Source organism: Kocuria sp. KH4 (genome assembly GCF_053711175.1).
The window spans coordinates 1-40,699 of the sequence record NZ_JBSJYX010000030.1 but is presented as its reverse complement, the minus strand read 5'-3'; the positions used below and the strand labels follow the sequence as shown (position 1 = coordinate 40,699).

Sequence of the window (40,699 nt, the reverse complement as noted above, 5' to 3'; positions counted from 1 at the left end):
GACCTGCGGGCACTGCTGGGAGCAATCGATCATCAGATCACCGGCGCCAACCAGGTGCAGTAGGTCGGCATCTACAAGCAATCCAACTTGCAAATCCGGTCTACAGAGTTATGAGACCAGGTCTTAGGGAGATCTTGCCCCGCCTGGCCGCCGGCCTGCTCGTCCCGGCCGCCGTGCTGAGTTACCGGCTCAAGAAATCTCGACCACCGGGACCTGGCCCCGACGTGTCCCCGGGCCGGTAGGACGTGGACCGGGCTGGGCTGCGGTGGGCCCACGACCCTGGGGAAGGACAGCCGATTTTGTGGCACCGGCCACCGGTGAGGGCCTCCGCCCCGAATAAGGACGGGAAGTGGCTGTTTGTGGGGGCTGGTCTGGTTCATCGTCGCCGACGAGCTGCTCGAGGCCGCACTGCACTGGCTGGTGGCCACCAGCAGGCACGGGTTCTCCCACGCGATCATCAGCCTGCTCACCCTGGGTGGGTGCTTCATCGGCGTGCAACGGCTGCCCGTCAAGCACCGGCGCCTGGAGACCGAGGGCGACCTGGACCCGTTGCTGGCCCCTATGACTACCAGACACAGGCCCGAGGAGGAGTCTTCATGGGTTGGGCCCGTGGCGTCCGGCGGACATCGCCCAGCGGCACGGGCGCATCATCCGGCAGGGTAATCAGAACTCGGAGGTCGCGATCTCGCAGGTGGTCACGAAGGGGTCGTTCGACACCTTCATGTGGCAGACGTTGGAGCGGAAGTCGAAGTTCATCGACCAGATCATGCGCGGCCGGTTGGACGTGCGTGAGATCGAGGACGTCGGGGACAACACGTTGTCCTTCGCGGAGGTCAAGGCGATCTCCAGTGGCAATCCGTTGATCCTGGAGAAGTCGAAGGCCGATCAGGAGCTGGCGCGGTTGGAGCGGCTGAACCGGGCGTGGCACCGCAATCAGTCCTCGTTGGTGTTCCGTAAGGACGCGGCTCTCTCGCGTGTTGAGGCACTGGAGCGTGAGCTTCCGGTGCTGCGTGCGGCCGCGCAGCGCACCACCGATGAGTTGGGCGGGGAGAAGTTCCGCATGACCATCGACGGGGCGACCATGGAGAAGCGCACTGAGGCCGCCGAGGCGTGGCAACGGTGGGCGGGGGTGCACGCGACCGCGCGGCCGCCCCGTGCTGGGGAGGTCGACCTGGGGGTCGCGGCGCGGATCGGTTGTCACGACATTCGGGTGGTGCAGCGGTCAGGGAACCTGGGTGATCTGAGTGCGTCCCCGGTGGAGCTGCGCATTGAGGATGCCCCCGGGGTGGCGGTGGAAGTCACCCGGGCGACATCGTTGAATCCGAGTGTGGGCATGATCCAACGGTTGGAGAACCAGGTGCTGAAGCTGCCCGAGGAAGTGACCACACGGGAGACCCGATTGGCGGCCGCGCATCAGGAAGTCGCCGACGCCCGGGCGGCACTGGAGGTGCCGTTCAAGCACCAGGAGGCCCTGGATGCGGCCCGGTGGGAGGTGGAGCGCATCGACCGTGCAATGCGCGGAGAACAGACGCCGCAGCCGACTTTGGACCCGGAGCTGGAGGCGTTGAAGAAGTGGATGCGGATCAACTTCCCCGGAGCTCCCACCACCGGACGTAGCGCTTCCGGGCGTGAAACTCCCACGGTCGGCCGCTCACCGGAGCCAGCTCGTGTGCGCTATGACCAGCGTCCTACGGAGGACGGCCTAGGGTTGTAGACGAGCACTTAATCTGGCTCCCACACGACGAACGGTGCCCGCTCCCTGAGGGGGAGCGGGCACCGTTTCTTGTGCGGTGACTGCAGGGTCAGGAAGCCGTCCACAGTCGGCGGTTACGGATCTGGAGCGGTCGTGCGTGAGGTGACCTGCCGGCTGTGGTCGGGTGGTCGGATGGGGTCCCCGTGTCCACATGGGTGCGGGAAAAGCCGCGGAGCGGGTGGAGCTTTTGCCGTGCACATGTGGGCACGGGGCTAGGAACTCAGCCACGGTTGTTCAGGTCGCGTTTCGCGCCCACCGGGCGTGCTCCGCGCCAGATGACGAGCAAAGACACAACGAGGATCAGGCCGTAGATCAGTCCGATCTTCGAGCCCCCGGCCACCAGAACGATGAACAGGATCAAGAGCGCCGCGGAGCACGTGGCGAGAACCCAGCGACCGGGCGTCACTGCTGCGGCTCGGTGCCGTCACCGTTCTGCACGGACGAGGTGGGCGTGTCCGTGGTGGACTGCGCGGCCTTCCGCCGACGCTGTACACGTTGCATCTTTTCGGGTGCCGACAGTCCGATCTTGCGCAGCTCGTCCTCGGTCCAGCCGCCGTTGTTCACGGCGGCCTGGAACGCCTGGGCATCGTTCTTCTCCGCCTCCTTGAGTGCCTCGCGGGCCTCGTCGAGGGCACCACGTGCCGTAATTGCCCGGCGGACGTAGTCCATCCGGTCGTTGAGCAGCCGCTGAGCGGCTTCCTCGGCCTGCTGGGGGTCGGTGAGCTTCGCCATGCCCCCAACTTAACGGACGCACACCGTGCGTTCCATACTTCACGGGTGCTCCGCTACCGCTTCGCACCCGTGGTGCCCCGGCGGAGAAAGCTATCTTTTATGTGCCATAAGAGGGGTGCACCGCTGGCCCGCGGTGCTTTGCGGTGGCACACTGGTCGTGTGGGGCCCACCAGGGTGGGGGCGCTGCGCTGGGCCGAGACGAGAGGAGGTGCTGTGGTGGAGCAGGAGAATCCGCGTCGGGTGTGGAAGTCGAGGCGTAAGCGGATCGAGGGCAAGACCCAGTACGTCCGGGTGTCCATGTCCGAGTCCGAGCGTGCTCAGTTGATGGTGCTGGAGCAGCAGACCGGGCTGTCCCCGTCGGCGCTGATGGTTGAGGCGGTGTTCGGCTCGGCGGATCCGGTGGCAGTGCAGTTGCGGCGGAATCAGCTGGCCGAGCTGATCCAGATGCGGCACTTGATGGCCACGATCGCGAATAACGTGAACCAGATCGCTCGGCACGCCAACAGCACCGGGGAGGTGCTACCCGAGACGGTCGAGACCTTGCAGGAAGCTCGCCGCTTTGGTGCGGACGTGCTGGCCAAGATCGAAGAGCTGATCCCGTGATCCCGAACATCACCAAGGGTGACAAGCCGGTCGGGCTGATGAAGTACCTCGTGGGTCCGGGCCGGGCCAATGAGCACACTGACCCGCACCTGATCAACGGCTCCCCGCTCATCATGGCGTGGTACGACGACGTGCAGCTCAACGAGGAAGCCGCGGTGTCCATTGCCCGCGAGATCGACCTGAACCGGCGGTCCTTCGGGGTGGACGCGGACGCCAAACACATCTGGCACTGCTCGCTGTCGATCCCGTACCAGGACCGTGAAGTCACCGACCAGGAATGGGCTGACATCGCCCAGCGGTTCATGGACGAGATGGACTTCACCGACGCTGGGGCCAAGGCTCCGTGCCAGTGGGTGGCGGTGCACCATGGGCGCTCGACGAAGGGCAACGACCACATCCACATCGTGGCCTCTACCATCCGGGGGGACGGCACCAAATGGAACTGGGGTAACGACTTCTCCCGGGCGCAGAAAGTTGCGCGTGGGATCGAGAAGGACTTCAATCTCATCCAGCTCGGCAACCACTCCGAACGGTGGCTGCAGCAGGGCGAGATCAACCGGGACAGCACCCGGGAGCCGGCACGGTTCGCACTCGAGCGCACCGTGCGGGCCTGCGCCGTGGCCGCCGAGACGGAGGCGCAGTTCGTGCGGCAGATGCGCCGGGCGAAGCTGCTCGTGCACCCCCGGTACGCGGCCGGCACCGATTCGGTGGTCACCGGGTACTCCGTGGCGGAGCGCCCGCCGAAGGGGATGCGGCCGCTGTGGTTCGGTGGCGGCAAGCTCGCCCAGGACCTCACCCTGCCGTCCCTGCGGACCCGCTGGCCCGACACCCCCGTCTCGGCGCAGGAGGCATCCGAGGAGTGGATGGCGGCCAAGCGGCACCGCCGCATCGTGCACCCCGACGCCCCCGGTGCGGTCTTGGACGAGGAGACCGCCCGGCGGTTGGCCGGGGAGTTGAAGGAGGTGCGCCGGCGGCTGATCACCATCGCTCCGGACGATCACCAGTCGTGGGCACATGCGGCCAGGGAAGCCTCCGGTGTGTTCGCGGCGTGGTCTCATGCGACCGAGGACGGCCAGGGGCCGCTGGGGCGTACCGCCCGGGTGCTGGCCCGGTCCGCGCACCGCTCCGGGGTGAAGATCACCACCCCGTTGGAGGCGCCGCTGCGTACCAGCGGCACCACGGCCTTTTTGTTGGCGGCCACGCGCGCGCCGTCGCCCACGGCGCAGGCGCTGATCATGAATCAGATGCTGCGGATGACCCAGGCGTTCTACGAGATGCACCAGGCCAACAAGGACCTGCGCGAGACCCAGCTCATCAACGACGCCTTTGAACAGCACCTGGCCGCCGTGGCCACACCCCTGCCCGAGGTAGAGACCTTCGAGCCGGGGCGGCCGGCCTCCCATGCTGGACCCACGCATGAGCGCGGGGTGCTACGGGAAACTCAGGGGCCCACGAACACGGTGCGCCCGTACGTGGACCACACCCGACCAGATCATGGAATGGAGCTGTAAGTGACGAGCGCACAACCCGATGGCGTGAACGAGATGCTCTCCCGGGACCTCCAGGCGGCGATGGCCGTGGCCGGGCGCTGGGGCGAGATGATGGCCCGCCAACGCGCCGAGCGACTCCGCCAACGTGTCATGGAGCAGCAGCACCGGCGGCGCGAGCTGGAGGAGCGCTTCGAGGCCGAACGCGCCGTGATGCGAACCGAGCTCGCGCCCGTGAACCAGGATCGGTTCTGGGAGACCGCCAAGCCCGAAGACATCGCAGCCCATTACGGGCTGGCCCGGCAGTGGGAGCACCACGACGAGGTCGCCCAGGCCGCCCGCGGACGGATCGAGCAGGAAGTAAAGGGCCGCCACGGCTTGGACGTGGACGACTACCTGACCGGCTACACCCCGGCCCGACAGCGGGCCGAACCCTACGAACACGATTTGGCCACCCGTGAAGCAAAAGACGCCCAGCGCGACCACGCTGAGGCCGTCCGCCACGCCGCCGTGGCCGGGCAAGGCGACCTGGACAACGACATGGACACTCGTCAGGCGGCCGCCGACGCCAAAGAGCTCTGGGACTCCGGAGACCGCAGGGCCCGCCTGGCAGACCAGCTCGTGGCAGCCCTCGGCGGCACCGAGGAAGGCCGCGACGGCGTGCAAGCCCGTCTGGCCGCCGAGCGTGACCAGGGCACACCTCCCATCGAGTCGGTGCGCTCCACCAAACGGGGTCCCAAGGCCCGGAAGAACACTGGGGGCGACCGGTCCCGGGAACGCGAGCAGGGCCTCGGCTGAAGCCACGACGCAGATGGGCCGCCGATTCCCCGTCTCGCCTCAGGCCCTTGCGGAGCACTGCACGTGCCGTGGGTCCTGTGCCGTAAGGCATGTGATTTGAGGCGGGATCTTTCTAGTGATTCTGGTGCTGAAGCGGCATGATGGAGGCATGTCCACCGCACCCATGGCACCTCGGGCCAACCTTCAGGCACACCGTGATTCACATCGGTGGCCTCTCCCGCAGGTCGTTGACGGGCTACGCGAGATTCTCGGGGCACGCCTGGTGGCCTATTTGGGCGGAGTCAAAGAGACGCGTGCCGTGCGCCAATGGATCGACGGCACGCGCGAGCCCGGCTCGGAAGCTGTGAAGCAGCGTCTGCGCGATGCGTATTACATCGCCGCGCTGCTCGCCGAGCGGGAAGCCCCCGGTGTCGTCCAGGCCTGGTTCACCGGAATGAACCCGCAGCTGGGCGATCGGGCCCCGGCACGCCTGTTGCGCGAAGGGGACCCGGAGCAGACCGTCGCCGAGGTCACCGCCGCGGCCCGCGCCTTCGTGGCCACGGCCGGATGAGCGCCGGGCTGATCACCGCGCAGGGACCCCGGGACCCGGTCTGGAGAGTCGGCTACCGACCCGAGCCACTGGCCTGGAGCGGCTGGGAACACGCCACCGACGGGCGTTTCCACGGCCGCTGGGACGACCCCGACGGTAACTACCGCACCCTGTACCTGGGGGAGTCCCTGCTGGCATGCCTGCTCGAGGTCCTGGCCTTCGCCCGCAAGGACGCGCACATGGCCGACGCCCTCGCCGAAATCGCCGAGGATCCCGAGGACGCCCAAAACCACCCCACCGCCGAACCGGGAACACTGGATCCCCGGTGGCTGGGACCTCGCTGCGCGGCCTCGGCTATCATCAGCGGCCGGTACTGCCAGGTGACGACCGCCCGGACCGTGGCCGCCCTCTACCCACGGTTCATTGGGGCTGCCCTGGGCGCCGGCTACGACGATTTCGACGCAGCACTGCTCAAAAACGGCGCCGCCCGCACCATCACCCAGGCCGTCTCGGCCCACCTATACCTCCACGAGGACGTCGACGGCATCGAATTCGCCTCTCGCCACGGCGATGAGCTCCGTCTGTGGTGTCTCTTCGAGCAACCCCACGACGCACGGATCAGCCCCCACCTATTACCTCTGGGCGAGAGCGACCTCAGCCCGGACAACCCGGAGATGGTCCAGGCGCTCGAGCTGCTCGGACTGCGCTGGGCCGTCACCTCGTAAGGCCGCCTGGGTCGTTTAGGCCAGCTAGGACGAGTCGTCGCATCAAATGCGAGAACTCCCGTGGGTTGCACGCCGATAACCTTTATTATGTAAAGTCATGGAAAGGCAGGGGCTCCCCGCGCGGAATGGAACGGCCGTGGGCATCTACCGTGCAGGTGGGCGCATCTGCGGTGACTGACCTGGGATCACGCCCAGCAATTGCAGGTCGCATCGACGCGCTTGCAGCTGAGCGTCCATCTCATCGACCCATCGGCGGGACCGATGCTCGAAGTTCGACACGAACCCGAGGATTAACACCACTATCCCGGCCACCAGGAGACCCATCGACGCCGGGCCCGGTGCATGCCCCGCCCCGACCGACAAGCCCAGCCCGATGATGGCCACCGCCGCCGCGAGCCCGCCGGCACCGGTGGTCACCGTGATCAGTGTGCCTGCCATCGAAGGGCCTCCTCGAGCTCAAATTAGACTTTAGTCTATTTCATACACCTCGGTAACTTGATGTGTCAACATCCGTACGGGGGTGTGCCACGTTCCCGATTTTCCTGGAATAGCGGGGTCTGCGTCCGAGTTGTGGTCGGTGCCGATACCCTTTTCCGCTCGAAGGAGCACGCACCAGACCATGGCCACCGATTACGACGCCCCGCGCACCGCTCCTGAGGACGAGCCGGCCAACGAGTCCCTGGAAGCGATCCAGGTCCAGCGCAGCGCCGCCACCCAGACCGCGGTGATCGACGCCGAGGACTTCGACACCGCCGAGGGCATCGACCTGCCCGGCGCCGACCTCTCGCACGAAGAGCTCACCGTGGCCGTCATCCCCGAGCAGAGCGACGAGTTCACCTGCGGCGTCTGCTTCCTGGTCCGCCACCGCTCCCAGCTCGCCCGCACCAGCGCGGGCACCAGCTACTGCAGCGACTGCGAGGGCTGAGCCCCGCAGACCACTGACCCCGGACACGACTTAGGCCCCGGCGCCCGATGCGCCCGGGGCCTAAGTCGTTGAGGACCGTTACATCCGCAAGTGACAACCGAGCTGGCCGATATGGGGCCATCTGTAAAGGGGAGGGGCCCTGAAGCGAAGTCAGATGTCATCCGAGGGCGCAGCAGTCGCCACACCGTTGCTCCGTTGTTCTTCGAGGGCCCTGTCCATGCCTACCAGTTGCGTTCGGTGCTACCTCGCGGCCACTCCGGGGAGTCGTCCCGGTGGTAGAGGTACTCATTGCCGTGTTCATCCTTCTCCACGTCGAAATGCTCCTGCACCTGCTGATACCACTCCTGGACCCGCTCGGTGTCCTGGGCTCCCTCGAGGTCCTGCCGGCTGCGCGTGGAGGGGCCGTAGACCTGCATGGCGATCTCGTTGAGCCGGTCCAGGATGTAGTAGTTGGACGACGGCGCGTCCGCACGCCCGAACGGCTTCCGCTTCTCGCGTCTCGCCGACTTCTCCGGTTTCTCCTGTTTCGACATGAGGCCCTCCCGGACCGTGGTGGTGGGGCCATAGATCCTACGCGCGATGGGCAGGGCGGATCGTAACGATGTGGAATGGGCATCCATTATCGGTACGGCACCACGTGCCCAGCCCAGAGCGCCCCACCTGATCGATCAGCTCCCTCCACCACATGAGAGGGCCACGGCCATGTCGATACAGAAGCGCTCACCGTAACCCGGTCCGCGTGAGAAATTAGGCGATGTTGCACTCCCGGTCGGCACCATCACAATGGCTTGGTCTGGCGGTCAGCCGTTAACCGGCCATATGTAAACCCGGGATTCGGCCCCTATTCAGCGCGTGAATGATTCGCGGGCCTGTTCCGGCTCGTACCTTCGAGCTAACTGCGCGGCGCGGTGATGCCTTGGTTCTCGTGTGCAGAGCGCCCCTTGATGCTCTCTTGGGTCTGGGCGGGGTGGTCGTCCTTCAGTTCCGTGACTTCGGATTTGAGGATGCGCATCGACTGGCCGAGGCTGCGGGCCATACCGGGTAGTTTCGGTGCACCGAACAGCAGCATGACCACCAGCAGGATCAGCAGCATGCTCATAGGGTTGTCGAACAGTCTGGCCATCGGGAACTCCTTGTCTGCGGTGAATGGGAACGGGCCGGTTCCTCCCGGCCAGTGGTCCCGGTAGCCGCCCGGGGTGGCTGCCGGGACCGGTGCTCAGCCGGCCGGCGGGGCCGGCGGGGTGCCGCCGGCACCGCCGGGGGGCGCCCCGGCCGGAGCGCCGTCTCCGGTGAGCTGACCTCCGGTGGGGGTGGTGGTGGTGTCCACGCCCGCGGTGAGGGTGACGGTGTAGCCGTCGGTGACATTGCCTGTCACCGCCCCGAGCTGGCTGGCCCCGCCGTCGTCGCCGAAGACGTTGTCGGTGGTCAGGGTGAGCTGGGCCAGGTTGCTGATGGAGGACTCGTAGCCGGGAGTGGCGTAGACGGCGTCGCAGGCGTTCTTCGGCAGCGCCACCTGGGAGGTGGCGATCGCGGTGGTGGAGTCGGTGATGGAGGCCTGGTCGGGGTAGACCTCGAAGTGGATGTGCGGCCACCGCCCGGTGTAGCAGGCGGGGAAGATGCTGGTGAAGCGCACCTTCCCGTCGTGGTCGGCGATCTGTACCCCGCGCAGGTAGTTCTCCTCGGTGACGCCCTCGGAGTACATGGAGTAGCGGCCCTCCCGGTCGCAGTGCCAGACGTAGACGGCCACCCCGGCGAAGGGCGCCCCGCCGCCGGCGAGGTCGGCGATGGTCAGCTCCAGGGTCATGGGCACCCCCTTGGCGGTGCCGGTGGCGTCCCCGAAGCTGGAGCGCAGGTCGCTGCGCACGATCCCGCTCTGCTCCAGCACGTCCGGGCCGTTGGAGCCGTCCCCGGGATAGGGGCCGGCGGTCTCGTCCGGGATCTCCTCCGTGGTGATGGTCGTGGCCGAGGGAGAGGGTGAGGCCGAGGCGGTGGCCGAGGTGGACGAGCTCGAGTCGGGGGGTGCGCTGGTGGTGGCTCCGCAGGCGGCGAGGCCGACCGTGGCCGCACCCATGCCGAAGAACCCCAGCACCCGCCGCCGGCTCACCAGCGTGCCGAGGTCGAAACCGAGCCCCTGGTCCACCACCTCATCCTCTGGGCGAGGCAGTCGGCGCCCCTCGTAAGTGAGCATCATCTCGTGCTGGGCATGCGAGTCCATGGGTTCTCCATCCTTAAGGAGGGGGGGTGACTGTTCAGAACGGTCAGTAAGGGGGTGACTTTTCAAAACGGTAGGCAGACAAGCTATGTCGGAGCTGAGCCAGGCCTAGTCGGAGACTTTGGACCTTTGACATCTTTGAAGCCGTGCCAACTCGCGGGTCCAAGGGCCTCCATCGGCAGGAAGCACGAACCGCACGCCGACAAGCACAAGATGGGATCGCATACCGCGACACCACGGCGGCAAAACCTCTTAGGGGGCCACGGGGGTGGCCACGCTCATTCGAGGGGCCCACCGGCCGCTCACCCGCCACATGTCATGCATCAGCATGCTGTAGGGAGATGACATGCCACCCAATGGTTCGGTGTTCCCTAGTAACGGATGACGGTGGTGGCCTTGGTGGTGGCGTTCCAATCGATCCGTCCCGTGGTGAAGGTCTGGGACCAGCCGGAGGCGGTGCGGTACTTGTCGCGGGTGGGGTATCCGAGGCCGTTCTGGGCACCGAGGGAGGCCCATCTCGTTCCGATGGCTCCGGTCAGTGTCACGACCTTCGCTCCGGTGCGTGGGCTCCACAGGATCCTGGTCCTGGTGGCGCCTGCCCGGAAGTCCTGGGCGTAGCCGCCGCCGGCCAACCGGATCTTCTCGGTGGACGGCGGGCCGTAGGTGCCGGCGTAACCGCCGGCGGCGAACTTGAGGCCGATGTCCCCGCCGTAGTCCACCGCGTGGGCACCGGTCGCGGAGGACCAGTAGATGGCCCTGGTCCTGCCGTCCGTGCCAATGAAGCGCTGGTAGGAGGAGCTGTAGCCGGAGGTGGCTTCGGAGCCGATCGGCCTTCCCCAGGCGATGCCGCCGAGGGCTTTCCACTTGGCCCCGATGGCGCCCTTGAGCTCGTAGCCGCCGACCACGGTCGTGCCGCTGGAGGGCGATGGTGTGGTGCTCGGCGCCCCGGCGGTGTAGCAGGTGTCGGTCGCGCTGTTGAACAGCGGGCCGGTGACCACGGGGCGCCCGGCCGGTGGGTGAACCTCGAAGTCGTGGTAGCCGGTCAGGGACTCCGCGCACCGGGTGGTCGCCGCGGCGCTGTCGGAGGGATCCCCGCCGATCCACATGTCGATCCACTCGGGTTTCTGGCCGCAGTCGGCGCAGGTGTCCTCCAGGACGAAGTACCGCTTGACGTGGGGTAGGTAGAACCGGGTTCCCGGGGCATAGTCACCGATCTGCGCGGCCAGGGTGATGGGATCCGCATAGGTGCCCGTCCCGCCGGCCTCGGAGTGGACGGCCCGGTCCTCCCACGCCGAGGAGTAGGCGATGGCCTTGGACCCGGCCGGGTCGTTGTCGTGGATCGTGTATCCGGTGATGAAACCGGTGGTGCTCGTGGCCCCGCTGGAGGCGGTGGACGACGGGGCGGCCGCGGCGGGAACCCCGGCATGGGTGGCGACCAGGCCACTGATCAGGAAAGCGGCGAGGGCTCGTAAGGGTGGGACGGAGGACAGCTTCATGGGGGCCTCTTCGGGGGCAGAGGGTGAGATCGTGCAGCGGGACGGCCCGCCCCGCAGATTCCCCAACGTATTGCATCTGCGAATGGGAGAGTGTGTATTTCATCGCGTGGCACACCTGTGAGGCTGTCACAGCCATGGGTGGGGCTCCGGATGGGGTGGAGGGATATGCGGTACGCCCGGTGCGGGGTCATCTGGAAACCCACCCGGCCCCGGAGGCCTCATGGGTTAGGGGTGTCCTGCGCGGGTACTGGCGTCTTGGAGGGTGCTGAGGTCCAGGACGGTGTTGGTGCGGGCGGGCTTGTACCAGCCGACCATCCGGCCCTTGAGGGCCTGCAGCAGGGAGGCATAAAGCAGGTAAGCGCGCAGGGGTTCGTAGATGACCCGATAGACGGGCACGACCAGCAGGTGGATCCAGGACTCGCCGACCATCCGGATGGCGATCACGCAAATGACCGCGTGCAGCCCGGCGACAAAGGCAGCGAAGGCGGCGATGGGCCCCCAGTTGCCGGCGGCCAGGTTCAGCACGGCCATCAGTACGGTCAGAGGCAGGAACACCAGCGGTACCACGGTGGCAAGCATGGTATAGGGCAAGGCGACCATGCCCAGCGTCCCGTACTTCGGCCGGAAGAGCATCCCGGCGTGCTTCCACAGGGCCTGGAGGTTGCCGTAGGTCCAGCGCAGGCGCTGTTTGGCCAAACCCTTTACGGTGACCGGGGCCTCGGTCCAGGCCACGGCCTGGTTCTCCTGCACCACCGCCCAACCCAGCTTCTGCAGGGTCATGGTCAGGTCAGCATCCTCGGCCAGGGTGTCGTGGGAGTAGCCACCGGCGGCTACCAAGGCCTCCTTGCGCCAGGCCGCGCACGCACCAGGGACGATGGAGATCGCCCCGACCACCCCCTCGGCCACCCGCGTGACGCAGATCCCGGAGATGTACTCCAGGGACTGCCACATCGTCAGCAGCCCACGGCGGTTGCCGACCTTGATGTGCCCGGCCACCGCCCCGACCGGGCGGGACTCGGCGGAATCGTAGAAGTGACGGGCGAGCATCCGCACGGTCTGCGGCTCGAAGATTGTGTCCCCGTCCAAGGTCACCACGATCTCCCCGGAGGCGGCCATGATGGCGTGGTTGGAAGCCACGGACTTCCCCGCATTGGCCTGGCTGATCACCGTGAGGGCCGGCCAGCTCGCGGCGATGTCCTGCAGGATCTGCAAGGTACGGTCGGTAGAGCCATCGTCGACGGCGATGACCTCGAGGTTCGGGTAGTCACTGGCCCGCAGCGAGGCCAGCGTGCGGGCAACCACCGGTTCCTCGTTGAACACCGGCAGGATCACCGAGACCAGCGGCAGCTCCTCCTCCGGCACCACCTGCCACACCCGTTGCTTCTGCCGGTGCTGGCCCACCAGCGCCAACACCACGTAGAGCACCGACATCACGGTCAGGGAGATGATCCCGAACCAGAACAGCCAGCCCATCACCACGCCGGGGGCCACCGAGATCCCAGCCACTGTCACGGCCGTCGCCTCGTCGGCCAGCACCGGCTCCACGTCCGTGGCGGATTGGTACTGCTCGGGGGCGATCGAGTCCACGGTGGTGAAGGTGTAGCCGGCGGCTTTGGCTTCGGTGATGAGCTGCTGCAGGGCCGCGATGGTGGCGGTGCGGTCCCCGCCGCCGTCGTGCAGCAGCATGATGTGTCCGGCCCCGTCCAGCTCCGGGACCGGGACCTCCTGCCCGGGGGCGTAGCTCCAATCCATGGTGTCGACGTCGAAGTTGACATGCAGGTAGCCCAACTGCTGGGCCTGCAGAAGGGCCAACGGGTTGTTGTCGGCGTCCGCCTCAGGAATGCGGAACAGGGAGGAGGCGTACCCGCCGACAGCGCGCATCTCACGGTCGGTGCTGATGAGCTCCTGGCGGTTGCGCAGCGTGTCCGTCTCAGAGGTGGTGTGGGTCATGGTGTGGTTGCCGATGGCGTGCCCTTCGGCGATTGCCCGCTGGAACAGCTCGGAGTTCGCCGCGACGTTCGTGCCGATGGTGAAGAACGTGGCCGGCACGCCCTCATCCGCGAGCACATCGAGGATCTGGGCGGTGTACTCGGCGTCGGGCCCGTCATCGAAGGTCAGCAGCAACTGCCCGTCAGCAGGGGCCCCGAAGTGTTCCAGAGCGTAGGGGCTGTCCCCGACGGTGGCGATCTCCTCGGCGGTGAGCGTGCGGAAGACCTCGTCGCTGAACGGATCCGCCAACACCGTGCGCCCGTCCAGCTCCTCGATGAGACCGATGCGGGAGAAGGCGAAACCGTCCTCGTCACCGAGCACCGGGATATCCTCGACGTCACCGGTGGCCAGCAGTTCCTGCGGGTAGGCGGCGTCTTGGTTCAGCGGCTGCTCCCCGGTCTGGGCCATGGCCTGCGGCAGGATCCACGCCACCGTCCCAACCACCAGGCAGATCAGCAGCGCCAGGGTCGCCACGATCCGCCGCCACCGCTTACCGGTCGCATCAAAGAACACCGGCGGCGCCGCGGTGCTGCCCGTCCCCCCGGACACGGACTCCCCCGATCGCTGCCGCGCCCAGCGCTGACGCCTGCTAGTGGAACCATCTGCCATGGAAACTCCCCCCACGAATCGACGATCCGTCCCCCCGGACGAATCGGTCGGTGTGCCCCCCGGACACACCGACGGAAAGAACCTCTCATGGCATTAGTGAACGCCGACTGAGGAGGAGATTTGACTCAGCTGTGAATGGCCCGGCCACCGGCGAGGCAGGGTTCCTGCGCCATCCCCCCAAGAAGCAATGGCGCAGGACCCCCCAGAGGTGACACGACGACCCTGCCCACACCCCCAGCGTGGGCACGGCACCCCCTACGCGCCGGGCCCCCCGGCCTGCGCGCACCTCATAGGACCACGACACGGCTGAAATCCTGCTGAACCGCAGGTCAGAGACCATCCCGATGCCGGCCCGGGAACAAACGTGCGGCACGGAGGCTACTGCGAGAAGCCCTCACCGAGCACCCGGGCGAAAGCCCCGGTCTCCTCTTCCAGCCCGCTGCACGAGGCACTGACCCACGGCGAGCCATGATCCGCCTCCGCGCAGGGCTGGTCGCGGTTGAGGGACCAGAAGGAGAGCCTGCCGATACCCTGCTCACGGGCGAACCGGTTCAGCTGTTGGGCGTCCTCGAGGGTGAAGACCTCCCCTTCGACATCGTTGTGCCCGATCATCGGGGTTAGGCCGATGTGTTGCCACGCTTGTTCCTCCGACAGTGACTGTCCCGCCTGCTCGTAGAGGTCTTTCACTTGTGTCTGCGCCGCGCGTGCGGAAGCCGCGGCGATCTCGTACAGGCTCTGGTCGCTGGCCTTGCCGTCCCCGTAGTTCATGGTCATGAGGTTCACCCCGGCCAGCTCCACACCGGCCCTCAGCATTTGCGCCACGACATCCTGGGCGTCCTCGGCCAGGCCCTGCGGCCCCACCGGCACCGTCACCCACACCTGGAGAGGATCACCTTCGGGTCGTTGCTGCTGCAGCTGGGCCACGGCCTCGGCGCGGCGGGTGTTGGCGGCACTGTTGCCCAGGTCATCGGCCTCGACGTCGAAATCGACGGTGTCCACCCCGTAGCGCTCGACCACCGCACCATAGGCACCACTCAACGCCTGGGGATCCTCGCAGGCTGTGGCCAGCTCCGTACCGGACTGTCCACCGAAGGCGACCACCGCCGCCCCGCCCTGCTCATACAGCGTCTCCACCGCGGCGTCCAGACCGAAGGTGGTCCTGGCCTCCTCGAGCCCGGAGGAGCCGCCCCAGGAAGGCGCGCAGGAGTCCTTCGGGTCTGCCACCACGAAGGACAGCACCGGGCGCCCCTGCCCGGACGCATCCTGAGTCTCGAACTCGTACCGGGGCGTGGACGTCACATGGACGTATCCGCCAAACCATGACTGAGCCATCTCAAAGTCCCCTTGCCCCGCACACCCGGTCATCAACCCGACGCCCAAAATCACGCTCACTCCGGCACGCCACAGGCCCCCTCTTCGGACAGGTCTGTCTGCTGCCATCATTTCGCTTTCTCTCCGGCTCTGCGGATTCGTCTGTGCTCGTGCGCAGGCCCACCGCCTAACAGCGTGAACCTTCCGTGTGCGGTCGACGCCCCAAAAAATCAGACGCCCACCCCGTCGAAGCGGACAGGATCATAACTTGAGACAGCTGCGCCCGTGTCGATGACCTCTGATCCGCCCCGGGGAAATCCTGGCGTCGGCAGCACCGGATCGCCTCGGCCCGTACGGGCCCCGTTAGCATCTTCCAGTACGCCAGCACATGAGCAGCCCGCCGAGTGGAGGTCCACGCACGCCCCCGTCACCGATCCACCGAGACGGAGGGACCCGCCCCGGGGAACACCGGCTGAGCAACATCGACGACCCCACGGGGCGGAGACGAGCAGGAATCGCCCCGACATCGACTCGAGAATTCAAAGAAATTACCAGCGAGACGCCCTCGGCCGCATCTGCTCCTCAACCGGTTCTGGCGCCCCGGTCCATCTGCTCCCCGGGTGGCCGCACCCGCGCACCGGCACCCGACTCATGCCCCCTTCGGCCTCCGACTTCCGGCTGGAAGGGGAGTCGACGCCCGCGCCGCCCACGTCGTTGGGTCTCGATGCGCCGGGGTGAATCAAGGATGAGAAGCGAGGGCAAAGGGTCCGGGCCCTGCGCGGGGTCTTTCCGCTCGCGCAGGGCCCGGTCTCCGGGTGACGGCGTGGACGACGCGGGGGACGGTGCGCCGTCCGCGGTCTCTTCCTTCTGACAGGAATCCCGGAGTGCTCTCGCACAGCATCCAGAACACCACAGCAACACTGAACAGCGGCTGAAAGCCCCTGAGATGCACCTGTGGCCGATTTCTTCCACCCAGATGGACACCGCAGGCATAGGGCGCAAGGCCCCCGCCTGAGCCGACTGCGCGAGCGGCCGACGCTTCCCTGGACTGCCTGGCCGGGCGCCGCTGAACGGAGCCCATCGAAATCCGCACCCACACCCCGCCGAAGGGCGAACCTCCCGTGCCCTGTCCGTGGCGGGGACCGGAGATGTGTCGGTGGACACAACCTGTCGCGACAGGGACCGCGGGACCCGCGGCAGCGCTGTTGCCGGGGGCGGCCATCAGGAGAGACGACCCCGGCGGTGACACCGTGGTGATCACAGCGAGGATGGACCACTGAGCTGGGCTGATGCACAGAGTCGGTTCATAGGCTGCCGGACATGAGTACTCGAGTACGGCCAGAGCCGCGCAGTGACAGCTCTGCGTGGCCGCATGAAATCTGCCGGGACCCGGTCTCGGAAAAGGCTCGGATGTTCGCTGTGAACCTACGGGCAGCCATGGGATCGCGCACGTTGCGCGAGGTCGGGGCCACCACAGGCATCGACCACGCCGTCCTCTCCCGCATCCTGGACGGACGCGTCTGGCCCGACGGGTATACGATCGCCCGACTGGAGGTCCGCCTGCACCTTGATCTGTGGCCGGACTCCCAGAGCGAATTCGGAGCGTGATCTGGGCCCGTCCACCGGATCGCACTGGTGGATGGGCCCTTTGGCGTGTTCACGCAGTCCGGGTTGGACCGCGAAGGCGGGGCCGAGGGCATCACCGAGTACACCACCACCCAGTACATCGGTGTGGGAACCCCTGGGCCAGCCTTCCCGACCCCGGCACCGGCACCCCGCCGGAGAACATACGAAAGCCGTAAGGCCTGGCATGCCAGGCCTTACGGCTCTTCGGTCTTGCAGCAATGAATTGAGCAGTGGACAGCAGATGCAGGAGCGGATCAGACCGTGCCGCTACATATGGCCGGTAGCCGGCCATATGTCGACTTCGGTCGTTGCGCACTTAGTTCGGTGGGGTCAGCGGGCACGATCCTGAAGGTCACGGTGTGGGACCAGGCTCAGCCGGCGCCGGGGGTGCCCCGGCGCCGGGCCCGCCCATGCCGGTGGCCTCCTGCTGGGTCACGGACCCGGCGTAGTCGTTGGCGGGGTCCCGGTAGATGGTGTGGATGTGCCCCCACCCTCCCGTGGTGACCCCGGCCACGTCGGCGCCGGCCGAGCCCTGCTGATTGGAGAACTCGATGTAGACGTCCGGGCCGGAGATCTGGAAGGAGATGCCGTCGCCGGTGCTCATGTCGTAGGTGGTCGCCCCGGACCAGTTCACGTACGTCTCGTCCAGGGACGCCTTGATCGTGGCCAGCGCCTCGGCGGTGGTCTGCTCGTCGGCCAGTCCCACCCACTGGGCGATGACGTCGAGCAGCAGCTGCCGCTGCTCCTCGGTCAGCTCCGATCCAGCGATCCCGGTGCCGGTCGGATAGTCGCAGGTGCCCCCGGGGGCGCAGACCAGATTGCCCACCTGCTCACCCTGGTACAGCTGCGCCTGCTGCTCCTCGGAGAGGCTGTCGTAGAAGGCGAAGGCGCTCTCGTACATCCCGGCCAGAGGCTGCACCTCGTTGCCCTGCCCGTCGGTGTAGACCGCCGGCTGGGAGCCCAGATGGGTGGGGGCGAAGGTGATCGCGTCTTCGGCGCCGTTCAGGGTGGCGTTGATCCCGAGGTGGTGCCCGCCGAACTGCACCTCCCAGGCGCCGGTGTCGGAGGGGTCGCCGAAGAAGGCGATGTAGTACTGGCCCAGCGACTCCTCGGTGCTGCTGGAGTTCTCGTACAGGTACTGGTCCCCGCCCATGATGTCGGTGACGGTCCCGTAACCCTCCTCGCTCAGCAGCGCCTCCAGCACGCCCAGGGCCGCGGCCTGCTGCTCCTCGGTCAGCTCCGCCAGGTTCAGCCCGGCCCGGTCGACGAAGGTGACCGGGAAGTTCGACCAGGAGGTGGTTTTGGACTCGTCGTCGTAGGCGTACAGCACCTGCTCTCGCTGTTCGTCCGACAGCGTCGCCAGGAAGTCCTCGGCCGCGGCCGCCGTGGCCGTGATGGTCTGCGCGGTCGTTCCCGTGGTCGTCACCGTTGAAGTGCTCTCCGCAGACGTCGCGGAGGTGGTGGTGGCCGTGGTGGAGGTGCTGGTGGATGCTGTGGTGGTGGCGTCGGTGGCCGCAGGGGCGCAGGCGGTGATCGACAGGACGCCGATCAGGCTCAGCGCGGCAGCGGCCTTGCGGAAGCGGTGGGCGGCGATACTCATGGTTTCTCCTTGTGCAGTCGAAGTGGGGGTCGATGCACTTCATTAGATGCATCGGCTCTGTGCCGCTCACCCCATAGACCTGTGCTGGGCCTGTGACAGTTACCGCACCACTGCAGCGGAGCCGAGGTGTCCTCGGACGTGTCAGGAGGTTGCGTCCTCGATCTGGGTGAGGACATCCTCGGTTGCTGTGGTGGCGTCCACCACGCTCCAGCCCTGGGCCCGGGCGAGATCCAGGTAGGCGGCCCGGGCGGCCCGGAGGTAGGTCAGCGTCTCGTGGTCCTCGGCGCGGGAGAGGATTCGGTCCTGGGCGGTCTCGGCTGGAACATCGAGGACGACCACGGCGTCGGCGCGCAACAGAGCGCCAGCCAGCCAGGGCAGGACACGGCCCGGGGGAAGGTCCCGGACTTTTCGGAGCACCAGCTGGCACACCAGGTGGCGGTCGATGACCACCAGGCCGTCCCGGTGCCCGGCCCGGGCCTGGGCCATGAGCACGTTGGCGGTGCGCACGGTGGTTTCGACCCGGTCCGCCCAGCGCACCGGGATTTCAACCCCGACCCGGGCCGAGGTCCGGGTGAGCCAGCGGCGCCCGGAGCGGTTGCGCAGCACGATGGCCGGCTCATCTGCGTCCTGCGCCGCGGCCGCGAGGGCCGCGGCCGCGGTCGTCTTCCCCGCCCCGTCGATGCCCAGCAGCACGATGATCCGGGACCGGTGAGTGCGTCGAAAACCGAGTCGAGATCTTCGCGTTCGAGGGTTACCACGCCACATTTGGGTGCTTCCTCGTCCGGTCACCGTTGGAACGCCTGACCGCAGAACCGTCGATGGTCTGACATGCGTGCCGGGCCTTATCGGAGCCGATGATTTGCTCGTCACCCACGGGGCCACCAGGGCGCTGTCGGGTGGAGCGCATCACGGGCGTTGTTCCGGTCGGCGTCATCGAGGCGGATGGAGCGATGGCCGTTCCAGCTCTCAAGTGCGGGCGGTGTGCAGCGGCAGGCGGACGGTGAAGAGGGTGTGGCCGGGGCGGGAGTCGACGGCCACGTCCCCGCCGTGGGCGGTGACCACGGAGCGGACGATGGACAGCCCCAGCCCGGTGCTGCCCTCCCGGGAGGCGCGGGAGGTGTCCAGGCGGGAGAAGCGCTCGAAGAGCCGGTCCTGGAACGCCGCGGGGATGCCCGGGCCGTCGTCGAGCACGGACGCCTGGGCCCACCCGTCGCCGGTGCTGACCGTGGCGGTGACCGCGGTGCCGGCCGGGGTGTGCTTGCGGGCATTGGAAAGCAGGTTGGCCAGCACTTGGCGTAGCTGGCTGGCGTCGGCCCACACCAGCACAGGATGGTCCGGCACATCCAGAAACCACCGATGGTCGGGGCCGGCGGCCGAGGCGTCGATGAGGGCCTCGAGCATCAGCTCGGCCAGGTCCGTCTCACGCATGTCGGGAACATGGCCTTCATCCAAGCGGGCCAGCAGGAGCAGGTCCTCCACCAAGGCGCTCATTCGCAGACTCTGCTGCTCGACCCTTGCCAGGGAGGCGCGGCCGGTCTCAGTCAGGGGTTCGGTGAGCTGGAGCATGTCGGTGTATCCGCGCACCGCGGCCAGGGGGGTGCGCAGCTCGTGGGAGGCGTCGGCGACGAACTGGCGCAGCCGGGTCTCGGAGTGCTGGCGGGCGGTCAGGGCAGAGCCGACGTTGTCCAGCAGCAGGTTCAGGGCGTGGCCGACCTCCCCGACCTCGGTACCGGGTCGGGCCAGGGCGGCGGGCAGGCGCTGATCGGCCAGGGAAATCTCCCCGGAGCTCAGGGGCAGGGCGGCGACCCCGGCGGCCGCGGCCGAGACCTGCTCCAGCGGCCGCAGCGACCGGCGCACCAGCACCCAGCCGATGACGCCGGACCCAAGGACACCCAGCACCGCGATCCCCGTGCTGGCCAGGGCGAAGGCGGCCAGGGTCTCCTGCTTCTGGGCCAATGGTATTCCGACCAGCACGGAGCCCAGCCGTTCCGGGTCGTCCAGGGCCAGTACTCGGTAGGTCCCTGAAGACAGCGTGGCGTCCACGGGGCGGAGTTCTGCTCCTCGTCGTCCCCCGGCGTTATCACCGAGCCGAGCGACAAGTTCCTCGAGCCGTTCGACGTCCTCGGCGGGAACGGGTAGTTCCGTGCCGTCCTCGTCGAAGATCCGGCCGCCGACGACCTCGCCCTCGACAACGCGCACGGTCACCTCTACGGCCAGGGGTGTGGGTCCTGGCGGAGGGTCGTCGTCCTCATCCAGGTCGTCCACGCCGTGCACGCCGACGTCCAGCACACGGTGTGTGGCCTCGCGCAGCTGTCCGTTCAGCTGCCGGGTCAGGGTGAGATCCAGCGCCGCCTGACCCAACAGCCCCATGCCCACACACACCGCCGCCAGCAGTCCCACCACGACCAGCAACAGCCGGATACGCAACGGCTTGGTTCGAGCCCGCAGACCATCCAGGCGGTGGTGCCATCCGGCGGGGAAACGCCCCTGTCGCAGGCCCAGGGAACTGGCGGCACCGTGGCGCGCCATCAGGGGGCGGGCTTGATGACGTAGCCGGCCCCGCGCACGGTGTGGATCATCGGTGCCCGGCCGGCGTCGATCCGCTTGCGCAGGTAGGAGATGTAGAGCTCCACGATGTTGGCCTGCCCCGAGAAGTCGTAGTGCCACACCGCGTCCAGGATCTGCGCCTTGGACAGCACCCGGCGCGGGTTCTCCATCAGGTAGCGCAGCAGCTCGAACTGCGTGGCCGTCAGCTCGACCGGTGTCCCGGCCCGGGTGACCTCGCGGCTGTCGACGTTGAGCACCAGGTCGCCCACCACCAGGGTGGCGCTGTCCTGGGCGGCGGCCCCGGAGCGCTGGACCAGCCGGTGCAGCCGGATCAGCACCTCCTCGATCGAGAAGGGCTTGGTCACGTAGTCGTCCCCGCCCGAGGCCAGCCCTTCGATCCGGTCCTCGACGCTGTCCTTGGCCGTGAGGAACAGCACCGGCACCTCCGGGAAGGACTGGCGGATCCTCGACAGGACCGCCAGCCCGTCCAGTCCCGGCAGCATCCGGTCCAGCACCAGCACGTCCGGGGCGAAGGCCCGGGCCTGGGCGACGGCATCAAAGCCCTCGTGGGCGATCCGCGCCTCCCAGCCGCACATGCCCACGCCCATGGCCACGAGATCGGCCAGCGCGGGCTCGTCGTCCACGACCAGGGCGCGGATGGGCGAGCCGTCCGGGTGGGTCAGGCGGGGCAGGACCTCGGTGAGGACGGTGAAGCTGGAGGCGTAGGACATGGCGGGCTCCCGGTTCCGGGCGGACGTGGCACTACTAGTTTTCGCTGCCCGATTAGGTGTAGTTGCTGTACAAGCTATGTACCACCTGTGCCTGGCAGTCACAGGTCAAAGGAAGTACAGGTGGCCCGGCACAGTTGCGGCACAGATTCCGGACGGACGCTGGAATCACTCGACCAAGCCACCTACCGCGAAACTCAGGAGCGGACATGCCGACCATTAACATCACCGACGCCATCGAAGCCGCCGCTCGAGCCCAGTACGCCCGCGCTGCTCACCCTCAGTCCCCGTCCTGGGAGTCCTGCACCGACCTCGAGCGTGCCGCCTACCGGATCGCGGTCCGCCCCCACGTCGAGGCAGCCGCCCCCATCATCGCCGCTGGCGCACTACAGGATGCCGCCACCGCATTCGCCACCACACGTCCCACCGAGGCCGCCCGGCGCAGCCTGGAGTACCCGGTGGTGGAGCTGCAGGCCATGGCCTACCGGCACGCCGCCTCCCAGCGCCCCCTGCCCCTCACACCGGCCGAAGCGATGCCGCAGACCGCTGGTTGGGCCACGGGAAAGGGTGCAACGCGCTGGGCCCGCGCCGCCCTGAGCGCGTTGCCCACCACAAGAGCTCCCGAAGCCGTGTAAACACCACCCATACGTGCGGCGAGCAGAATCGGTTTCGGCCACCATCTTGCCGTCAGCGCCACCCCGCAACCGGACCCTGCTCCTCGTAGTGGACCGCGCTCCACCATGAATCATCCGGTCTGAAAGTTCCCCGCACAGCAGCTGCACAGGAACCCAATAAATGTGTCATAGCCGCGACGACGAGGCTGGAAGGTACAGCGGGTCCTCAAGCCCGCACCGGCGGGCAGGGGGCTTGCCGACATCTTGCGCAGGGGGACGCCCACCATGACGAGCACACCTGACCATCACCCTCCGACAAGCGCTTCGCCCCGACCACCGGCTTCGACGCCATGGTCATTGCCCGTCCAGGATGCCTCACGCGACGGGGCGCCAGCCACGGGTGCTGCCGCCGGGAAGCGGCGTCTGATCGGCATCGACGCCGCCCGTGGCCTAGCCCTGATCGGGATGGTCTCCATCCACATCCTGCCGGCCTGGAATCCGGAGACCTTCGAGCCCACCGCCCAGTGGATCCTTTTCGCCGGCCGCTCCGCGGCACTGTTCGCGTTCCTGGCCGGAGTGAGCCTGGCCTTCTCCTCCGGAGGCCGCACCCCGCATACCCGGCGGGCGATGACGGCCACCCGGGCCGGGATCCTGGTGCGGGCTCTGCTGATCACCGGGCTGGGGCTGGCCATCAATCCGCTGATCCCCGGCACCACTGTCGAGGAGATCCCGGCGGTGAACATTCTCATCTACTACGGGGCGTTCTTCCTGTTGGCGATCCCGTTCCTGCGCCTCTCCACCAAGGCACTCTTCGCCTGGGCGGGGCTCTTTGCCGTGGTCGGGCCGGTGCTCACGCACCTGCTACGCGATGTGCTGCCGACCGTCACCGACCTCAACCCCGGATTCGCACAGGTGGCCGCCTCCCCCGGCGCCACGGCCGCTCACCTGCTGCTGACCGGCACCTATCCCGCCCTGCCCTACCTCACCTACCTCCTGGCCGGGCTGGCCATCGGGCGCCTGGACCTGGCCGACATCCAGATCCAGGCCGCGCTGATGGCACTTGGCGTGATAATGGCCGTGGTGGCGTGGTTCGCCTACTGGGTGCTGATCCTGCAGGCCGGCGGCTATGACCAGCTGATGGCCCACACCCCGGCCCTGACCGAGGACGGGATCGACGACATCATCGTCTGGGGCCCGGACCCGATCCTGCCCACCACCACCTGGTGGTGGCTGGCGATCGCCGGCCCACACACCAACACTCCGCTGGCGCTGCTGCTCTGCCTGGGCTCGTCCATGGCCGTGCTCGGGGGCTTCCTCCTGTTGGGCCGTGCCCTCGAAAAATGGTTGCTTCCGTTGGCGGCCATGGGGGCGATGACCCTCACCCTGTACTCGGCCCACCTGCTGGCCCTGTCCACCGAGGTGCACTACGACCAGCCCTACCTGTGGTTCCTCATCCAGATCGGCGCAGCCCTGGCCTTCGCCACGGCCTGGCGCCGTGGCCTGGGACAAGGACCCCTCGAACGGGTCGTGGCCCGCAGCGTGAAACTTACCCGCCGCGCCGTCCTCGGCGGCCACCGCCGACCCTGACCTCCGCCCATCAGGCCACCCGTCGCCACCGCACCGACCGTGAACACCGCTGCCGCTGGCTCACCTAAGAAGGGCCATCCGAGGAGATGATGCCCTCCTACCTGCAGTTGCATCTCCAGAAAACAACCACGGACCAGAAGAAGGTGACGACCTGATGATTGTCGACTTCAAGAGCGGTATGACCTGTCTCCAGTGCCGGACAGTGTTCGACGTCGTTCCGCTAAGCATCGCTGCCCAGCCGGGGTGGCCGGCCGGGACCACGCTAGTGCCCGCGGGCGCTCTTCCGATGACGGAGCGTCACCGCAACGTGTACTGGACCGAGGACTCCTGGCCGACGACCTGCGCCCGCTGCAACCCCGCAGGCTGGGTGAGATGCCAGTTCCCCGCGGGGACCTCATCCTCCCCAAGCTAAGCCTGCTCCCCCCGGGCCCTGTCCACCGAGACACAGGTGCCCGCAGCCCCTCGTGCACCGTTCGCTTTCCAACGTCCGCCCCGGCAGGACTTCCGCTTGGGTGACGATTCAGCGCAGGCGAGACCACAGCCACGCTAGGCACACCGCAACTGGCACTGCCGAGACCCAGAGCGCTCACATGACGACAAGCGGAAGCCCGGTCCGCGATGCAACTCGGCCCGCCGCTAACGGGCCATATGTCAGCCAAACGGCTTCCTGCTGGTCGTGCTCCGAAGTGATTCCGTCCCCACTTGTGCAGCTCAGCACGCCACCATGTATTTGCATAACTAAACTCGTGCTCGGATGGGTGATCGCCCGGCGTCACATCTGCTCCTGCACCGGGCGGACCGACCCACATCCTGCAGCAGACCACACCGGCCGCGCTGCCCGTCACCTCCGGAAGGCAGCTGCCGTGGCCACGACTCTCCAAGAACGCCTGGCCGACCGCCACAACCGTCTCAACGCCATTCGTCTAATCCTGGCGTCCGTGGTCATCATCGGCCACGCCTATCCCCTGACCGGTGCCGAAGGCCCCAGCCTTGAGCTGCTGTCCGATGTGGCCGTCAACGGCTTCTTCATCCTCAGCGGCTACCTCATCGCCGAGAGCAGGATGCGGACCCGTTTCGTGCCCTACCTCTGGCGACGGTTCCTACGCATCTACCCCGCCTTCCTCGTGAGCCTGCTCGTGGTGGCCTTCGGTTTCGCACCGATCGCGGCCGCGATCGAGGGCTCGCCGCTGGACGTGGGCTCCGCCGCCGGCTTCGTGCTGAACAACGCCGACCTGAGAATCTCCCAGTGGGGCATCGACGGAACGCAGCTGGACGTTCCGGCCCCGGACTCCTGGAACGGTTCCCTCTGGACGCTGTTCTACGAGGCCCTCGCCTACGTGGCGATCGGCCTTCTCCTCAGCCTCGCCGTCGCGGCACGGCACGCCCGGTGGGTGCTCCCGACGATGTTCCTCCTCGTGCTCGCCCTCCGACCCCTGATCGAGGGTCCGCTGGAGGTCACAAGCCACCTCTATCTCAATGGCGCCCGGCTGGCCGGGTACTTCCTGGCGGGTGCGGCGGTCTGGGCCTGGGCGGGCACCTGGCGCCCCACCTGGGTGCACACCGTCGGGGCGGGCGTCGCCTACGCCGCGCTGACGGACCAGGGCTGGGCCGACCTGTACGGGCAGCTACCCCTGGCCGTGCTGCTCCTGGGCCTCGGCGCCGCACCCTCCCGCAACTGGACCACCCGCACGGACCTCTCCTACGGCGTCTACATCTACGCCTACCCAGTCCAGCAACTCCTCGTGCTGCTCGGCACCGCATCGTGGGGAATCGCCATCAACTCCCTCCTTGTCCTCCTGCTGACACTGCCCCTGGCCCTGCTGTCCTGGACCCTCATCGAGAAACCCGCCCTAAGGGCCAAGACCTGGCTCGATCCCCGCGACCGGCCCAACAGACGGGCCCCCTCCCCCGGCGCGGAGGACCCGCACGCCGCGGCCGTGACCGGGCACCGTCCGGACTGACCTGGCCCGGCCACCGGAGTCTTGGCGGTGCACCCGCCCCGGGCCCGGGGGCCTTCTCGGTCCTTTCGTTGGTGTCCATGCCATGATCACTGCGGATCGCTTCGAGGACATCGCCTGATTCCACGGTCGCTGCAGATCGCCGTCGCGGAGGGCGCTGAGCCGCCGCCCCGCCTGCAACGCCAGGTGTGGGTCGCCAAGGTGGGCGAGCTCATCGAATACGCCCACGACACGGTGCAGAGCTGGCAAAGCGCCCCGCCCGGAGACGGGCGGGGCGCTTTCGTCGGCGGCGTTCACGGTGCACACGACCGCTAGGCACTTGCGTGGCTGAAGGTGTCCCAGATCCGGATGGAGGCCTCAGGTGCCAGGTGATTACTTCTTCTTGGAGTGGTCGCCGTTGTCCTCGAACCACACGTAGAGCTTGGTGTTCTTGTTCTTCTTGTACTCGCAGGCGTAGGCCTTGCCCGTCCGGTACTCGGCCTTCCACGCTGCAGGCTCAAGGGACTTGGCCTTGACGTTGCACTTCTGGGCGGCGAACTTGGTCGCTTCCTTGATGGTCAGATTCTTGCGCTCGGTTTCCTTGTCCTTACCGTTCTTCTTGTCCTTGTAGACGGTCACGTGGATCTTGCCGTCATCCTTGGCGTGTTCCCCCGAGGCCATCGCCGGACCTGCAAATGCACCTGTCATGAGCATTCCCGCCAAGGCCGCCCCAGCGAGTCGCTTCCGCAAATGTGCCATAACATTCCCCCTAGTCAGATGGACATGCACTAGTAAAACCCCTAGTCAATGTGTGCTCAAGAGAATCCTGGTCAACATCAGGTCTCAGGTTGGTGACGACTGGAAGACACCTTCGGCCCCACGGCGTGCCCCGGCTCATGCCAGTCACCAGGGGATACGTCCCGCCCCAGGAGCAGGCGCGGGCGGTTCTTGGCATGGCACGAGGTGCCCAGGAGTCCTTCCTCACGTATCGACCAAGGACGGTACGTTGCGGCACCTCAGCCCATTCCTCTGGGTAGTACATCCACAGGGGGCATGGGCGATAGTCCGCGACCATACTCACCGGGACCGGGAGGATTGGTGTCAGCAGATGAACATGGCGAGGTTGCTGCTGTCACCAACGCGGCGCACGAGACCGATGGGGCGCCGGTTGAGCTTCACGGCGGGCCGGAAGGGTGGTGGCCGCCAGCAGGGACAGTGCCGTAGAACCGACCTGCTTGCAGCTTTCCGTGATCCCGGTCGCCTCCACCAGGCCGGCAAAGTCATTAGGGCCGGCGGCTTGGGAGGTGGTTCTCGCGCCGGGCCGCTGATCTGGTGCCCGCTCCGATGTCGTTTTCGCGCCAGCGCCCGGCCGTACCTTCCACCGGGGCGTGCCCGGGCCTAGGGTTCCTGACCATGGGGGCCTTCGAGCACGGTGTCATGGCCACCGCCGATGCCGGGGCGGCCGCCGAGGTGTTATGCAGGATGGTTCCGCGCGCCCAGGTCCAGGCCCCCGAGGCTGGAGGCTTTGAGCTGGCGATGTCTTGGACCATGGCCGGGCCTCTGAGTTCGCTGCGGGCCCGAGTCAGTGTGACCTCGGTGCTGCGGGTGGGCATCGAGCCACCAGAGAACCTGGGTCTGGCCCAGGTCACCGCCGGCCGGTTGGTGGTCACCTCAGACCGCGACCGGTTCCCGGTCACGGCCCTGCCGCGCCTACTGCCGGCAGGACGGTTTGTGTCCACCATGGACGGCGCCGATCTGACCCTGCTGACCCTGGAGGCCGCCTGGACCCAGGACTTCGCCGCCGAACTGCTCCAGCGCGAGGACTTCCGGCTCCACTTCCGCGACGTCACACCGCGTGACGAGAACGCCGCCCAGTACTGGACGGACACCGTGAACCACCTGCGCCAGGACGTACTGAGCAACGACGAGGCCATGCGCATCCCCTTGATCCGCGACGAGGCAGCCCGCCGGGCGGCGACAGCCCTGCTGTGGAGCTTTCCCGGTACCTTCCACGACCACGACCCACCCGGGCAGAGCACCACCACCCTGCCCGGGCCCGTCCACCGGGCGGTGGTCTTCATCGACGAGCACCTCGCCCAACCCCTGGGCCTGACCGAGATCGCCGCAGCCGCCCGCCTGTCCCCCCACCAACTAATCTTCGCCTTCCGCCACCATCTGGGCACCACCCCGGACGCCTATCTGCGGACCACCCGACTGGACGCCGCCCACCACGACCTACTGGTAGCCGACCCCACCCAAGGAGCGACAGTCGCGGCCATCGCCCACCGCTGGGGCTTCACTGACCTGCCCCGATTCACCGCCCAGTACCACCACCACTACGGGTGCTCCCCCACCAGCACACTGAACTCCTAAACAATGCTCGAGCCCGACCTCCGACCCGATGGAACAAAACGGCTCAAGGGTCTGCCGACTTTGGGGCGGAGGTGCTGTCTCGGCTGCGACGCACTCGGCCGCTTTCCAGCGGGTGCGTCGCCTTATCGATGGTGACTGGAGGCGTGCTTTCATTGCCTCGGCACCAACCGCGAGGTGGCCAGCGATTTCGGCGGATCCAGGAAGCAGCTGCCGGTCGGATGGCAGCAAAGCTCCAAGCGACCATGACGGGGCCTATCTGTCGGGCGCTGGTGAGGGAGGTCCCGCACGTGGGCCTCGTCGCGGGCGTGGCAGAAGGCCTCACGTGCTTGGAGCAAAGCCCATCACAGGCGACAGTCGTCAACGAGTGGACATTGTCCTCCACAAGCTTCCCAAGCGATGATCGCCGAGCCCTTTTCCAACTCGCGCAGTAACCACCCCACCGAGGCTTCCAGGGCGGCCGCGGTAATCGATACCCCACTACTGCGTCCGCGCCTGGAGCCGAGTAGGCCTAGACCACTGAGGCGGCTCACCGTCTTGACCACGTAGTAGTAGGACGGGGCCCACACCTTCGGCAATGGCAGCGGTGGTGAGGCGGGCGCCCTAAGGGAGGCATTCCGGTGCCCAGCAGCACCCGCAGGTCAAGGTCGGACAAGGTCATCAGCCGCAGGAGCCGTTGGTTCCTGTCCGGGCACCCATGTTCGGCTCTATTTGTAGTTCCGGGAGCCGTTGATACCTCCGGCCCATTCCACCTAGACTCCCGCTCCTCGCATGTCCCACAATCCGGAGGCGGGCTACCCGCCCCATGTCTTCCCTTCCGCCGAGCTTCGTGGACAAGCAGCAACTTTCGCCGAGGGTGGCAAGCATCTCCGGCAGGATGTTTATACTGGCATTTAATATACCAATTTAGGGCGGGTGAGACACCCGGGCTTCCCAAAGCAGTCTTGACCTCGGCGCTCATGGCACCGTCGGGCCGCCTTTCAGCGCCCGGCCCAACCCTGACCCGACGCCGCTGATGCCTTATCAACCACCAACACCACATCCAAGGAGCGCTCATGCTGTCCCAAACCGCCTACCCGATCGTGAAAGCCACCCTGCCGGTGGTCGGGGAGAACATCCAGGAGATCGCCCGGCGCTTCTACGGGCACATGTTCGCTGAGCATCCCGAGCTGTTGGATGGGTTGTTCAACCGGGGCAATCAGGCCGACGGGGCTCAGCAGCAGGCCCTGGCCGGGTCCGTGGCCGGCTATGCCGGGTACCTGGTGAACCGGCCCACCGAGGTGCCCGATCAGCTGCTCTCGCGCATCGCGCACAAGCACGTCTCTCTTGGGCTGGCCCCGGAGCAGTATCAGATCGTCCACGACCACCTGATGTGGGCCATCGTCGATGTCCTCGGCGAGGCTGTCACCGAGGAGGTCGCTGCGGCCTGGGACGAGGTGTACTGGCTGATGGCCAATGCGCTGATCACCCAGGAGCGTGGCCTTTACGAGGCCACTCGCCTGTCCCCGGACACCGTCTGGCGCACCTGGCGGGTGGTGGAGAAGATCACCGAGACCGCCGATGTGGTGACCTTCGTGGTGGAGCGCGTTGATGAGCGGGAGGTCAAACCGTCCCTGCCGGGCCAGTACGTCACCTGCAAGATGGAGATGCCCGATGGGGTGCATCAACCGCGCCAGTACAGCTTGACGAAGGCTGATGACGGGCGGCACCGGGTGTTCGCGGTCAAGCGCATCCGCGGCAATGGCACCCCGGCCGGGGAGATGTCGACGCTGTTGCACGATCAGGTGCAGATCGGTGATGAGATCACCCTCTCAGCGCCCTTCGGGGACGTGGTCCTGGAGTACACCGATCGGCCGGTCGTGCTCATCAGCGCCGGGATCGGCGTCACCCCGATGGCCGGGATGCTCTCCCACCTGGTGGCGGCCGGGGCTCAGCGCAAGGTGGTTCTGCTGCACGCTGATGCCTCCCCGGAGACCTTCGCGCTGCGCACCCAGGTCACCGCCGACCTGGAGGAGCTGCTGGACGGGTCCCTGGCCGTGTGGTTCGAACGCCCCTCCCCCACCTCGGGGCCGAACGAGCACGCAGGGCTGATGGACGTGCGGGCCGTGGAGCTTCCCGCCCAGGCCCAGTACTACCTGTGCGGGCCCCTGCCGTTCATGCAGGCGGTGCGCAGCGACCTCATCGCCCGCGGAGTGCCGGCCAAGGACATCCAGTACGAGGTGTTCGGCCCCGACCTGTGGCTGGCCGACTTCCAGTAGGAACGCAAAGCCTGAGGAGGGCGTCATGACCGAGGAGCACGAGGACGGAGTCGAAATACTGTCGGCCAGTGCCTGCTGGACGCTGCTGCGGGACACCGGTATCGGCCGTCTGGCGGTGTGGGTGACAGAGCACCCGGAGATCTTCCCGATCAACTACGTGGTGGACCACAGCAGCTTGGTGTTCCGCACTACAGCAGGCACCAAGCTCTCGGCGGCGCTGTCCGGTGTGCCCGTGGCCCTGGAGATCGACGGGTACGAAGCCTCGGCCAACCGGGCGTGGAGCGTGATGGTCAAGGGAAGGGCCGAGCAGATCCGCGGCGTCGAGGCGCTGACCGACACACTGAACCTGCCGCTGCTGCCGTGGCAGAGCGGGCCGAAGGGACGGTTCGTGCGCATCAACCCCACCGCCGTGTCGGGACGCCGCTTCCCGGTGGCCGACCCGAAGGCGTGGCGCACCTCCCTGTCGGAGGCCCCGCGGTCACCGGTGGACTGACCCACCACCGGGCCGACCCCCTGGGTCGATTCGTCAGTCCAGCCCGGTGGCCCCGCCCGTGCGAGGCCACCGGGCTCAGGGCATCAGCTCTTCCTCATTCCTAGGAGGATGGGCAGCGCCGGCCTTGGCATGATGCCCCCGCGGGGCTTTCCTGGCTTGGGCTTGTGGTGGAGTTCCGGAAGGCGTGCTCTATCGGTGGCAGTAGGGTCGCGCTGTGCGTCTTCAGCGCGATGCTCCATGGGCAACGACGGCCGCCCCCGCCGCACGGGCGAGAACGGCCTCGTTGCCATCGGATGTCCGGGAGTGGCCCGGTTTCAGGGGACGATGACGGCTCGCCCGCGCAGCTGCCCGGCGTGGAGCTTCGCGTAGGCCTTCGGGGCGTCGTCGAGGGAGAAGACCTCGGTCTCCACGTGAATGGCCCCGACACGGGCCAGTTCCAGGACCTCGAACAGCTCGGAGCGATAACCCCAGTAGGGGGCGCGGACGGGCCCCAGGTGCTCGTCAGGTAGCATCCCGGGTGGTGGTGTCACACCTCATGGTCGCCTCCGGGCGAGAAACCCACCCGCATCGGGCACGCCCCGCATCACCAAGGGCCAAACAGCAAGCTTAGAAAATTTCCATTATCTGGCCTTATGTAGAACGTTCCTTTGTAGGCCCTCTTTCGTCCATCATCTTGGGCACTTGCCGCATCCTTTTTCGGCCAATTGCGGGCGCCAGCTCTTCACCGCCGTGGTTCGGTCAGGTGTTGGTGATGCCGTCGAAGAGATTGGTGATGAGGTGGTCGACATATGCGTGGGTAAGAGGTTGGTCGGGCAGCAGCAGCCGGTGGTAGCAGGCCCCCCACAGTTGATCGACGACGCTCTCGCAGTCCAGGTGGTGGCGCAACTGGCCCCGGTCAACGGCCCGGGTCAGGGCCTGGACAGCCAGTTTCCGCCGGGGGCCGGAGTAGGTGCGCAGGTATTGGGCCCGCAGGTCCAGGTCGGTTTGAGCGTGCCCGATCAACTCCCGGACCACCTCACCGGCCGGGGAAGCGGTGAGCAGGTCGATGAACGCGTGCAACTGGGTAGTCAGGTCCGCCCGGATGTCCCCGGTATCGCGAAAGGCCAGGGTGTCCTCCACCGTCGCGAAGTATCCCTCCAGGGCCAACGCCCCTTTGGAGGGCCACATCTTGTAGATCGTCATCTTGCTCGCCCCGGACCGGGCGGCCACGGCCTCGATCGTGAAAGCGCCCATGCCGGACTCCAGCAGCAGCGTCCCGGCCGCCGCCAGGATCTCAGCACGCACTTGGGCCGTAGGGCGACGCCCCCGCCCGCGGCGGAGGACCACAGCGGTGTCGGCAGGCGGGGATGGCATGTGCCCAGCATATCTGGACCGACCGTACACAACATGCTTATATAGACGTAACGTACATATACGTTGAGGTGCCCAGCTGATCAGGAGCAAAGATGAGCACGCAGCACGAAAACCGTCGGGTGGCAGTGGTGACCGGGGCCTCTGGTGGGATTGGAGCCGCAGTGGCTCAGCGCCTGGCCCATGAGGGCATGGCCGTGGCTATCCACTACGCCGGGGGTCGCGAGAAGGCCGAGCAGGTAGTGGCCACCATCACCACCGGCGGCGGGCAGGCCATGCTCGTCAGCGGCGACATCGCTGAGGAAAAGGCTATGGCGCAGCTCTTCGACGAGGTCGAGCAGCGCTTCGGTGGAGTGGATGTGGTGGTGAACGCCGCCGGCATCATGATGCTGTCCACGGTATCGGAGCTGGATCTAACCGACTTCGACCGGATACACCGCACCAATGTGCGCGGCACGTTCGTGGTCAACCAGCAGGCCGTCCGTCGGATACGTCCGGGTGGGGCGATCGTGAACTTCTCCAGTTCCGTGGTGAAGCTGGCGATGCCCACCTATGCAGCTTATGCCGCGACCAAGGGGGCGGTGGATGCCATGACCTTGATTCTGGCCAAAGAAATGCGTGGGCGCGATGTCACCGTCAACGCGGTGGCACCGGGTCCCACCGCCACCGCGCTGTTCTTGGACGGCAAGTCCCCGGAGGCCATCGAGCACTTGGCCACGATGTCTCCCCTGGAACGTCTCGGTGAGCCCGGTGACATCGCTGAGGCCGTGGCATTCTTGGCCGGCCCGGCACGCTGGGTCAACGGTCAGGTCCTCTACGCCAATGGTGGCCTCACCTGATGCGCCCTGGACCCCACGGCACTGAGCCGGGCCGGGTCGGTGGCGCGGTCGCGCCCTGCGCCCGGCCCCGTCACCGGCGCCCAGGACCGATTCCGGATGATCACCGACTCACCGCTGACCTGGATGATCGTGCGCATCCCTGCCCTGGCGGCCGGACTCACCCGCAAGATCCGGCGCCGGCGCCGAACCAGCGCCGCTGGGCTCTCACTCACCCGCACCGATGCCGCCCAATTCAGGACTGCCCAGGTGATGGAGACCACCCTGTGGTGGACCATGCCGGTGATTAGCACCCAACTGTACTGACCCGCCAGCGAGAGCACCCAGGTGAGTCCGATTAGCCCGGCTCCGGTGGTGCCTCATGCGATCACCGCCACCGCGACCCCCACGGAGATCAGGGTCGCCCCGGCACCGACCGGGGCATCGCCGGTGCGGGCCTCGTGGACGACGGTCACTATCAGCAGCAGGGCGGCGAGGACCAGCATCACCACTGCGATGATCAGCACCACGTTGTCCTCCATCTCACGGCAGCAGTCACAGGTTCTTCCTCGTGGCCGGGTCTCCATGGGCGTCCCACCAGGTGATTGTCGCCCCGGTCCGCATACCCACCCCGAGCAGGAACACCCGCCTCCCTGACGGGGCACTCAAGGTGGTCGAACCGAGGCGAACCACCCAACACGCCCGGCAGTCCAAGGGCTGCGAGCAGGCCCACCCAGGGGTGGCCGGCACGACCATGCTAGGCGGCTACCACGGGGCCGGTATCCAGCGGGTGCACGAGAGAGGCGGTCAGCAGGTCGGCCCCGCCCAGGTGCACCGGGCGGTGCTCTTTCACCCAGGCGCGCAACGGATGGGAGTCACCCCCGATGGCCACCACCACCCGGGCCGCGGCCAGGGCCTCGGCCCGCTCCAGGGTGGCGGCGTCGGGGGTGTAGGCGATCAGCACCCGGTCGAAGTGACGAGCCTGTTCGGCGTGGGCAATGGTGCCCATCCGCACCCCCCGGCTCTTGAGCCGTCCCAGCTGCTCGATGACCGGCAATTGGGCCGCTTCCGGGACTACGATGGCCAGCGACGCCCAGGTCAGCTCAGCACTGTGACTGAAGACCCAGGCCGCAGCGTGGAACACCCCCACCCCCGCCGCCATGGGGGCTGCCGTGTAAGCCCGCGGATTGGCAAACGCACCCCAAGAATCCACCGACACCCCTCCTTCGTCACATCCTGCCGCACCGAGTCCTTCCCAGTGAAATACTAAGCATACTGAACAATAGAGCGGTTTCCTACTCCGGAGGGGAGCGCTGGGCAGTTCTTCCCTTGCTTCCACGACGCCGCGGGGCTGCCATGCCTCGCCCCGGGCAGGTGCGGCGGCATTCCGCGTGCAAGGAGCATCTGGTGATCAGTGAGTCAGGCGACCCAGGAGCAGCGCATCAGGCCACCGGCGCAGCCTGCTGGCATCGTGGGTGCCACTCGGAGCACGCCCGGGCGGCGGCCATGCGGGCGCTGATCCTGTCACCACACCCTGCTCAAGCGTGCCCCCGGGCCGGCTCGGTGGACTACTCCTGCCCCGCTGGGCACTTAGTCGCAGTCATGGAAAACCTCCTCGACCGGCCGGCCGAAAAACCGGGCCAAGCCCAAGGCCAGCGACAAAGACGGATTCGACCGGTCGTTTTCCACCGTGTAGATCGTCTGCCGCGAAACCCCCACAGCAATAGCTACCTGCCCCTGGGACAGCTCCCGGGATTCACGCAAGGCCTTCAACTCATTACGCACCGGTCACCTCCTGCTTCGAAGCATTTATTACCAAGGGACCTTACCAATTCCCTGCTGCTACCGCATAGGACCTGTCACTCGATCTGCCCGCATCAATTCCTCGCCGGTGATATCGAGCAGGCTCGCCCGGAACTGCTGGATGACGGGTCCCGACTGCGCACCGTGATCGGCCCCTCCGCGTACCCGCCATCGAGGAGCCCACGGCGATGCCGCTGACAGCAAGCACCATGGCACGAGTCCTGGTGCCGACTTGCGAGACAGATCCTTCTGCACCCCCACCCTTGTGGCCCTCTGTCAGTCAACGCCCTGGCCGCCTCAACAACCGCGCTCAACGCACTCTCTGCCGGCATCGCCGATGGACAGTCAGAGACCGAGAACCGGTCACAGGAGAACCGGTGTCTTGCACCAACTGCAGCACGAGTCTGGTCGGGAAACTACATCGGGACTGCTGCATCAGCAGATGTCATCAAAGTTGGCTTGCAGTCCGCCATCTCGCCACATATGAGGCGCAGGGTGAGAACTCGCCTGCGTCCACGCCGTCACCGACCTGATCAGGAGTTGTCCGGACGACCCTGAGACGGTGATCGCTTCCCCGACATGGGGCGCAGCTCGCCCGAGGGAATCCTGGCATGGGACTACCACCCTAGTGACAAGCATGCTTCCTATCGGTAGGCTTCGTGCTTACGCTGGCCGCAGTGGTCGGTGTACGGGGTGATTGCACGGTCGGGGACGACGGTGCCAGCGCCCCGGGAGCCTGCCGTTGCTCCGCGGTGAGGTTGTCGCCTCCGCGCCGCCAGCCATGACGGTGCGGAGGCGTTCCTCGATGGTCACCAACTTAACGATGCGCCTCAAAGGCGCAGCCCTGGAGCGGCCGCGGTGGCTAGGAGCCGTATGGACCGCCTCTCGCCACACCCAGATTTTACTCTTGGTGAGACTATTGATCAGCACACTGATTATCAGTACGCTGAAGGAAAGCAGCCGAACGTACTAGTCCGCCCTCTGGGCGGGCACCGTCTGCACCGGACTCCCGACAATGAGTTCGTGCCACGCGAATTACCCCAAGGAGATTTCATGGCCACCTATGACGTCAACGCCCTGCTGTCCGCCACCGCCGTCGGATCGGACGGCGACAAGATCGGCAAGATCGAGCAGGTCTTCCTGGACGACAACACCGAGGAAGTCACCTTCGTGACCGTCAACACCGGTCTGTTCGGCACCAAGGAGAGCTTCGTCCCGGTCGAGGGCGCCCAGCAGGACGGCGACCGCCTCGTGCTCCCCTACACCAAGGCCGTCGTCAAGGACGCCCCGAACGTGGACGCGGACCAGCACCTCTCCCCGGCCGAGGAGGAGGAGATCTACCGCTACTACCAGATGAACTACTCCGGCGCCGCCGGCCGTGACGACCGATACGCCACGGAGACCGATCACCACGCCGTTGCGGCGGCCGGAACCGCTGGGGACGGCCGGAATGACCGGTACGCCGACGACACCGCGGACCGTTACGACACGGCCGCGCGCGCTGATCTCGACGACAACGAGGTCATCCGTCACGAGGAGCGTCTGCGCGTCGGCAAGCAGCGCGAGGAGTCCGGTCGCGCCCGGCTGCGCAAGTACGTCGTGACCGAGCACGAGAGCATCGACGTCCCCGTTGAGCGCGAGGAGGTCCGGATCGAGCGCGTTCCCCTCGATGGCACCGAGGTCACCGGCGGCACCATCGGCGAGGAGACCGTGGAGGTCACTCTCCACGAGGAGCGCGCCGTGGTGGCCAAGGAGACCGTGGGCGTGGAGAAGATCGAGCTCGAGAAGGAGACCGTCACTGAGAACCGGCGTGTCGACGCCGAGGTCCGCAAGGAGCAGGTCGAGATCGAGACCGACACCGATCGTCGCGACCGCATCTGATCGCCCCCGATCGACCCCGGGGCCCCCGTCACCGTTGCGGCGACGGGGGCCCCGTCGTGTCAGATACGGTTCACCCCGCGGCCCGCCGGGTCCGGGCGCCGGGCACGGCCGCGTAGTAGACAAGACCCAGCGCGTCCCTCCACCCTGGACCGAGGGCGTGTCGTCGTTCGGCGTCAGGAGCCCTGAGGGAGGCGGGGATCGAAGGTCATCGGTGCAGCACAGGACCAGAGGACGCAGGAGGGGGGCGAGTGAGGAAATCCGAACACGGCTATGTCCTCGGGTCCCAGGGTCTCTGATGTCCTGTTGCTCGGGCGGTGGGCTCGTCGGTTCCCGTGCCGCCGCCCCGGTCAGGCCGACGGTGGTCTTCGCGGGGCGTGGGTCGGCTCATCCCCCGGGTTGGAAGACGGCTCGGACGCAGTCGTCGTCCTTGTTCTTGAACATCTCGTAGCCGCGCGGGCCCTGATCCAGTGGCATCACGTGGGTGGCCAGGTGCTCGGTGGTGAGCTCGCCGCGGGCCATGTGCTCGAGGATCTGCGGGATGTAGCGGTGGCCGTGCTGCTGGGCTCCGCGCAGCGTGAGGGCTTTGTTCATCACTGCGCCCAGGGGGAACTTGTCCACCAGCCCGGCGAAGACCCCGAGGGTGAACACGGTGCCGCCCTTGCGGCAGGCGTGGATGGCTTCCCGCACGGCGGTCGGCCGGTCGGTCTGCAGCCGCAGTTGCTGCTTGAGCTGGTCGTAGAGGTAGGTCGGTCCGGGACTGTGCGCCTCCATCCCGACGGCCTCGATGCACACGTCGGGGCCCCTGCCGCCGGTGAGCTCGCGCAGCTCGGCGGCCACGTTGACCTGCTCGTAGTTCAGTGTCTGGGCCCCGATGTGCTGCTGGACCTGCTGCAGCCGGTTGGGCAGGCGGTCGATCACGATGACGCGTTCAGCGCCCATCAGTTGCGCGGCGGCGGCGGCCATTTGCCCCACCCCGCCGGCGCCCCACACCGCGACCACGTCTCCGGCCTTGACCTCGGCCTGGTGGGCGCCGGTCCATCCGGTCGGGGCGGCGTCGGAGGCGAACAGCGCTGTCATATCGGGCACACCGTCCGGGACCGTGAACGCGCCCTGGTCGGCGTAGGGCACCCGGACGTAGTCGGCGTGGCTGCCGGCCCACCCGCCCAGGGCGTGGGAGTAGCCGTAGCAGCCGCCTGGGGCGAAGCCCCACAGCGCTTCGGTGATCGCCGGGTTGGGGTTGCCGTTGTCGCACAGCGAGAACAGCTTGTTCTGGCAGTACCAGCAGCGCCCGCAGCTGATGAACGAGCAGACCACGACCCGGTCACCGACCTTGTGGTTGCGGACCGCGGAACCGACCTCGACGACCTCGCCGAGGAACTCGTGACCCAGCACGTCACCGGAGCGCATGAACGGGATGTAGCCGCCGAGCAGGTGCAGGTCCGACCCGCACGTGGTGGTCAGTTTCACCTTGAGGATGATGTCCTCGGCGTTGAGGATCTGCGGGTCGGGGACCTCTTCGACGGAGGTCTCGTTGATCCCGGTCCAGCACAATGCTTTCACAGCACTCCCTCCTGACCGGCGCGCCTGGTGGCCGCCTCGAGCAGCAGCCCACCGGGTGTGTGCCGGCGTTTGCCGTGCGGTTCCGGGTCGACCGTGAGGACCTCCCCGACTTCGATGAGCTGTTTGGCGTGGCGCAGAGCTGAGCGCATTACCTGCTGCGGGCTCTCACCCCGGGTCCGGGAGGCCGCCTCGGCTGCTCCGGGGTGACGCAGCCGGGCGGCCAGCTCCGTGCCTTTGCCACCCGGGGCGGGACGGACTGCCACCTCGACGGTCTCGCCCAGCCGGGCGATCGAATCGGGCCACCGCCCCTGGGGGGCGACCTCCTCCGGTGGACGGTTGATCGTGACCGCCCGCCACCGTCCCTGCGACTCCCCGCCCGCAGCCCCGCGCGAGGACCGGAGCAAGCGGCGGACGACGATTCCGCCGGCGCCCACGCCAGTCAGAATCACTGTGGTCATTACAGATTTCATGTGGTGCCTGCCTCTCGAGAAGTGAACCCCTGGGCGGAGGCCACGGATAGCCGCAGTCCCGCAGACGAACAGGGGAATCCAGAATTCTGGTGCTGCCACGGCCAGGCGAAAGATGTCTAGCCACTCTCACCGGGCAACTCGTACGCGAGCACGTCGATGTTCTGGATGTTCGGTTCTGCGCTGAACAACTCGCCTGTCTGCGCGATGACGGAGCACGCGCTGCGGGAAAAGTCCGCGACGTCCTTCTCCGTAGCGGGCTTGGCTTCCACGATCGCCGGCAACGCAACCTCGATCATGTTTCCTCACCCGGATTGGCGGAGCCGTTCCACGATCGCGGAGCAGAAGGCCGGGAGGTCGTCGGGGGAGCGGCTGGTGATCAGATTGCCGTCGCGTGCCACCTCTTCGTCCACGACGTTCGCCCCGGCATTGCGCAGATCGGTGCGGATGCTCGGGTACGAGGTCAGCGTCCGGCCCGCCACGACGCCGGCCTCGATCAGCGTCCACGGTCCGTGACAGATCGCGGCCACCGGCTTGCTGGTGGCCATGAAATCGCGCACGAAGCCGACCGCGGCGGGGTCCATTCGTAGCTGGTCGGGGTTTACCGTGCCTCCGGGCAGCAACAGGGCGTCGTAGTCCTCGACCGAGGCAGACCTGACCAGAGCATCGACCGGAAACGTCCCGGCCGCATCCAGGTCGTGGTCGCGGGCCTGAATCTCACCCTCGTGCAGTGACAGCAGCACGGTCGTGGCCCCGGCATCCTGCAGAGCCTGTCTGGGCTGTTCCAGCTCCACCCGCTCCACGCCGTCCGCCGCCAGGATCGCGACCCGCTTGCCATGCAACTCATTTGCCATGTTCTGCTCCGTTCTGTGAAAGGTAGCCGCCTACCCGTACGGGCAGGCCACTACCTGTCCCTACCGGTCAGCGTGGGGAGAAAGGGGTCAGCGCGCCCCTGCTGCGGCCTTCGGTCAGGTTCCGGCCGGGTGCAGGACGACCTTGGTCCAGCCGTCGTTGCGCGCATCAAAGTTCTGATAGGCGTCGGGGGCCTGATCCAGGGGCAGATCGTGGGAGACGATGAAGGAGGGGGTGGCCTTCCCGCCAGCGATGAGGTCCCGCAACCGGCGGTTGTACTTCTTCACCGGGCACTGACCCGACCCGATGGTCTGTCCCTTGAACCAGTGCAGACCGTAGTCGAAGGCGACCTGGCCCTGCTGGGCCATCTCGTCCGGGCCACCAGGGTCCTGGGGCATGAATACCCCGACCACACCGATGCCCCCGGTGAACCGCACCGACTGCACCAAGCGGTTCAGGGTCATCACCGGATCCTCGGTGCCTTGCGGGTCATGAGCCTGGTAGCCCACGCACTCACACCCCCGGTCCGCCCCCAATCCCATCGTCTCATCCAGCACGAACTGCACGGGATCGGTCGTGGAGTCGTCCACCGCGATGCAGCCGATGCTCTCGGCCAACCGCAGCCGGTCGGGGTGGCGATCGACCACCATCACCTTGGCCGCGCCCTTGATCGTGGCCGAGTACGCCGCCATCAGCCCCACCGGGCCGGCCCCGTAGATCACCACGGAATCCCCAGGGACGACCCCGGCCATCTCGGTGGCGTGGTAACCGGTGGGGAAGATGTCAGCGACCATGACATAGTCGTTCTCCTTCTCCACCGCGTCCTCGCCCAGCCGCAGACAGTTGAAGTCGCCGTAGGGCACCCGCAGGTACTCGGCCTGCCCGCCCTGGTACGGGCCCATGTCCGCGAACCCATAAGACCTGGTCTCATAACCCGGTCGGTCGTTGCTCGGAGCCCTCGACGTCATTGACTGTGGCGTGATGACGACGAGAACGCAGTCGTGGAAGGTCGATGACCGGCTGTGGGAACTGATCGCTCCGT

At 67.2% G+C, this 40,699-nt stretch carries 41 protein-coding genes; 17 read left to right on the top strand and 24 right to left on the bottom strand.

Annotated features, from left to right (window positions below; all coding sequences use genetic code 11):
* Positions 1–601 precede the first annotated feature (601 nt).
* The gene (locus ACWCOM_RS17065; RefSeq protein ID WP_454549940.1) at positions 602–1,714 is read left to right on the top strand and encodes a hypothetical protein; all 1,113 of its coding nucleotides are present in this window, start codon (positions 602–604) and stop codon (positions 1,712–1,714) included.
* A gap of 259 nt (positions 1,715–1,973) precedes the next feature.
* Here ACWCOM_RS17065 and ACWCOM_RS17060 read toward each other — a convergent pair whose 3' ends face one another.
* Positions 1,974–2,114, bottom strand: a complete 141-nt coding sequence (locus ACWCOM_RS17060) for a hypothetical protein (protein ID WP_454549939.1) — start codon at positions 2,112–2,114, stop codon at positions 1,974–1,976.
* Between the two features lie 41 nt (positions 2,115–2,155).
* Positions 2,156–2,485, bottom strand: coding sequence for a hypothetical protein (locus tag ACWCOM_RS17055; RefSeq protein WP_454549938.1), 330 nt, complete (start codon positions 2,483–2,485; stop codon positions 2,156–2,158).
* A gap of 213 nt (positions 2,486–2,698) precedes the next feature.
* Here ACWCOM_RS17055 and mobC point away from each other — a divergent pair, with 213 nt between their 5' ends.
* The 5 genes from mobC to ACWCOM_RS17030 all read left to right on the top strand — a co-directional run bounded on the left by mobC (position 2,699) and on the right by ACWCOM_RS17030 (position 6,627).
* Positions 2,699–3,088, top strand: coding sequence for a plasmid mobilization relaxosome protein MobC (gene mobC, locus ACWCOM_RS17050; RefSeq protein WP_101853345.1), 390 nt, complete (start codon positions 2,699–2,701; stop codon positions 3,086–3,088).
* Positions 3,085–4,599 carry a relaxase/mobilization nuclease domain-containing protein gene (locus ACWCOM_RS17045; RefSeq protein ID WP_454549937.1) on the top strand — a complete coding sequence of 505 codons (1,515 nt, stop codon included), beginning with the start codon at positions 3,085–3,087 and terminating at the stop codon, positions 4,597–4,599. The genes mobC and ACWCOM_RS17045 overlap by 4 nt, the downstream gene beginning before the upstream one ends.
* A gap of 33 nt (positions 4,600–4,632) precedes the next feature.
* Positions 4,633–5,373: a hypothetical protein gene (locus ACWCOM_RS17040; RefSeq protein WP_454549941.1), complete on the top strand. Its 741-nt coding sequence runs from the start codon at positions 4,633–4,635 to the stop codon at positions 5,371–5,373.
* 148 nt (positions 5,374–5,521) lie between these two features.
* On the top strand, positions 5,522–5,923 hold the full coding sequence (locus ACWCOM_RS17035) for a hypothetical protein (RefSeq protein ID WP_454549936.1): 402 nt from the start codon (positions 5,522–5,524) through the stop codon (positions 5,921–5,923).
* On the top strand, positions 5,920–6,627 hold the full coding sequence (locus ACWCOM_RS17030; protein ID WP_454549935.1) for an RES family NAD+ phosphorylase: 708 nt from the start codon (positions 5,920–5,922) through the stop codon (positions 6,625–6,627). The genes ACWCOM_RS17035 and ACWCOM_RS17030 overlap by 4 nt, the downstream gene beginning before the upstream one ends.
* A 144-nt stretch (positions 6,628–6,771) precedes the next feature.
* On the opposite strand, the gene ACWCOM_RS17025 is transcribed toward ACWCOM_RS17030, so the two are convergent.
* The gene (locus ACWCOM_RS17025; RefSeq protein ID WP_454549934.1) at positions 6,772–7,065 is read right to left on the bottom strand and encodes a hypothetical protein; all 294 of its coding nucleotides are present in this window, start codon (positions 7,063–7,065) and stop codon (positions 6,772–6,774) included.
* Positions 7,066–7,246: 181 nt separating this feature from the next.
* Here ACWCOM_RS17025 and ACWCOM_RS17020 point away from each other — a divergent pair, with 181 nt between their 5' ends.
* Complete coding sequence (locus ACWCOM_RS17020) at positions 7,247–7,552, top strand: DUF4193 domain-containing protein (protein ID WP_454549933.1); 306 nt, start codon at positions 7,247–7,249, stop codon at positions 7,550–7,552.
* Between the two features lie 221 nt (positions 7,553–7,773).
* On the opposite strand, the gene ACWCOM_RS17015 is transcribed toward ACWCOM_RS17020, so the two are convergent.
* From ACWCOM_RS17015 to ACWCOM_RS16990, 6 genes are all read right to left on the bottom strand, one after another.
* Complete coding sequence (locus ACWCOM_RS17015; protein WP_454549932.1) at positions 7,774–8,085, bottom strand: hypothetical protein; 312 nt, start codon at positions 8,083–8,085, stop codon at positions 7,774–7,776.
* Between the two features lie 359 nt (positions 8,086–8,444).
* Positions 8,445–8,675, bottom strand: a complete 231-nt coding sequence (locus tag ACWCOM_RS17010; protein ID WP_454549931.1) for a twin-arginine translocase TatA/TatE family subunit — start codon at positions 8,673–8,675, stop codon at positions 8,445–8,447.
* A gap of 93 nt (positions 8,676–8,768) precedes the next feature.
* The gene (locus ACWCOM_RS17005; protein ID WP_454549930.1) at positions 8,769–9,767 is read right to left on the bottom strand and encodes an intradiol ring-cleavage dioxygenase; all 999 of its coding nucleotides are present in this window, start codon (positions 9,765–9,767) and stop codon (positions 8,769–8,771) included.
* A 368-nt stretch (positions 9,768–10,135) separates the two neighbouring features.
* Positions 10,136–11,260: an LGFP repeat-containing protein gene (locus ACWCOM_RS17000; RefSeq protein ID WP_454549929.1), complete on the bottom strand. Its 1,125-nt coding sequence runs from the start codon at positions 11,258–11,260 to the stop codon at positions 10,136–10,138.
* Between the two features lie 225 nt (positions 11,261–11,485).
* Positions 11,486–13,798: a bifunctional polysaccharide deacetylase/glycosyltransferase family 2 protein gene (locus tag ACWCOM_RS16995; RefSeq protein WP_454549928.1), complete on the bottom strand. Its 2,313-nt coding sequence runs from the start codon at positions 13,796–13,798 to the stop codon at positions 11,486–11,488.
* 438 nt (positions 13,799–14,236) lie between these two features.
* The gene (locus ACWCOM_RS16990) at positions 14,237–15,250 is read right to left on the bottom strand and encodes a chitinase (protein WP_454549927.1); all 1,014 of its coding nucleotides are present in this window, start codon (positions 15,248–15,250) and stop codon (positions 14,237–14,239) included.
* A gap of 1,329 nt (positions 15,251–16,579) precedes the next feature.
* Here ACWCOM_RS16990 and ACWCOM_RS16985 point away from each other — a divergent pair.
* The gene (locus ACWCOM_RS16985; protein WP_454549926.1) at positions 16,580–16,777 is read left to right on the top strand and encodes a hypothetical protein; all 198 of its coding nucleotides are present in this window, start codon (positions 16,580–16,582) and stop codon (positions 16,775–16,777) included.
* 370 nt (positions 16,778–17,147) lie between these two features.
* On the opposite strand, the gene ACWCOM_RS16980 is transcribed toward ACWCOM_RS16985, so the two are convergent.
* The 4 genes from ACWCOM_RS16980 to ACWCOM_RS16965 form a co-directional block, all read right to left on the bottom strand.
* Positions 17,148–18,395 carry a DUF3500 domain-containing protein gene (locus ACWCOM_RS16980; RefSeq protein WP_454549925.1) on the bottom strand — a complete coding sequence of 416 codons (1,248 nt, stop codon included), beginning with the start codon at positions 18,393–18,395 and terminating at the stop codon, positions 17,148–17,150.
* Positions 18,396–18,536: 141 nt separating this feature from the next.
* Entirely contained in the window at positions 18,537–19,088 is a 552-nt protein-coding gene (locus ACWCOM_RS16975) for an AAA family ATPase (RefSeq protein WP_454549924.1), read from the bottom strand.
* Positions 19,089–19,361: 273 nt separating this feature from the next.
* Positions 19,362–20,822 (bottom strand): sensor histidine kinase, encoded by a 1,461-nt coding sequence (locus tag ACWCOM_RS16970; protein ID WP_454549923.1) that lies wholly within the window; start codon positions 20,820–20,822, stop codon positions 19,362–19,364.
* Between the two features lie 101 nt (positions 20,823–20,923).
* The gene (locus ACWCOM_RS16965) at positions 20,924–21,673 is read right to left on the bottom strand and encodes a response regulator transcription factor (RefSeq protein WP_454549922.1); all 750 of its coding nucleotides are present in this window, start codon (positions 21,671–21,673) and stop codon (positions 20,924–20,926) included.
* 206 nt (positions 21,674–21,879) lie between these two features.
* On the opposite strand from ACWCOM_RS16965, the gene ACWCOM_RS16960 reads away from it, so the two are divergent.
* From ACWCOM_RS16960 to ACWCOM_RS16950, 3 genes are all read left to right on the top strand, one after another.
* Positions 21,880–22,305, top strand: coding sequence for a hypothetical protein (locus tag ACWCOM_RS16960; protein WP_454549921.1), 426 nt, complete (start codon positions 21,880–21,882; stop codon positions 22,303–22,305).
* Between the two features lie 264 nt (positions 22,306–22,569).
* The gene (locus ACWCOM_RS16955) at positions 22,570–23,871 is read left to right on the top strand and encodes a heparan-alpha-glucosaminide N-acetyltransferase domain-containing protein (protein ID WP_454549920.1); all 1,302 of its coding nucleotides are present in this window, start codon (positions 22,570–22,572) and stop codon (positions 23,869–23,871) included.
* 863 nt (positions 23,872–24,734) lie between these two features.
* A complete protein-coding gene (locus tag ACWCOM_RS16950; protein ID WP_454549919.1) occupies positions 24,735–25,832 on the top strand; it encodes an acyltransferase family protein in 1,098 nt (365 codons plus the stop codon).
* 369 nt (positions 25,833–26,201) lie between these two features.
* Here the strand turns inward: ACWCOM_RS16950 and ACWCOM_RS16945 are convergent, their stop codons facing one another.
* A complete protein-coding gene (locus ACWCOM_RS16945) occupies positions 26,202–26,489 on the bottom strand; it encodes a hypothetical protein (protein WP_454549918.1) in 288 nt (95 codons plus the stop codon).
* Between the two features lie 732 nt (positions 26,490–27,221).
* Here ACWCOM_RS16945 and ACWCOM_RS16940 point away from each other — a divergent pair.
* From ACWCOM_RS16940 to ACWCOM_RS16930, 3 genes are all read left to right on the top strand, one after another.
* Positions 27,222–28,181, top strand: a complete 960-nt coding sequence (locus ACWCOM_RS16940; protein WP_454549917.1) for a helix-turn-helix domain-containing protein — start codon at positions 27,222–27,224, stop codon at positions 28,179–28,181.
* A gap of 1,052 nt (positions 28,182–29,233) precedes the next feature.
* Positions 29,234–30,436, top strand: a complete 1,203-nt coding sequence (locus ACWCOM_RS16935; protein WP_454549916.1) for a globin domain-containing protein — start codon at positions 29,234–29,236, stop codon at positions 30,434–30,436.
* Between the two features lie 25 nt (positions 30,437–30,461).
* Positions 30,462–30,929, top strand: coding sequence for a pyridoxamine 5'-phosphate oxidase family protein (locus ACWCOM_RS16930; RefSeq protein WP_454549915.1), 468 nt, complete (start codon positions 30,462–30,464; stop codon positions 30,927–30,929).
* A gap of 314 nt (positions 30,930–31,243) precedes the next feature.
* Here ACWCOM_RS16930 and ACWCOM_RS16925 read toward each other — a convergent pair whose 3' ends face one another.
* Both ACWCOM_RS16925 and ACWCOM_RS16920 read right to left on the bottom strand, forming a co-directional pair.
* Positions 31,244–31,441, bottom strand: coding sequence for a hypothetical protein (locus ACWCOM_RS16925; RefSeq protein ID WP_454549914.1), 198 nt, complete (start codon positions 31,439–31,441; stop codon positions 31,244–31,246).
* A gap of 226 nt (positions 31,442–31,667) precedes the next feature.
* A complete protein-coding gene (locus ACWCOM_RS16920; protein ID WP_454549913.1) occupies positions 31,668–32,213 on the bottom strand; it encodes a TetR/AcrR family transcriptional regulator in 546 nt (181 codons plus the stop codon).
* Positions 32,214–32,374: 161 nt separating this feature from the next.
* Here ACWCOM_RS16920 and ACWCOM_RS16915 point away from each other — a divergent pair, with 161 nt between their 5' ends.
* Together ACWCOM_RS16915 and ACWCOM_RS16910 are read left to right on the top strand one after the other, a co-directional pair.
* Positions 32,375–33,118 carry an SDR family oxidoreductase gene (locus ACWCOM_RS16915; protein WP_454549912.1) on the top strand — a complete coding sequence of 248 codons (744 nt, stop codon included), beginning with the start codon at positions 32,375–32,377 and terminating at the stop codon, positions 33,116–33,118.
* A gap of 96 nt (positions 33,119–33,214) precedes the next feature.
* On the top strand, positions 33,215–33,421 hold the full coding sequence (locus ACWCOM_RS16910) for a hypothetical protein (RefSeq protein WP_454549911.1): 207 nt from the start codon (positions 33,215–33,217) through the stop codon (positions 33,419–33,421).
* Between the two features lie 53 nt (positions 33,422–33,474).
* Here ACWCOM_RS16910 and ACWCOM_RS16905 read toward each other — a convergent pair whose 3' ends face one another.
* The 3 genes from ACWCOM_RS16905 to ACWCOM_RS16895 form a co-directional block, all read right to left on the bottom strand.
* Positions 33,475–33,621 carry a hypothetical protein gene (locus tag ACWCOM_RS16905; protein ID WP_454549910.1) on the bottom strand — a complete coding sequence of 49 codons (147 nt, stop codon included), beginning with the start codon at positions 33,619–33,621 and terminating at the stop codon, positions 33,475–33,477.
* 230 nt (positions 33,622–33,851) lie between these two features.
* The gene (locus tag ACWCOM_RS16900) at positions 33,852–34,238 is read right to left on the bottom strand and encodes a hypothetical protein (RefSeq protein ID WP_454549909.1); all 387 of its coding nucleotides are present in this window, start codon (positions 34,236–34,238) and stop codon (positions 33,852–33,854) included.
* Between the two features lie 446 nt (positions 34,239–34,684).
* The gene (locus ACWCOM_RS16895; RefSeq protein WP_454549908.1) at positions 34,685–34,879 is read right to left on the bottom strand and encodes a helix-turn-helix transcriptional regulator; all 195 of its coding nucleotides are present in this window, start codon (positions 34,877–34,879) and stop codon (positions 34,685–34,687) included.
* A 1,071-nt stretch (positions 34,880–35,950) separates the two neighbouring features.
* Between ACWCOM_RS16895 and ACWCOM_RS16890 the strand changes: the two genes are divergently transcribed.
* Positions 35,951–36,778: a DUF2382 domain-containing protein gene (locus tag ACWCOM_RS16890; RefSeq protein WP_454549907.1), complete on the top strand. Its 828-nt coding sequence runs from the start codon at positions 35,951–35,953 to the stop codon at positions 36,776–36,778.
* A gap of 384 nt (positions 36,779–37,162) precedes the next feature.
* Here ACWCOM_RS16890 and ACWCOM_RS16885 read toward each other — a convergent pair whose 3' ends face one another.
* The 5 genes from ACWCOM_RS16885 to ACWCOM_RS16865 all read right to left on the bottom strand — a co-directional run bounded on the left by ACWCOM_RS16885 (position 37,163) and on the right by ACWCOM_RS16865 (position 40,559).
* The gene (locus ACWCOM_RS16885; RefSeq protein ID WP_454549906.1) at positions 37,163–38,338 is read right to left on the bottom strand and encodes a zinc-dependent alcohol dehydrogenase; all 1,176 of its coding nucleotides are present in this window, start codon (positions 38,336–38,338) and stop codon (positions 37,163–37,165) included.
* A complete protein-coding gene (locus ACWCOM_RS16880; protein WP_454549905.1) occupies positions 38,335–38,796 on the bottom strand; it encodes a hypothetical protein in 462 nt (153 codons plus the stop codon). The genes ACWCOM_RS16885 and ACWCOM_RS16880 overlap by 4 nt, the downstream gene beginning before the upstream one ends.
* Before the next feature lie 128 nt (positions 38,797–38,924).
* Complete coding sequence (locus ACWCOM_RS16875) at positions 38,925–39,104, bottom strand: hypothetical protein (RefSeq protein WP_454549904.1); 180 nt, start codon at positions 39,102–39,104, stop codon at positions 38,925–38,927.
* Between the two features lie 6 nt (positions 39,105–39,110).
* Positions 39,111–39,659, bottom strand: coding sequence for a type 1 glutamine amidotransferase domain-containing protein (locus ACWCOM_RS16870; RefSeq protein ID WP_454549903.1), 549 nt, complete (start codon positions 39,657–39,659; stop codon positions 39,111–39,113).
* Between the two features lie 114 nt (positions 39,660–39,773).
* Positions 39,774–40,559, bottom strand: a complete 786-nt coding sequence (locus tag ACWCOM_RS16865; protein WP_454549902.1) for a zinc-binding dehydrogenase — start codon at positions 40,557–40,559, stop codon at positions 39,774–39,776.
* Between the last annotated feature and the right edge of the window lie 140 nt (positions 40,560–40,699).

Coding starts and splice junctions, on each gene's coding strand:
- ACWCOM_RS17055 (WP_454549938.1), bottom strand. CDS start 2,485: ATGGCGAAGCTCACCGACCCCCAGCAGGCCGAGGAAGCCGCTCAGCGG.
- ACWCOM_RS17040 (WP_454549941.1), top strand. CDS start 4,633: ATGCTCTCCCGGGACCTCCAGGCGGCGATGGCCGTGGCCGGGCGCTGG.
- ACWCOM_RS17035 (WP_454549936.1), top strand. CDS start 5,522: ATGTCCACCGCACCCATGGCACCTCGGGCCAACCTTCAGGCACACCGT.
- ACWCOM_RS17030 (WP_454549935.1), top strand. CDS start 5,920: ATGAGCGCCGGGCTGATCACCGCGCAGGGACCCCGGGACCCGGTCTGG.
- ACWCOM_RS17025 (WP_454549934.1), bottom strand. CDS start 7,065: ATGGCAGGCACACTGATCACGGTGACCACCGGTGCCGGCGGGCTCGCG.
- ACWCOM_RS17020 (WP_454549933.1), top strand. CDS start 7,247: ATGGCCACCGATTACGACGCCCCGCGCACCGCTCCTGAGGACGAGCCG.
- ACWCOM_RS17015 (WP_454549932.1), bottom strand. CDS start 8,085: ATGTCGAAACAGGAGAAACCGGAGAAGTCGGCGAGACGCGAGAAGCGG.
- ACWCOM_RS17010 (WP_454549931.1), bottom strand. CDS start 8,675: ATGGCCAGACTGTTCGACAACCCTATGAGCATGCTGCTGATCCTGCTG.
- ACWCOM_RS17005 (WP_454549930.1), bottom strand. CDS start 9,767: ATGGACTCGCATGCCCAGCACGAGATGATGCTCACTTACGAGGGGCGC.
- ACWCOM_RS17000 (WP_454549929.1), bottom strand. CDS start 11,260: ATGAAGCTGTCCTCCGTCCCACCCTTACGAGCCCTCGCCGCTTTCCTG.
- ACWCOM_RS16985 (WP_454549926.1), top strand. CDS start 16,580: ATGTTCGCTGTGAACCTACGGGCAGCCATGGGATCGCGCACGTTGCGC.
- ACWCOM_RS16980 (WP_454549925.1), bottom strand. CDS start 18,395: ATGAGTATCGCCGCCCACCGCTTCCGCAAGGCCGCTGCCGCGCTGAGC.
- ACWCOM_RS16965 (WP_454549922.1), bottom strand. CDS start 21,673: ATGTCCTACGCCTCCAGCTTCACCGTCCTCACCGAGGTCCTGCCCCGC.
- ACWCOM_RS16960 (WP_454549921.1), top strand. CDS start 21,880: ATGCCGACCATTAACATCACCGACGCCATCGAAGCCGCCGCTCGAGCC.
- ACWCOM_RS16955 (WP_454549920.1), top strand. CDS start 22,570: ATGACGAGCACACCTGACCATCACCCTCCGACAAGCGCTTCGCCCCGA.
- ACWCOM_RS16945 (WP_454549918.1), bottom strand. CDS start 26,489: ATGGCCTCGGGGGAACACGCCAAGGATGACGGCAAGATCCACGTGACC.
- ACWCOM_RS16940 (WP_454549917.1), top strand. CDS start 27,222: ATGGGGGCCTTCGAGCACGGTGTCATGGCCACCGCCGATGCCGGGGCG.
- ACWCOM_RS16935 (WP_454549916.1), top strand. CDS start 29,234: ATGCTGTCCCAAACCGCCTACCCGATCGTGAAAGCCACCCTGCCGGTG.
- ACWCOM_RS16930 (WP_454549915.1), top strand. CDS start 30,462: ATGACCGAGGAGCACGAGGACGGAGTCGAAATACTGTCGGCCAGTGCC.
- ACWCOM_RS16925 (WP_454549914.1), bottom strand. CDS start 31,441: ATGCTACCTGACGAGCACCTGGGGCCCGTCCGCGCCCCCTACTGGGGT.
- ACWCOM_RS16915 (WP_454549912.1), top strand. CDS start 32,375: ATGAGCACGCAGCACGAAAACCGTCGGGTGGCAGTGGTGACCGGGGCC.
- ACWCOM_RS16910 (WP_454549911.1), top strand. CDS start 33,215: ATGATCACCGACTCACCGCTGACCTGGATGATCGTGCGCATCCCTGCC.
- ACWCOM_RS16890 (WP_454549907.1), top strand. CDS start 35,951: ATGGCCACCTATGACGTCAACGCCCTGCTGTCCGCCACCGCCGTCGGA.
- ACWCOM_RS16880 (WP_454549905.1), bottom strand. CDS start 38,796: ATGACCACAGTGATTCTGACTGGCGTGGGCGCCGGCGGAATCGTCGTC.
- ACWCOM_RS16875 (WP_454549904.1), bottom strand. CDS start 39,104: ATGATCGAGGTTGCGTTGCCGGCGATCGTGGAAGCCAAGCCCGCTACG.
- ACWCOM_RS16870 (WP_454549903.1), bottom strand. CDS start 39,659: ATGGCAAATGAGTTGCATGGCAAGCGGGTCGCGATCCTGGCGGCGGAC.
- ACWCOM_RS16865 (WP_454549902.1), bottom strand. CDS start 40,559: ATGGGCCCGTACCAGGGCGGGCAGGCCGAGTACCTGCGGGTGCCCTAC.